The organism is Nonomuraea sp. 10N515B, from assembly GCF_052245915.1.
Taxonomy (GTDB): domain Bacteria; phylum Actinomycetota; class Actinomycetes; order Streptosporangiales; family Streptosporangiaceae; genus Nonomuraea.
The window spans coordinates 1-56,270 of sequence record NZ_JBQQBQ010000031.1; the positions used below are offsets into that span (position 1 = coordinate 1).

Below are 56,270 nucleotides of genomic sequence, written 5' to 3' on the forward strand. Positions count from 1 at the left end.
TGTCCTTCCTGCGCTCCGGGCTGTCGGTGCGCGAGCAGGCGGCGGTGGCCTGGTTCGGGCCCAAGGGGTTCGCCTCGGTGGTGTACGGGCTGATCGTGCTGGCCTCCGGCATCGCCGCCGCGCAGGAGGTCTTCCAACTCGTCGCGGTCACCATCGTGCTGTCGATCCTGCTGCACTCCTCCACCGATATCGTCATCGCCCGCGGCTTCGACGACGAGCGTGAAGTCCCGGCGTGGTTCGGTGTCGCGCGTCGGCTGCGCGGGCGGTCTCCGGATGATTCCGCGTCATGAGGAAGATCAACGGACACGTCTTCAAGATCGGACAGCTGGCCGCCTACCGGGTCCACGAGGAAGGCTTCCTCGAGTTGCGCATCAACGACGACGACCGGTGTCTCCGCGACAACGACGGCGCCCTTCGCGTGAAGGTCTCGATCATCGATGAGGGCTAGCGCGTATTGACGCTAAAGGGCAGGAAGGATACATTCCGGTAGATTTCACAGCCGTTCAGGGGAAATCCGGTGAGATGCCGGTGCGGACGCGCCACTGTATCCGGGACCCAGATCCCGGGAGCCAGGTCGCCTGGGCTGTTGTGACCTCACAGATCGGGACGCGTCATCCCTGAGGAGGCACTGATGAGTGGCCTGTCCACTTCCACCACCATTCCCCTGCCACGCCTGCGGCTCTGGCTGCTGGCCGTACCCGTACTGCTGCTGATCGCCTACCTGGTTCTCATGGACAACGGGGCGATCTCCCAAACCGGCGCCTTCCTCCACGAACTCATGCACGACGGGCGCCACCTGCTCGGCGTGCCGTGTCACTAGGGGCGGGCATGATCCGGACCCTGATGGTCAGGGGGCTGCTGCTCGGCCTCCTGGCCGGGCTCGTCGCGGGCGGATTCGCCTTCGTCTTCGGTGAGCCGCGGATCGACAGTGCGATCGCGCTGGAGGAGGCGGCCACCGCGGCGGGATCCGAGCCGAAGTCCGCCGGGCACAGCCAGGAGATCAGCCGGCCGGTGCAGAAGGCCGGCCTGTTCCTGGCCACCGGGCTGTACGGCCTGGCCATCGGCGGGGTCTTCGCGCTGGTCTACGCCGGGCTGCGTGGCCGGGTCGGGCCGCGGAACGAGGGCGGGCTGGCGCTGAGCGCCGCGGGTATGGCGTTCGTGGCCATCATTCTCGTACCGTTCCTGAAATATCCGGCCAACCCGCCCGCGGTCGGCGATCCGGCGACCATCAACGGCCGCACGGGTCTCTACGTGGTGATGGTCCTGGTAGGCCTGGCTGCGACCGCCATCGCGGTCGCGGTCGCCCGGCGGATCACGGCCGGATCGTGGCAGCGCTGGATCGGCGCGGTGGCCGCCTTCCTTGTGCCGGTGATCGCCGCGTGGGTGGTGCTGCCGACCGTCAACGAGGTTCCTGAGGGCTTCCCCGCCTCCTTGCTGTGGGAGTTCCGGGTGGCCTCGCTGGGCACGCACCTGGTGTTCTGGGCGGCGTTCGGTGTGCTTTTCGGGTGGGTCTGCGACCGGGCCGCCCAGCGTGCCGAAGCCCTGGCCGCAGCCTGACCGGGGTGCTGTTCGTCCGGCATGCCAGCACGCCTGGCATGCGCGCCGCCCGCTTTCCCGCCGACGAGGACGCGGACCGAGCGGATCTGGCCAGGGCCGCCTGCCTGGCCGGACGGCTCGGGAACGCGTCTGTCGCGTGGGTCTCGCCTGCTCCCGCCGCCGCGCAGACCGCCGCGGCGCTGGGGTGGGAGCCGCGTCCGGTCGCCGCGCTGGCCGAGGCCGATCACGGGCGTTGGCGCGGTCTGCCGTACAGCCGGATCGCCGAGACCGAGCCGGAGGCCCTGGCCGCCTGGCTCGCCGACCCGGACGCCGCGCCGCATGGCGGCGAGAGCCTGGCACGGGTGGCCTCCCGCGTCGCCGGGTGGTTGGAGTCCGTACGGGACCAGCATGACCTCGTGGCGGTCTGCGATGCCGGCGTGATCCGGGCCGCACTCGGCCACGCGCTCGGCCTCGACTCGTCACGCGCCGCCCGCTTCGACCTCGCGCCGCTGTCCACCACGCGGCTCGCGCCCGGCGCCGGCGGGTGGCGCGTCGTTCACGTCAACTGGAAGGCCACGTCGTGACCATCACCTATCCGTTCAGCGCCGTCGTCGGTCTTGCCGACCTGAAGCTGGCCCTGCTGCTCAACGCCGTCTCACCACGCGTCGGCGGGGTGCTGGTACGCGGCGAGAAGGGCACGGCCAAGTCCACGATCGTCCGCGCCCTGGCAGCCCAGCTGCCCGAGGTCCAGGTCGTGGCCGGGTGCCGGTTCGCGTGTGATCCGGCGGCGCCCGACCTCGGCTGTCCCGACGGGCCGCACGAGCCGGGCGAGCAGCGGGCCGTCCGGCCGGCGGCGCTGGTCGAGTTGCCGGTGGGCGCCTCCGAGGACCGGCTGGTCGGTTCCCTGGACGTGGAGCGGGCGCTGACCGAGGGGGTGAAGGCGTTCGAGCCGGGATTGCTGGCCGCCGCACACCGGGGCGTCTTGTACGTCGACGAGGTGAACCTGCTGCACGATCACCTCGTCGACCTGCTGCTCGACGCGGCGGCGCTGGGCACCTGCTATGTCGAGCGGGAGTCGGTGTCGGTACGGCACGCGGCACGCTTCCTGCTGGTCGGCACCATGAATCCGGAGGAGGGCGAGCTGCGGCCCCAGCTCCTGGACCGCTTCGGCCTGACGGTCGAGGTGCGGGCGTCGCGGGATCCGCAGGAGCGGGCCGAGGTGATCCGGCGCAGGCTCGCTTTCGACGCGGACCCGGAGGCCTTCGCCGACCGGTGGAGGCCGGCGGAGTCCGAGCTGGCCGGGCGGATCGCCCGTGCCAGGGCGCGGCTCCCCGAGGTGCGGCTGCCTGATGCCAGGTTGCGGCAGATCTCCACGGTGTGCGCGGCGTTCGAGGTGGACGGCCTGCGGGCGGATCTGGTGACGGCCAACGCGGCCATCGCGCATGCCGCCTGGCACGGGCGGGACCGCGTGACGACCGAGGACGTGCGGGCGGCGGCGCGGCTGGCGTTGCCCCATCGACGGCGGCGTGATCCGTTCGACGCGCCGGGGCTGGATGAGGATTTGCTGGACCGGTTGCTGGACGAGACCTCGGGCGACGACGATGACGAGCCGCCGCCTGGCGGTGGCGCGGACCCCGAAATTTCGGGACCTGAGCCGGATGCCGGGTCCGGTGCGGATGGTGACGGCGGTTGGCAGGATCCGGCGGCTGGCACACCTCGCGACGAGAGGACGGCAGAGCGCGAGGTTCGGAACGGGACGGACCGGCCGGAGCCCGACGCGGGTGCGGTCGAGCCAGACACCGGCACTGGGCAGCCCGATCCCGGCGCGGGGCAGGTGGCTGCCATGGCGGCGCCGTACCGTGTGCCTCGTCTGGAGGTGCCCGGCGTCGGCGAGGGTGCGGCGGGACGGCGCTCGCGCTCGCGCACCCCGCGCGGCCGGGCCGCCGGCTCTCGGCAGCCGGAAGGCCGCCTGCGCGACCTGCATCTGACCGCCACCCTGCTGGCCGCCGCCCCTCACCAGCGACAGCGGGGCAGAACCGGGGCGGGGCTGCGGCTGCGTCCCGAGGACCTGCGCGAGGTCGTCCGCGAGGGCCGCGAGGGCAACCTGGTGCTCTTCGTCGTCGACGCGAGCGGCTCGATGGCCGCGCGCAGGCGGATGACCGCGGTCAAGACGGCGGTGCTGAGCCTGCTGCTCGACGCCTACCAGCGCAGGGACAAGGTCGGCCTGGTCACCTTCCGCGGCGACAGTGCCGGCGTGACGCTCCCGCCGACCTCCTCGGTCGAGGCGGGTGCGGCCAGGCTGCGTTCGCTGCCGACCGGCGGGCGTACGCCGCTGGCGGCCGGGCTGGTCACGGCGGCCGAGGTGCTGCGGGTGGAGCGGCTGCGCGATCCGGCCCGGCGCCCGCTGCTGGTGCTGGTGACCGACGGGCGCGCCACGGCGGGTGGCGACGTGGACCGGGCCGCCGATCTGCTGCGCGGCACGGCGAGCGTGGTCGTGGACTGCGAGGGCGGCCCGGTGCGGCTGGGGCTGGCCGTACGGCTGGCCGCCAGGCTCGGCGCCGCGCTGCTGCCGCTCGATTCGCTGGGCGAGCTGGGCTCGGTGGTACGCGACTATCGAAAGGTGGGTTGAGATGCCTCAGGGCAAGCCGGAGCACGTGCCCGACGACGGGCTGACCACACGGCAACGCAGATCCAGGCCATTGCTGATGGTCCACACCGGGCCGGGCAAGGGCAAGTCGACGGCGGCGTTCGGCATGGCCCTGCGCGCCTGGAACCAGGGCTGGCCGATCGGCGTATTCCAATTCGTCAAGTCGGCCAAGTGGCGCATCGGTGAGGAACGGGCGCTGAAGGTCCTCGGCGCCGGCGACGAGGGCGGGCCGGTCACCTGGCACAAGATGGGCGAGGGCTGGTCATGGATCCAGCGGCCGGGGACCGAGGAGGACCACGCGCGGGACGCTCGCGAGGGCTGGGAGCAGATCAAGCGCGATCTGGCCGCCGAGACCTACCGCTTCTACGTGCTGGACGAGTTCACCTACCCGCTGAAGTGGGGCTGGCTGGACCTGGACGACGTGCTGGCGGCGCTGCTGTCCAGGCCGGGCAACCAGCACGTGGTGATCACCGGACGGGACGCGCCGGAGCGACTGATCGAGGCAGCCGACCTCGTGACCGAGATGGGCAAGGTACGCCACCCGATGGACGCCGGGCAGAAGGGCCAGAAGGGCATCGAGTGGTAGTTCCGCGCCTGGTCATCGCCGCTCCCGCGTCCGGCAGCGGCAAGACGACGGTGGCGACGGGGCTCATGGCGGCGCTGCGGGCGCGCGGGATGCAGGTATCGCCGCACAAGGTAGGGCCCGACTACATCGACCCCGGCTACCACGCTCTGGCCGCCGGCCGGCCGGGCCGCAACCTGGACCCGTGGCTGACCGGCGAGGAGCGGGTGACGCCGCTGTTCCTGAACGGGGCGCGCGGGTGCGACATCGCCGTGGTCGAGGGCGTCATGGGGCTGTTCGACGGCAAGGGCGAGACCGACACCGTGCCGGACTCGGGCACATCGGACACCGTGCCGGACTCGGGCACATCGGACTTCGCCTCGACGGCGCACATCGCCCGGCTGCTGGACGCGCCGGTGGTGCTCGTGGTGGACGTCGCCCGGCAGAGCCGATCGGTCGCCGCGACCGTGCACGGCTTCTCCACCTTCGACCCGCGGGTGCGGGTGGGCGGGGTGATCCTCAACCGGGTGGGGTCGGACCGGCACGAGGAGCTGTGCCGGGCCGCGCTGAGGGAGGTGCCGGTGCTCGGGGCCATCCGGCGGGACGACGCCGTGGCTACCCCGTCACGTCACCTGGGACTGATCCCCGCGGCCGAGCGCGAGTCCGAGGCGCTGGCCGCCGTGCGGCGGCTGGGCGAGCTGGTGGCCCGCTCGTGCGATCTGGAAGCCCTGGTACGGCTGGCCGGCACGGCTCCCCCACTGCACGCACGGCCGTGGGAGCCCGCGGCGGTTGCGCAGCCGTACAGGAAGCTCGTCGCGGTGGCGGGCGGGGCGGCCTTCACCTTCGGCTACGCCGAGCACGTCGAGCTGCTGCGCGCGGCGGGCGCGGAGATCGCGGTCTTCGACCCGCTGCGGGACGAACGGCTGCCCGAGGGGACCGCGGCGATCGTCATCGGCGGCGGCTTCCCCGAGGTCTACGCCGACCGGCTCGCCGCCAACGAGCCGCTGCGCAAGCAGGTGGCCGCCTTCGACGGGCCCATCGCCGCGGAGTGCGCCGGGCTGCTCTACCTGTGCAAGGAGCTGGACGGGCTGCCGATGTGCGGCAGGGTGCCGGGGGTGGCCCGGATGACGGACCGGCTGACCCTCGGCTACCGGGAGGCGATCTCCGGGACGTCGCTGCTGACCCGTGAGGGCGAGCGGCACCGCGGACACGAGTTCCACCGCACCACCATCATCTCGCCGAAGGAGCCGCTGTTCCGCTGGGCGGGCGGCACCGACGGCTACGGCGACGCCCTCGTGACCGCCTCCTACCTGCACCTGCACTGGGCGGGCCGACCGGAGCTGGCGCAGAGGTTAGTCAACTACAGTTGAGTCAACTACAGTTCGGTCAACTACACTTCGACACATGCGTAAACCAGAGCACGTCTTCGACCGTGAGCGGGAATGGGCGAGCCTGGTCTCGTTCGCCTCGGAAACGGGCGCGGGAGCTCGGCTCGGCGTGGTGAGCGGCCGCCGCCGCCAGGGGAAGAGCTATCTCCTGCAGGCCCTGGCCAGCAGTATGGACGGCATCTACTTCCCCGCACTGGAAGTCACCGAGGCGGTCGCGCTGCGCCTGTTCGCGGATGAGCTGATCAGGTTCACCGGGGCGCCCGTCCCGGCCTTTCGCGACTGGATCGACGCCATCCCTCACCTGTTCGGCGTCGTCCGCGAGCGGGCGATTCCTGTCGTGTTCGATGAGTTTCCCTATCTGGTCAAGGCCTCCCCCGAGCTGCCCTCGATCATCCAGCGGGAGCTGGGCCCCGGTGGTTCCGGGTCTACCAGCGGTGCCCGAGTGCTGCTCTGCGGCTCGGCCATGTCCGTGATGGGCGGGTTGTTGTCGGGCACGGCACCGCTCCGCGGGCGTGCGGGACTGGAGATGGCCATCAGGCCCTTCGACTACCGCCAGGCCGCCCGTTTCTGGGGAATCAGCGATCCCCGACTGGCGGCGCAGGTCCACGCGGTGGTCGGCGGGACTCCCGCCTACCGGAGGGAGTTCGTCCGCGGCGATGTTCCGGCAGGTCCCGAGGACTTCGACGACTGGGTGATCAGGACGGTCCTGAACGCCGAGGCGCCGCTGTTCAGAGAGGCCCGCTACCTGCTGGCGGAGGAGATGGAGATCCGTGACCCGTCGCTCTACCACTCCGTCCTGGCGGCCGTCGCCGAGGGCAACACAACATCCGGAGGGATCGCCGGCTACGTCGGCCGTAAATCCAACGAGATCGCCCATCCACTCCGCGTGCTGGAAGACAGCCATCTCCTGGTCAAGGAGCGCGATCTCTTCCGGCCGAATCGCAGCTACTACCGGGTGGTAGAGCCACTCATCACCTTCTACCAGGCGATCATGGCGAGGGAGTGGGCCCGCCTGGAACGTGGGGACGCGGCGACGGTCTGGCGGGGCAGCCGGGCACGCTTCCTGTCACAGGTGGTCGGCCCCCATATCGCGGTGCTCTGCCGGGAGTACGCCCTGCATAACGACGCCGAGGCCGGTGAGGTGGGAAGCGGCGTGGTCCCCGATCCGGCCAATCGCACGCAGATCCAGATCGACGTCGCCGTACTGGCGCCCGCTGATCACGGGCGTCCGCGCCGGGTTCTCTCCCTGGGGGAGGTCAAGTGGGATCGCGTCATGGGGGTCGAGCACGTGGCGAGGCTCCGGCGGGCGCGGGACCTGCTCGCGGCCAAGGGGTTCGATACCCGGGACGCCGTTCTGACGTGCTACTCGGGGGCCGGGTTCAGCACCGAAGCGGCGAGTGACGTCCGCCTGGTCACCGTCGACGACCTCTACGCGTGATCACTCCTGCTCGCTCGCGATGGCGTTGATCGCCGCCACCGCCATCGCGCTGCCGCCTCGGCGGCCGTGCACGACCAGGTAGTCCAGGTCGCTAGCGGCCAGTGCCTGCTTGGACTCGGCAGCGCCGATGAAGCCCACCGGGAGGCCCAGCACCGCCGCCGGGCGTCCCGCCCCCTCGGCGACCAGCTCCAGGAGCCGGAAGAGCGCGGTCGGGGCGTTGCCGATGGCCACCACCGAGCCGGCCAGCCGCTCGCGCCACAGCTCCAGCGCGGCGGCGCTGCGGGTGGTGCCCAGGCGTTCGGCGAGGGCCGGGACGCCGGGCTCTGACAGCGTGCAGAGGATCTCGTTGTCCGCCGGGAGGCGGCGGCGGGTGACGCCGGAGGCGACCATCATGGCGTCGCACAGGATCGGCGCCCCCGCACGCAGGGCCTCGCGGGCGTTCGTCACCACCTTCGGTGACCAGGCCAGGTCACGGGTCAGGTCGGTCATCCCGCAGGCGTGGATCATCCGGACGGCGACCTGGGCCACCTCCGGGGGCATCCCGCTCAGGTCGGCCTCGGCGCGGATGGTGGCGAACGACTGCCGGTAGATCTCGGCGCCGTCGCGGATGTAGTCGATCACTTCTGCCTTTCCTCGTATCCGCCGGGGGTGGCGACCATCTGGATGACCGGCCCGGGCGGCAACCCGCACAGGCGGTCGCAGCCCGCCCAGTGCACGGGGCGGTCGGTGTGACGCTCATGGACCCAGCGGGCGGCGTCAGTCTGTACGTCGGCCAGGGACTTGGCACAACCGGGGCGGCCGGTGCACGCGGTCACGCCGGCCCAGGGAGAGTTCGGGTCGGTGATGAATCCGGCATCCTCCGGCACGCGGGGCAGCACGACCGTGCGCCATGGCGTGAGCCGTACCTCCTCGGCGGCTTCGGCCAGGGCCAGCAGCTGACGTGGGGACAGGCGGCCGAGCGGGATCAGAGCCTGGTGGGGGCCGAGTTCGGTGGAGGGTGGGCTGCCGCGCCGGGCGGCGCCCAGCTCCGTGCCGAGCTCGGCGGCGACGCGGGCGGGCCCCAGCTCGGAGATGCGCCATTCGGCGGAGCGCAGCCGCAGGAACGCCTCGGCGGCCTCCAGCATCAGCTCCACCGTTCCCGGCAACGCCGTCTCCCGCCCGGCCAGCAGCAGCCGCTCCTCCACCAGGGCCACGTCGGCGGCCAGCCCCGTCTCGCCGATGGCAAACAGGAAACGCCCAGGCAGCTCGGCCAGCTGCGGGCGGGCGCACAGGGCGCGGTCGAGGTCGATGATCAGCTCTCGGTCGACGAGGGGCGAGGCGACGATGTTGCGTACCCGCTCGTGGGTCGGCGAAGGCAGCAGCCCGGCCGCGGCGATGCGTTCGGCGAAGGCCCCCGGATCCCGCAACGCGCGCACCTGCAGGTTGGCCCGCGAGGTCAGCTCGATCACACCCGAGCCCAGCTCGCTCGCGCACGCCGCCAGCTCGCGCAGCTGCCCGGCGGAGAGCAGACCGCCCGGGGTGCGGACGCGGGCCAGCAACCCGTCCGCGGCCTGGTGCAGCTGGAGCGCCCCCGGACAGGCGTCTGGATGTGTTCGTCCGGATATGGACACGTTGAGGATGGTAACGCCCATTCCCGCTGCCGTAGGCTTGCCCACAGGCGAAGGCTAGGAGGAAGCCGGTGTGAATCCGGCGCGGTCCCGCCACTGTCACCGGGGAGCGAGCCCCCACCGCAGGCCACCGAGAGGGAAGGCCGGGGGTGAGCGGCGATCCGGGAGCCAGGAGACTCCGGCCTTCGTGACACCCGCGACCGGGGCGAGGACCCCGAGGGAGGACGTCTTCGTGCCCACTGTCCTGCTGCTGTCCACTTCGGACACCGACCTGCTCAGTGCCAAGGCCAGCGGTGCCGGCTACCGGCTGGGCAACCCCGCCAGGCTGACCGCCGGCGATCTCCCCCTGGAGGGCGTCGACCTCGTCGTGGTCCGCCTGCTCGGTGGCCGCCGGGCCTGGGAGGAGGGCCTGGACGCGCTTGTGTCCGGTTCCCGCCCGGTCGTGGTGCTGGGCGGCGAGCAGGCGCCCGACGCCGAGCTGATGGAGCTGTCCACCGTGCCCGGCGGCGTGGTCGCCGAAGCACACGCCTATCTGGCGCACGGCGGCCCGCACAACCTGGCCCAGCTGCACGCCTTCCTCTCCGACACCGTGCTGCTGACCGGCCACGGCTTCGCCCCGCCCGAGGCCGCGCCCTCCTGGGGCGTGCTGGAGCGCGAGTCCACCGGGACGGGTCCGGTGATCGGCGTCCTGTACTACCGGGCTCACCACATGGCGGGCAACACCGGCTTCGTCGAGGCGCTGTGCCGGGCCGTCGAGGAGGCGGGCGGGCGGGCGCTTCCCGTCTTCTGCTCCTCTCTCCGTACGGCGGAGCCGGAGCTGCTGGAAACGCTGAGAGCGGCGGACGCCCTGGTCGTCACCGTGCTCGCGGCGGGCGGCTCCCGCCCGGCCACCGCGGGCGCGGGCGGGGACGACGAGGCCTGGGACGTGGGCGCGCTGGCCGACCTCGACGTGCCGATCCTCCAGGGGCTCTGCCTGACCACCAGCAGGCAGGCGTGGGCGGAGAACGACGACGGCCTGTCGCCCCTGGACGCCGCCTCCCAGGTGGCCATCCCCGAGTTCGACGGGCGCATCATCACCGTGCCGTTCTCGTTCAAGGAGATCGACGCGGACGGGCTGACCGTCTACGTGGCCGACCCCGAGCGGGCCTCCCGCGTGGCCGGCATCGCCGTACGGCATGGCCTGCTCCGGCACGTGCCTCCTGCCGAACGGCGGCTGGTGATCATGCTTTCCGCCTATCCGACCAAGCACTCCCGGGTCGGCAACGCGGTCGGCCTGGACACGCCCGCCAGTGCCGTACGCCTGCTCAGGCGCCTGGCCGAGGCGGGCTATGACCTGGGAGAGGGCTTCCCCGGCGTGGCCGAGCAGGACGGCGACGCGCTCATCCACGCGCTCATCGCGGCGGGCGGGCAAGACCAGGACTGGCTGACCGAGGAGCACCTGGCGGGCAACCCGGTGCGCATCCCGGGAGAGGCCTACACCGCTTGGTACCGCACGCTCCCCGAGGACCTGCGTGAGGAGATGGAGCGGCATTGGGGGCCGCCGCCGGGCGAGTTGTTCGTGCACGAGGGCGACATCGTCCTGGCCGCCCTGCGCGCCGGCAACCTCGTGGTCATGGTGCAGCCGCCGCGTGGCTTCGGCGAGAATCCGATCGCCATCTACCACGACCCCGACCTGCCGCCCAGCCACCACTACCTGGCCGCCTACCGGTGGCTGTCGGCCGAGTTCAGCGCGCACGCCATGGTGCACGTGGGCAAGCACGGCAACCTGGAGTGGCTGCCGGGCAAGTCGGCGGGGATGTCGGCCTCGTGCGGCACCGACGCGGCGATCGGGGACCTGCCGCTGGTCTACCCGTTCCTGGTCAACGACCCGGGTGAGGGCACACAGGCCAAGCGGCGGGCGCACGCGGTGCTGGTCGACCACCTGGTGCCGCCGATGGCCCGGGCCGAGACCTATGGCGACATTTCCAGACTTGAGCAGCTGCTCGACGAGCACGCCAGCATCGCCGCCATGGATCCGGCCAAGCTGCCCGCCATCCGCGCCCAGATCTGGACCCTGATCCAGGCCGCCCGGCTCGACCATGACCTGGGTTTGGCGGACCGGCCGCACGACAGCGAGTTCGACGACTTCCTGCTGCACGTGGACGGCTGGCTCTGCGAGGTCAAGGACGCGCAGATCCGCGACGGGCTGCACGTGCTCGGCCAGGCCCCCGAAGGGCAGGTCCGGGTGGACCTGGTGCTTGCGATGCTCCGGGCCAGGCAGATGTGGGCGGGCAGGGAGACCCTGCCCGGGCTGCGCGAGGCACTCGGCCTGGCCGAGGACGGCACGGCGAGTTTGTCGGCCGTAGACCGAGCGGAGGCGACCGCGCGTGCGCTGGTCGAGGGCATGGAGGCGCGGGGCTGGGAGCCGTCCGCCGCGGCGGAGGTGGTGGTGGTGACACACGCCGACGTGCCGGAATTATCCGGCGATCGACGTGACCTCGTCACCCGCATCCTGACCTTCGCCGCGACGGAGGTGGTGCCCAGGCTCCGCCGTACCACCGACGAGATCGACCACGTGCTGCACGCCCTCGACGGCGGCTACGTCCCCGCCGGACCGAGCGGAAGCCCGCTGCGCGGCCTGATCAACGTGCTGCCGACCGGCCGCAACTTCTACTCGGTCGACCCGCGTGCGGTGCCCAGCCGCCTCGCCTGGGAGACCGGCCAGGCCATGGCCGACTCCCTGCTGCAGCGCTACCGCTCTGACCACGGCGAGTGGCCGCGCTCGGTGGGCCTGTCGGTCTGGGGCACCAGTGCCATGCGCACGGCCGGCGACGACGTGGCCGAGGTCCTCGCGCTCCTCGGCATCCGCCCAGAATGGGATGAGATGTCCAGGCGGGTGACGCGACTCGAGCCGATCCCCCTCGCCGAGCTCGGCCGCCCCCGCATCGACGTGACCGTCCGCATCAGCGGCTTCTTCCGCGACGCCTTCCCGCACGTGGTGGCCATGCTCGACGACGCGGTACGGCTGGCCGCATCGCTGGACGAGCCCGATGAGGACAACTACATCCGCGCCCACGTACGAGCCGACGGCAGCGAGCGCCGCATTTTCGGCTCGGCGCCGGGGGCGTACGGCGCCGGGCTGCTCCCGCTGATCGACAGCCGCACCTGGCGCGACGACGCCGACCTGGCCGAGGTCTACGCCGTCTGGGGCGGCTTCGCCTACGGCCGCGACCTGGAGGGCGTGCCCGCACGGCAGGACATGGAGAACGCCTACCGCCGGATCGCGGTCGCCGCCAAGAACGTCGACACCCGCGAGCACGACATCGCCGACTCCGACGACTACTTCCAGTACCACGGCGGCATGGTCGCCACCGTCCGGGCGCTGACCGGAAAGGCGCCAGCCGCCTACGTGGGCGACAGCACGCGCCCCGACGCGGTCCGCACCCGCACGCTCGCGGAGGAGACCTCCAGGATCTTCCGCGCCCGCGTGGTCAACCCGCAGTGGCTGGCCGCGATGCGCAGGCACGGCTACAAGGGCGCGTTCGAGCTGGCCGCGACCGTGGACTACCTGTTCGGCTACGACGCCACGACCGGGGTCATGGCGGACTGGATGTACGACAAGCTCACCGAGGCCTACGTGCTGGACCCGGAGAACCGGGAGTTCATGGCCACATCCAACCCATGGGCGCTGCACGGCATCGCCGAGCGGCTGCTGGAGGCGGCCGAGCGCGGCATGTGGGAGCACCCGGACGAGCAGACCCTGCGCGAGCTGCAGGAGGTCTATCTCAAGACCGAAGGCGATCTGGAGGATCGGTGACCGGACGACTGTACGGCGTGGGCCTGGGACCGGGCGATCCGGAACTGGTGACGGTCAAGACCGCCCGGCTGATCGGCGAGGCCGACGTGATCGCGTACCACGCCGCCAGGCACGGGCGCAGCATCGCCCGCTCGATCGCGCTGACGTACATGCGGGAGGGCCAGATCGAGGAGCTCCTGCAGTACCCGTTGACGGTCGAGACCACCGACCATCCGGGTGGGTACCAGGGCGCGCTGGACGACTTTTACGCCGAGTGCGCGGCGCGGCTGGCCGCCCACCTCGACGCGGGCCGGACGGTCGTCGTGCTCAGCGAGGGCGATCCGCTCTTCTACGGCTCTTACATGCACATACACAAGCGGCTGGCCCACCGTTACCCGACGGAGGTGGTGCCCGGCGTGACCTCGGTGAGCGCGGCGGCCGCCGTGCTGGGGCGGCCCCTGGTGGAGCGCGAGGAGGTGCTGACCGTGCTGCCAGGCACGCTCCCGGGCGAGGTGCTGGCCGAGCGGCTGCGCGCGACCGACTCGGCGGCGGTGCTCAAGCTGGGCCGGACCTTCGAGAAGGTGCGCGACGCCTTCGCCGAGGCCGGGCGGCTGGAGGACGCCTGGTACGTGGAGCGCGCCACCATGGGCGCGGAACGGGTCGCGCCGCTCAAGGAGGTGGACCCGGACGGCGTGCCGTACTTCTCCCTGGCCCTGCTGGCCAGCCCGGCCGAGCGTACCTTCGTGCCGAAGGGCGACGCGGAAGCACCCGGAGGTGGCGAGGTGGTCGTGGTGGGGCTGGGTCCCGCCGGGCGGGCCTGGCTGACTCCCGAGGCGCAGGACGCGCTCGCCGTGGCGACCGACATCGTGGGATACGGGCCGTACGTCGACCGGGTGGCCCCCAACCCTCGCCAAGAACGCCACCGCACCGACAACCGGGTCGAGGCCGAACGCGCCCGGCATGCCCTGGAGCTGGCGCGGCAGGGCAGGCGGGTGGCCGTGGTCTCGTCGGGCGATCCCGGGGTGTTCGCCATGGCGAGCGCGGTGCTGGAGGCCTCGGCGGACTACCCGGACGTCCCAGTGCGCGTGGTGCCGGGGCTGACCGCGGCCCAGGCGGTCGCCTCCCGGGTGGGTGCTCCCCTCGGCCACGACTACTGCGTGATCTCCCTGTCCGACCTGCTCAAGCCATGGGAGGTGGTGGCCGCCCGGCTCAGCGCCGCGGCTCGGGCCGACTTGGTGCTGGCGATCTACAACCCCGCCTCGCGCAGCCGTACCTGGCAGGTGGCCGCCGCACGTGACCTGCTCCTGGAGCACCGCCTTCCGGAGACGCCCGTGGTGATCGGGCGGGACGTCGGCGGGGCCGGCGAGTCCGTGACGGTGACGACGCTGGGCGAGCTCGACCCGGATCAGGTGGACATGCGCTGCCTGTTGATCGTCGGGTCGTCCACCACCCGCGCGACCCCGCAGGGCACGGTCTTCACGCCGCGCCGATATCCCTGAGCCAATCGAGCGCGGCCGGGACCGTCTCGACGTGGGTCACGCCTCCCGGCAGGGGCGGACGGTCAACCATGATCACCTTGAGGCCTCGTTCCCCGGCCGCGGCGAGCTTGGCCTTGGTCAGCTCGCCGCCGCTGTCCTTGGTGACCAGGACGGTCAGGCGGTGTTCATCGATGAGGGCGAGCTCGCCCATGAGCGTGTACGGCCCGCGGTCCAGGATGATGTGGACATTTCGCGGAATCGGCGGCTCGGGGGGATCCACCGATCTGGCGAGGAACCAGACGCCGGTCAGGTTCGCGAAGATCGGCAGGCTCCGGCGGCCGGTGGTCAGGAACACCCGGTCACCGACTGCCAGCTCGGCGGCGGCCGCCTCCAGGGAGGGCACCCGGAGCTCGCCCGGCGCCTGCGGCCAGCCGGGCCTGCGGAGCACCAGCAGTGGAATTCCGGTCAGCCGGGCCGCCTCCACCGCGGAAGCGGTCATGCGCGCCGCGAAGGGATGGGTCGCGTCGATCAGCGCATCGGGACGTTCGTTCCGCACCCACGCGGCCAGCCCCTCCGGCCCGCCGAACCCGCCCTCGCGCACCTCTCCGGCCGGCAGCCTCGGGTTGCGCACCCGCCCCGCCAGCGAGGAGGTCACGTGCACGCCCCGCTCGACCAGCTCCGCCGCCAGCGCTCTGGCCTCGGCGGTGCCGCCCAGGATCAGGACCCGTCGCACGATCTGTCCCTGGCCGCGCTGTAGAGATGGCTGTCGGGGAACTCCGACGCGGTCAGCACCCGCCCGACCACGATCACCGCGGTCCGTTTGATCCCGGCCTCGTGCACCTGCCCGGCGATGTCCGCCAGGGTGCCGCGCAGGATGCGCTCGTCGGTCCGGCTGGCGTACGCCACCACCGCCACCGGGCAGTCCGCGCCGTAGACCGGCAGCAACTCCGCCACCACGGAGTCGATCCGCTGGACAGCCAGATGCAGCACCATGGTCGCCCGGCCCGCGCCGAGGGTCGCCAGGTCCTCACCCGGCGGCATCGGCGTGGCACGGGCGGAGGTCCTGGTGAGGATGACGCTCTGGCCGACGCCCGGCACGGTCAGCTCCCGCCGCAGCGAGGCCGCCGCCGCCGCGAACGCCGGGACTCCGGGCACGATCTCGTACGGCACGCCGAGCTCTTCCAGCCTGCGTACCTGTTCGGCGACGGCGCTGAAGATCGACGGATCCCCGGAGTGGAGCCGGGCGACATCCCGGCCGCCGGCGTGTGCCGTCGCGATCTCCGCCACGATCTGGTCCAGCGTGAGGTTGGCCGTGTCCACCAGCCGTGCCCCCGGGGGGCAGGCGTCGAGCAGGTCGCGGGGCACGAGCGAGCCCGCGTACAGGCAGACGGGCGCCGATTCCAGCAGGCGCAGGCCGCGCACGGTGATCAGGTCGGCGGCGCCGGGACCGGCACCGATGAAATAGGCGGTCATCAGATCCCTTCCTCGGCCACGGTCATGCGTCACCTTCCTTGACCACCGTCCACACCGTCACCGGCATCGCGGCCCGCCACCCGGTGAACCCGCCCACCGGGCTGGCCCGCTGCACCGCCAGGCGCACCAGGTCGCCGCCGAGGCGGCCGAACCACTGCGCGACCAGCGCCTCCGACTCCAGGGTGACCGCGTTGGCCACCAGCCGCCCGCCCGGCCGCAGCGCCGCCCAACAGGCCTCGAACAGCCCCGGCACGGTCGCACCGCCACCGACGAAGACCGCGTCCGGCGTGGGCAGCCCGTCGAGAGCCTCGGGCGCACGGCCCACCACGACGGCCAGCCCCGGGACGCCCAAGCTCTCGGCGTTGCGGCCAATCCGCTCGGCGCGGTCAGCACGACTCTCGATCGCCACCGCCCGGCAGGACGGGTGCGTGCGCATCCACTCGATGGCGATGCTGCCCGCGCCCGCGCCGACGTCCCAGAGCAACTGGCCGGGCAGTGGCGCCAGGCGCGACAGGCTCACCGCGCGCACCTCGCGCTTGGTCAGCTGGCCGTCGTGCTCGAACGCCTCGTCGGGCAGGCCCGGCACCCTGGACAGCGGATTGCCGCTCGCCGAGCACTCGATGGCGATGATGCGCAGCGCCGAGTCCGGCTTGGCGGTCGCGGCGCCCAGGTCGGACAGGACCGTGATCCGGCTGCCCGCATATCCGGAAATGTCCAGCAAATCGCTGACGGCGTCCGCCGAAGTCCCCAGAACCAGCACCCGCCGCCCCGGAGCAAGCACGGCGCGCAGCGTCGCCAGCGGGCGCCCCACCGCGCTCACCACTTCGACCTGCTCGACCGGCCAGCCGAGCCGCGCGCACGCCAGCGAGACCGACGACACGTGCGGCAACACCCTGACCCGCTCGGCCCCCAGCAGCCGCACGAGGGTCGAGCCGATGCCGTAGAACAGGGGATCACCGCTGGCCAGCACGCAGACCGCCCGTCCGGCGAGCGAGTCCAGCAGCCCGGGGAGGTTGGGCAGCAGCGGCGACGGCAGCACGACCCGCTCAACGCTCGCCAAGGGCACCAGATCGAGCTGCCTGGCACTTCCGACCAGGACGTCAGCCTGCTCGATCGCCCTGCGCGAGGCCGATACCAGCCCGTCCCAGCCGTCCGCGCCGATGCCCACGACCGTGATCACAAATTCCCCAGCACGCGGGTGATGTGGATCTCCAGCACGACCCGCTCCGGGTTGGGCCGCGGCGGCTTGTACCTCTCGGCGTAACGCTGCTCGGCCTCGGCCACCTGCTCGGGCTCCCGCCGCACCACGGCCGCGCCCTCCAGGGTCGACCAGCGGCGGCCGTCGACCTGACACAGCGCCACCCGCGCCTGCCCCGCCTCGATCAGCCGGGCCTTGCGCGAACCGCCGGAGGTGATCACCCGAGCGATCCCGGCCACCAGGTCCAGCGTCGCACCCACCGGCACCACGTGGGGCGTCCCGTCGGAGCGGACGGTGGTCAGGGTGCACAGGTGTCGTTCCCGCCAAAACTCAGCGAAAGCCTCACCACGGCTGAAAAGGTTCACGGCACATCCTGGCACACTCATCTCCGTGAAGCGGCTACTCGTCATCGGGATCGGCGCGGGCGACCCGGACCATCTGACCCTCCAGGGCGTCAAGGCCATCGCGGCCACCGACGTCTTCTTCCTCCTCGACAAGGGCCAGGAGAAGCAAGACCTGGTACGACTGCGCCACCAGCTCATCGAGGAGCACGGGCGCCGGCCGTACCGGATCGTCGAGGCGCGCGACCCGGAACGGGACCGGACCACCCCGGCTTACGCCGAAGCAGTCGAGGACTGGCGGGAGCTCCGGGCCACGCTCTACCAGCAGATGATCGACGAGGCCCTCGCCGACGGGCAGACCGGGGCGTTCCTGGTCTGGGGCGACCCCGGCGTCTACGACAGCACCCTGGCCATCCTGGAACGCCTGCCGGACTACGAGATCGACGTGATTCCGGGCATCAGCGCCATTGCAGCGCTCACCGCCCGCCATCGCACCAGCCTCACCCGGGTCGCCCGGCCCGTCCACGTCACGACCGGCCGTCGCCTCGTCGAGGAGGGTCCGACGGCGGACGACATGGTGATCATGCTGGACGCGCGGTACGCCTTCGACGGGCTCGACGACTTCGACATCTACTGGGGCGCCTACCTGGGCACGCCGGACGAGATCCTGGTCGCCGGTCCGGTCGCGGAGGTGGGCGAGCGGATCAAGGAGCTGCGCGCCCAAGCCAGGACGCGCAAGGGCTGGATCATGGACACGTACCTGCTGCGACGGCGTTGAGCGCCGCAGGCGCACGGGCAGCCCCGCGAGGCCGGCGTCTCGCGGGGCTGCCGTTGTTCGTTGAGGTCAGCCGCAGGTGCGACTAGTTGCTGCCGCCCTTGCAGTACTGGCGCTCCCAGCGTCCGTTCCGGTAACACCAGTAGCACTTACCTCGCCACTCGCACCTCCGGGCTGTGCCGGAGGCCTGCGTGACCTGCTGGGCCGGCGCGCAGCGGCTTGCGTCGGAGGCCTGCGCGGCGCCGGTGGCGGTGCCGGAGATGACGAGCGTGGACGCCGTCAGCGCGACGGCGAGAAGCAAACGCTTGAACATCAGAGATCACTCCCTGAAGTGAGACCGAATCTCGATGGATGGGATCGGATGATGAGCGTCGATTCCCGGGATACGCCGATACAGCGCTGAACATGATTCAGACTAATCGCAATGACGGGCGGAATCTCCCGGCCAGAAGTAAATCCTCATTTCTGGCGCATCATTACATGCACGTAATTATCCGCGCAGCTCAAGAAATACGGCGGCACGCCGCAGCGAGCCTTCGAGCGCGTATTCGCACCGCCGAGGGAGCCCTGGACAGCGACTTCCCCCGGCCTTTCAATGCGGCGCCATGGGGACGGTAAATTACAGGAAAGGGGATCAGCGGCCGCCGCGGGAGAGGAAATCTCGCTCGGGACCGGGTGGTGCCAGGTCCGCGGCGCGCTGGTAGGCGGTGGCGGCCTCGCTGTGACGGTCGAGGCGCCGGAGCAGGTCGGCGCGGGCGGCGTGGAAGGGGTAGTAGTGGTCGAGGTCGAGCTGGTCGATCAGGGCCAGGGCGATGGCGGGGCCGTGGACTTCGGCGATGGCGATGGCGCGGTTGAGTGCGACGACCGGGGTGGGCGCGAGGGCGTACAGATGGTCGTACAGGGTGATGATCTGTGGCCAGTCGGTCTGGGCGGCGGTGGGGGCGTCGGCGTGCACGGCGTTGATGGCGGCCTGTAGCTGGTAGGGTCCCGGCCGGTCGTGCAGGAGGCAGCGGCGGACGATCGCCTGGCCCTCTGCGATCAGGGAGCGATCCCACTGCCGGCGGTCCTGGTCGCCGAGCAGGATCAGGGAGCCGTCGGGCCGGGTGCGCGCGGCGCGCCGCGATTCGATGAGCAGCAGCAGGGCCAGCAGGCCGGCGACCTCCGCCGCGCCGGGCATGAGCGCGGCGAGGAGGCGGGCCAGCCGGATCGCCTCGGCGCACAGGCCCCGCTCCTCCGGCCCGGACAGGCCGGTGGTGTAGATGAGGTAGATGACGGCCAGCACGGGGGGCAGGCGGCCGGGCAGCTCATGGTCGGCGGGGATCCGGTACGGGATGCGCGCGGCCTTGATCTTGCGTTTGGCGCGGACCAGGCGCTGGGCCATGGCCGGCTCGGCGACCAGGAAGGACCGAGCGACCTCGTCGGTGGACAGGCCGCCGAGCAGTCGCAGCGTGAGCGCCACCTGCGCCTCGGCGGACAGGGCGGGGTGGCAGCAGGTGAAGATCAGCTTGAGCCGGTCGTCGGGCACCGGGTCTTTCTCCTCCGGTTCGCGGTCGGGCGTCAGGAGCGTCACGTCGCCCAGCAGGTGCCTTTCGCGGGTCTGGCGGCGCAGGCGGTCGATCGCGCGGTTGCGGGCGGCGACGGTGATCCAGCCGCCCGGGTTGGGCGGCAGTCCTTCGGCCGGCCACTTGATCAAGGCCAGGGCGAACGCCTCCTGCACCGCGTCCTCGGCGGCGTCGATGTCATCGAAGACGCCGATCAGGCTGGCCAGCGACCGGCCGTATTCCTCGCGGAAGATCCGGCCGATCGCGGCCTGTCCGATGGTCACTCCTGTGAGGTGCCGGCGAACGGACGTACCTCGATCGGCGTGTCGATGGCCGCGGTGACCTTCGAGGCCAAGGCGAGCGCGGCGTCGAGGTCGTCGGCCTGGATGATGTAGAAGCCGCCGAGGTGCTCTTTCGACTCGGTGAAGGGGCCGTCGGTGGTCAGGACCTGGCCATCGCGCACACGCACCACCGTGGCGGTGTCGGCGTCGTGCAGACGGCCGGAGAACACCCACATCCCGGACGACTTCATCTCCTGCTCCACGACGCCGAGCCGCTCGTGGGACTGCCGCATCTCCTCCTCGGTCATCGGCTCACGGACCTGGCTCTCGGAGCTGTGCACGGACAGCATGTAGTGGGGCACGGCGGTGCTCCTCTCGTCAGCGGGGCGGGGTCTGTCCCGCCCCGTTCACCTGACTACGAACGGGCGTGGCCGGAATCGACACCCACGCCCACGCTAGTTTGATGTCGCAGCCGTCTCATCGGTAGGCCAGGCGGCGCAACAGGATCTCCGCGGGACCCCTCTGTACCCGGAACGCCGCATGACCTCGGCGATGACCACCGACACCAGCCACGTCGCCAGGGCCACGCCCGTGGCGCCGGCAAGCCCCAGGTCGTCCTGCAGGTCGAGTCCGTACGGATAGAAGATCCCGACGAACACGAGGGACTGGAAGAGGTACAGGCTCATCGAGCGCTGACCGAGCGCCTGAACGGCAGTGGCCAGACCGTTCGGTCGCCGGGTGATCGGGATCGCGATCAATCCGATGATCGCGGCCATGCCGATCCCGCCGAAGTATCCGGTGAGCGGCTGCGCGAGCGCCGCCACCCACAAGGCGGCGCCCGACGGCTCGGCCCATACCCCGAGCTGGACCAGGCTGACAGGTACGGCGCCGATGACGGACACGGCGGTGGTGACGATCGCGGCGTTGACCAGGAAACGGCGATGCCGTGCGGGCTCGTCCAGCAGCCGCCGCTGCGCCGCCCACACTCCGAAGATCACGCCAGGAACAACCAGGATCACTCCGGCCACCAGGCCGAACGGCCAGGCCTGGAGTCGCTCGGCGAACAACTGCCCTGGGCCCCTCATCCCGGCCGCGACACTACCGGCCGCGATCGGGGAAAGGCCCTGCGACAGCGGATACCACCCACGCGCTGCCCCGCCGCGTCCGCCGATCCAGTAGCTGGACCAGCGAGTAGCCGAACAGGAACGCGAACATCGGCCGGGCGTGGTTGCTGACGAAGAGATTGTGCAAGCCGTTCGTGAGGTCGTTGAGCACGGCAGGGCCGCGGTCGATGTCGACCACGAACAGCGGCGCGTGCGCGAAGGCTATGGCCAGCAGCATGAGACCCCGCGCCAGGTCCGGCGCGGGCACCCGCATGCCCGTATCCAGTGAGCCGTGCGGAGCCGCCGGCGCCAAACCTGACGTATTCATGTTCCAGCCCTCTGGACACAGAACAGGGGTGCACCTAAGTGCACCCCTGTCAACGAATCTCGGTCAGTCGCGCAGACCCGGCACGTCGATGACGATCACCTCGGTGTCGTCGGGCCGGCCCGGGATGCGTCCATCGTTCCCGGGGAAGTTGTTGTCGTTGGCGACCACGACCCGGTCACCGTGCAGCGGCAGCACCGACTCGACCGACTGCAGCGGGAACGAGAACAGCGGCCCGACCCCGTACTCGCCCGGTCGCGCCGGCGTGGAGACGCCCTTCGGGTCGGCGATGCGCAGCAGGTCCACGGCGGTGCGGCGGGGCAGGCCCCCGTCGGGCGCCGCGGCGTCGAGATCGGTGACGACCAGACGCTTGATCCGGGCGCTCGGTCCCATGTCGTTGTCCCGCTCGATCAACAGCAGCCGCCGGTCGTCGAGCACCACCGCGTCGCCCACGACGAGGCCCGGCTCGTCGACCCGGAAGGACCAGGTGCGGCCCGTGTACGCGCCGGCACGCACGTCGAACTCGTAGACCACCCGCCGGCGCTGGTCGGGGTCGCCGGTCTTCGCGCCCTCCAGTATCGGGTACAGGGTCCAGCCGCCCTCGCTCGCGGCCATGGCCTCGAACCCGCGGCTGGCCGGCAGGGTCGGGCTCTCGCCTTGGGCCAGATCGGGCGACTGGGGAGACTTCGTGCCGTCCGGCAGCGGGATCGGCGCCTGCAGGACCTTGCCGGTGCGGTCGGTGCGGACCAGGTACGGCCCGAACTCCTCGCCGATCCACAGATCGCCGCGCGCGTCCCAGGCCAGCGACTCGATGTCCAGGTCGGCCCCGGTCAGCAGCCGCTCGGCGGTGTCCTGGTTGACGATCGGGAACGGCACCTTGCGATCCGGGTCGCGGAAGCTGATGTGGCTCCTGACATCGATCTTGCCGCTGCGGTAGTCCGGCTCGATGACGTACGCGCGCAGCAGGAAGTCGGCCGAGTTGTTCTTCGCCCCGAATCCGTTGTCCGGCATGGCGAGCAGGCGGCCCGCGGAGCGGGCGCCCGGGGTCGCCGGGATCACCGCGGAGAAGCCGGGGATCGGCTGGCCCTGGAACGGCGGGGTGACCCCGTTGACGGTGGTAGGCGGCAGTTGCGTGCCCGACACGGGACCGGGCTGGTAGGCGGTCGCCGACAGCAGCGCGCGGGCGGACAGGCGTGCCTCATCCGGCAGCCGGACGCTCAGCGCGTACATCCGGGTGGTCTGCACCGCGTTGTTGTTGTCGTCGGAGACGAGGTAGAGCGTACGGCGACCACCGGGCAGCGGCCCGCCCAGCGCCATCCCCTCGATGTTGTCCAGCAACGGGTTCGGCTGGGGCTGTTTGGCGCTCGCCCCGGACGGCGGGCAGTCGACGAGGTCGACCAGGAGCTGCTTGCCGAGCCAGGCGCGGGGGTCTGTCAGGGTGGCGAGCGACTCGACGCCGGAGACGTCCGGCACGCCGGTGGCGGAGACCCGGTACAGCCGCACGGTGTTGCCGACCCCGGCGGTGAAGCCGCGCTCCAGGGCGATCAGTTGGTCGTCGCCGAGCGCCACCAGTTCGACGAGCCCGAGGCCGGCGTCGGTGCGGTAGGCGTACTGCGCGGCAGGGGTGTAGGCGTTGCCGGGTTTGCCGTCGTAGCGCAGGATCCGCTGCAGGCCCCGGCCGGCGGCGTCGCGGCCGTCGGTGGACAGCGGCCCTTCCATGCCGGCGTACAGCACGCGGCCGTCGGGCGTGCCGGCCAGGGCCTCGAAGGTCTGGTTGACCTGCGCCTGACCGGCCGGGGCGACCCGGAATCTGGACGGCACGTCGAAGGAGGCGACCTCCCGGCCGTCGGACAGCCGGAACCGCCGGATCGACGGCTCCGTCTCGGAGCTCGCCAGCACGGTGCCGCCGCCCCGCTCGGCCACGAGCCCCTCGCCGTCGAAGTCGGCGCCGGTGTACGGGGCGCCGTCCGGCCGCCGCAGTGTGGTCATGCCGCGTACCTCGGCCGAGAGTTTCCGCTGGCCGGAGGTGAGGGCAAGATCGTAGAGGCGGGCGGGGGTGGTGCCGATGTTGTCCACGAGCGCCAGGGCCCGCGACGGGCGGGTCAGCGCCAGGGCGGACAGCCCGGCGACGGCCGTGCCCTGGAACGTGGTCTTGTCCAGGCCGTCGGTGAAGCCGAGCAGGGACACGTCGGCCGAACAATGGGCGCCTGCGGAATGGCTCGAGGCCGCCGCGCCTGCTGGGGGAACGGCCATGCTGAGCATCGCTATGGCCGCTGCGGCCGCGATGGCCGGCGCGGGCCGCCGTGTGCTGCGCACAAGTGCCTCCGGGAGGGTCGTCGTGCGGGTGACGCCCACCCGCACGCGCTGATCGAAGTACCCGCAGCTCGCCAGAGCAGAACCGGACACAGAACGCATCGTGAACGGAAGTTGTATCTGTGCCGATCAGGCACCATGTCCGCCTGCTTGCAGGACGCGTCCGATGAGTCGACGCGGCAGGCGGGATCTATCAGGGTGGACGGCCGCGCCGCGGCCCGCACCAGGAGAGACCCATGAATCCCCATACCGCCGTCGAGTCCTACTACCACGCGTGGCAGCACCGAGCAGGAGAGATGAGCGACGTTCCGCTCGCCGACTCCTTCTCCTTCACCGGACCCGTCGCCTCCTTCACCGACAGCGCGAGCTATCGCGCCATGGCTCGCCAGGCAGGCGCCGCAGTACGCGACTTTCGAGTACGCCACCAGTTCACCGACGGAGACCTGGTCTGCTCCATCATCGACTGGGAGATGGACCCGCTGCCCGGCACGCTGACCGCCGCCGAGCTGCTGCGCGTACACGACGGCCGGATCGTCTCCGGCGAGCTGATCTACGACGCCGAAGACCTGCGGCGCGTGATGTCGGGGCCGCCCGCCGTCACGGGCTTGCTGGAGCGCAGCCACGCCCTGGTCGGCCACCTGCTGGGCCAGATCGGCGAGCAGGGCTGGGCGGCGGCGAGCCCGTGCGAGAAATGGACCGTCCGGCAGACGGCCAACCACCTCGCAGGCGGCCTGCTGCTGCTCGCCCGTGTCGCCGAACGCGACCAGGTGGATCCGGCCGAGTTCGACTCCCAACGCCAAGCCGACACCGATCACCTCGGGGCCGATCCGGCAGCCGCCTTCGCCGCGGTCGCCGACCGCTCGATGGCCGCCTTCACCGCGCCCGGCGCGCTGGAACGCGAGTACGCGTTCATGGGCGACACGGTGCCCGGCGCGGCGCTGGCCTCGATCAGCCTCATGGAATCGCTGGTCCACGGCTGGGACATCGCCACCGGCGCCCACCTGCCTTACCGCGCGGACGACGACGCTGTGCAAGCGGTGTGGGAGCTCGCCACTACCAGCCCGATCGTGACCGAGCACCGCAGCGGCGGCCCGTTCGCCGACCCGCTGCCCGTCCTGCCCACGGCCCCACTGGCCGTTCGGCTCCTCGCCCACCTGGGCCGGCACGCCCAGCTCTGACGTTCAGTCCCGCCCAGTCCCCCGCCCAGGAAATTGAGTAGGGCATACTCAGGGATTTCCGGCGAGGCCGTGCGACGTTGTCGGCATGCTCGCCTTACGCGCTCGCCGGCTCTTCGACGGCCGGGACATGCACCATGACCGCGTGGTGCTCGTCGAGAACGGGCGCGTCGCCGACGTCACCGGCGACGCGCCCGCCACGATCGACCTGGGTGACGTCACGCTGCTGCCCGGGCTGATCGACTGCCACGTCCACCTGGCCTTCGACGCCGGCCTCGATGTCCTGGGGACGCTGGAGCACCCGGGTCTCGCCGACCGGATGCGGGCGGCGGCGCGGCAGCACCTGGCGGCCGGGGTGACCACGGTGCGCGACCTGGGCGACCGCGACTATCTGGCGTTGGGACTCGGGCTGGGTCTCGACGGGCCGGAGATCCTTTCAGCCGGGCCGCCGATCACCACGCCCCAGGGGCACTGCTGGTTCCTGGGCGGCGAGGCGGCCGGCGAACAAGGGGTGCGCGAGGCCGTGCGGGAGCGGGCGGCGCGCGGCGTACACGTCATCAAGATGATGGTGACGGGCGGCGAGATGACCGCCGGCACCCACTCGCATCTGCTGCAGTACGGCCCCGCCGAGCTGAAGGCGGCGGCCGACGAGGCGCACGCGCACGGCCTGCCGATCACCGGGCACGCCCATTGCGCGGAGGGGGTCGCGCACGCGCTGGAGGCCGGGTTCGACTCGATCGAGCACTGCGGGTTCTTCACCGAGGACTCCTTCGAGGTGGATTACGGGCTGATCGCCCAGCTGGCCGCCGCGGACATCGTCGTGTCCCTCACGGCCGGGATAGTGCCGAGCCCGACGCCGCCGCCACCGCGCATCCAGCAGCGCATGGCGGGCATGGCGGAGGCGCTGCGTGCCTTCTACGCCGCCGGGGTGGACTTCGTCATCGGGACGGACGCCGGGATCGGGCCGCCCAAACCGCACGGGTTGCTGCCGTACGGGGCGGAGATGCTGGTCGAGCAGGGGTACGCCGCCATCGACGTGTTGCGGTCGATCACATCGGTCGCGGCGCGCGCCTGCCGGGTGGACGAGCGCAAGGGCATGATCGCGCCCGGGTTCGACGCCGACCTGCTGGCCGTGGCAGGCGACCCGCTGGCCGACATCACCGCGCTGCGGCGTCCGCAGGCGGTCTATCGGATGGGGCGTCTCGCCACCCGCGCCGCGCAGTGAGCCGCGTGTGCACAGTGTGCGCCCTGCTCGGCCGCCGCCCTACCGACAAATCTGCCGGCAAGTGAAGTTGATTTGCCCTTTGTGTGCGGGAACGACCATGACACCGTCGAAAGCGACCGAGACCGCACCCCTCAGGAGGAGCCTTGTGCGCCTTCCACATCATCGACCTGCGCGCCACGCAGATCCTGGACTCGCGCGGCCACCCCACTCTGTCGGTCACGCTGACCCTGGCGGGCGGCGCGACCGGCTGGGCCGGTGTCCCCTCCGGCGCTTCCGTCGGCTCCCAGGAGGCGGTCCAGCTCCGCGACGGCGACATGAGCCGGTACGGCGGCTCGGGCGTGACCCGGGCGGCGGCCCGCGTCACCGGCTCGATCTTCCACCGCCTCAAAGGCCGGCCGTGGCATTCGCTGGCCGACGTCGACCAGGCCCTGATCGAGCTGGACGGCACCGACGCCAAGAGCAGGCTCGGCGGCAACGCCACCGTGGGCGTGTCGATGGCCACCGCGCGGGCCGTGGCCGCCTCCCAGGGGCAGCAGCTGTGGGAGTTCCTCACCCCGTCCACGGTGCGGCCGCGGCTGCCGGTGCCGCACTTCAACCTGGTCAGCGGCGGCCTGCATGCCTCCAATCAGCTCGACTTCCAGGAATTCATGATTGCCCCGATCGGCGCGCCTTCCATGGCCGAGGCCGTACGGGCCGGGGCGGAGATCTACGCCGTCCTGCACGGGAACCTGGCCGCGGCCGGGCAGCCGACCGGGCAGGGTGACGACGGCGGTTTCGCGCCCGACTTCAGGCATCCGCGTGAGGTGCTGGCCGCACTGGTGGAGGCCATCGACGGCGCCGGCTACAAGCCCGCCCGCGATCAGGTGGCCATCGCGCTGGACCCGGCCGCCTCCCGGTTCCGCCGCGGCGACGGCGCGTACCAGGTGGCGGGCGAACGCCTGTCCAGTCTCGAGCTGATCGAGCTCTACGCGCAGCTGGCCGCCGACTACCCGATCTGGAGCATCGAGGACGGCCTGGCCGAGGACGACACCGAGGGCTGGCGCCAGCTGACCGACCGGCTCGGCGAGCGGCTGCAACTGGTCGGCGACGACGTGTTCGTCACCAGCCCCGCCGTCATCGAGCAGGGCATCGCCGCGGGGATCGCCAACGCCGCGCTCATCAAGGTCGACCAGGTCGGCACCGTCACCGAGACGTTGCAGGCCATGGAGGTGTGCCGCAAGCACGAGTACGCGCGGATGGTCTCGCACCGCGCCGGCGAGACCGTGGACGACTTCATCGCCGAGCTGGCGGTGGCCAGCGGGTGCGGTCAGTTCAAGTCGGGCGCGCCGGCGCGCGGCGAACGGGTGATCAAGTACAACAAGCTCATGCACATCGCCGCCCAGCGGCCGGATCTGCCGTACGGGCTGGCCGAACCGGGTGGCCGATGAGAGCTCACCGGCCACCCGCGCAGATCAGCCCGCGGCGGCCTTCTCCAGGGCCTGGACGTCGATCTTCTGCATGCCCAGCATGGCCTGCATGGCACGCTGCGCCCTGGCCGGATCCGGGTCGCTCAGCAGCTCGCTGAGGCGGCGCGGGATGATCTGCCAGGACAGGCCCCACCTGTCCTTCAGCCAGCCGCACTGCGACTCCTCGCCGCCGTCGGTGAGCTTGGCCCACAGCTCGTCGACCTCGTCCTGCGACTCGCAGTCGACGTACAGCGAGACGGACTCGTTGAACGTGAACTGCGGGCCGCCGTTCAGCGCGATGAACCGCTGGCCGGCCAGCTCGAACGTGACGATCATCGCCGTCCCCGCCGGGCCCGGCGCGCCCTCGGGGTAACGCTGGACCTCGAGGATGCGGGAGTCGGCGAAGAGCGAGGTGTAGAACTGCGCGGCCTCCTCGGCCTGATTGTCGAACCAGAGGTACGTGGTGATCTTCTGCATGACGCGATCCCTTCCACTGCCGTGAATCTGCTCTCTTATCAATCGCGTCGAACGTGTCCCCGCCGGTTCGACACGGCCGCGGGGAATTCTTTTTACGGCGTGGGCGCGAGCTAAGCCTTCTTCACCGTCAGCAGGGCGTGGTACGCGGGCTTGGGCGCCAGGTTCTCATCGAGCAGGCAGGCCGCACCCTCGCCGTCGAACCAGCCGGGGACCCACGAGTGCCGGTCGGTGAAGCCCCAGACGGTGAACTCGCGGCAGACCTTGACGCTGAGGCAGTCGGTCAGCGCCCGGCGGTAGTAGTCGGCCTGGGTGGCCAGCTTCTCGGGCGTCACCGGCAGCACCATGCGCACGTCCAGCTCGGTGACCGCGATCTCCAGGCCCAGATCGGCGAAGCGCTTCATGACGTTCGCCCAGTCGCCTGGGTAGTCATACTGGATGCCGAGGTGGCCCTGGAAGCCGACGCCGTGGATCGGCACGCCCTGCGCCTGGAGGTCCTTGACGATCGACAGTGTGGTCTCGATCTTGGGGGCGTTCCATTCCAGGTTGTAGTCGTTGATGTAGAGCTTGGCGTGCGGGTCCGCGCGGTGGGCCCAGCGGAAGACGTCGGCGATGTAGCCGGGGCCGAGGTGGGTGAGCCAGATGCTCTGCCGCATCGTGCCGTCGTCGTTGACCACCTCGTTGACCACGTCCCAGGCCCTGATCTTGCCCTTGTAGCGGCGTACCTGGGTGGTGATGTGGTCGCGCAGGATGTCCCTGAGCTCGGCGGCGTCGATGGTGCCGTTCTCGACGCCGGTGGTCAGCCAGGCCGGCAGCTGGTTGTGCCAGACCAGGGTGTGACCGCGGACCTTCTGGTTGTTGCGGCGGGCGTTGTCGACCAGGGCGTCGGCGTCGCCCCAGGTGAAGACGCCCCGTTCCGGCTCGACCGACTCCCACTTCATCGCGTTCTCCGCGGTGACGTGGGAGAACTCGCGGTTCAACACCTTGCGGTAGTCGTCTTCACTGCGCAGGGCGGCGATGTCGACGGCGCTGCCGATTCTGATGCCGTTCCGGTACGCGAGCTCACGCAGGTCACGCGGCGTACGGTGCTCGGCGTGGGCGGGGAATGGAACGGCGGCGACGAGCGCCAGGGCGATGATCAGGGACTTCACCGAAGACCTCCGAAAGTTTCGGGGGCGTAACGATATGTTTCGCCGTGGCCGGGAACTTAGGCACTCCAGAGCCCGTCGTCAAGGGCTTGAACCTCCCGTGACGGGAGGTCCTACGGTCGGAGGCGTGAGCAGACGCGACGACGACGAGCGCCGGTGGACCATCGGGGAGCTGGCCAAGGCCACCGGGGTCACGATCAGGACGCTTTACCACTACGAAGAGATCGGCCTGGTCGGAGCCGGTGAGCGGACGGCGGCGGGCCACCGCCGCTACACCGAGGCGGACCTGCGGCGGCTCTACCGCGTGCGGGCGCTGCGCGGGCTCGGCCTGTCACTGGACGAGATCGCCGACGTGCTCAAGGAGCCGTCGGACGACCTGACGGCGCTGCGCGGCCTGCTCGGCGCGCAGCTCGCCGAGATCGAGCTGCAGGCCGCCCGGCTGGTGCAGCTGAAGGACCAGATCGGCGGGCTGATCCAGGTGCTGGACGAGTCGGTGATGCCCGAGGCCGAGCAGTTCATGGCCACGCTGGAGACGATCTCGGTGTACGAGGCGTACGTCAACCGCGAGCTCCGCGACCACCTGGCGCGGCGACGGGCCGATCTCGGCGAGGACCGCATGAAGGATCTCAGGGCCGAGTGGCTGGAGCTGCTCAGGGAGACCCTCGGCCACCTGCGGGCCGGCAGACCCGTCGGCGATCCGGCGGTGCAGGAGCTGAGCGTCAGGTGGGAGTCCTTGGCGAGCGGGCTGCAGAGCGGCGACCAGCAGGTCGACGAGCGGCTCAGCGCGGCGGGCATGGCTCTGTGGAGTGACAACAGCGCCGCGATCAGCGAGGGCATCGCCATGCAGATCGACTGGCTGGAGGCCAGTGACCTCCCGGCGGTCATCGACTACCTCCAGCGCGCCAAGACCTTCAGGTCAGGAGAGTGACTTCGTCGTGCGCGAGCTCGGCCTCTACTCGTTGCGGACGGCGTCGTACCTGGTCGTGACGTTCATCAGCGGGAGCGCCGCCGCTCGATCAGCCCGGCCACCACCCCGACCGTCAGGCTGCACCCGGCAAGGAGGACCACGAACCAGGTCGTCAGCCGGGCGAGCGTGGTCAACTCGGCCCACAACCGCGACTCCTGCAGCACGGTGTCGCGCTGGGTGTTGAGTATCGCGCGGGGCAGGAGGAGCGCGGCCTGCGTACGGACGCGCTCCTCCGCCGCGAGGGTGCCGTCAGTCAGCACATAGAGGGCACGGATCGGGAGACCCGCCGCGCCCGGGACGGACTCGTGGATGGCCCCGGACATCACGCCGATGGTGGCGTCCCGTCCCATGCCGCGGGCCCGCACGGACTCCGGGAGTGGACAGGAGGCGACCACGATCCGGGTCAGCTCGGCACAGGACACGACCGAACTCCAGTCATCCGGATGGACCCGGATCGCCACCGTCCGCGCGCCCATCAGCGGCGCGAGCCTGGTGACCGGCTGGTTGCCGACGTAGATCTCGACCACGCCGGCCGCAGGCCACCGTAGAACGCGGCCCCCGGCGCGCTGCTCGCGGCGCTCGGAGGGACTTCCACCAGCCACGGCACACCGGCCACGATGGCGAGCATGCCGGCGATTCCGGCGCCCGGCAGCGCCATCCGTCAGGCGGTGGGCGGTGGGCGGCCGCCTACGGGAGGCACGGCCGCCGATGCCCAGCGGCGTGATCCGGATCCCGAGAATCGACGTCATCGCGGCGCCCACCGCCAGCAGCGGCACGCCTGCCAGCACCACGATCAGCCAGGCAGGCGCCACCGTGAGGTCGGAGTCGAAGAAGCGGGCCCCGCCGTGGGTCAGGTGCCCCGCCACCACGGGCCGGAGCGCCGTGTAGCCGAGGAGGCCGAGCATCGCCCCGGCGACCGCGCCGACCCCGGTCTCGGTGGCGGCCGTGACCGTGAGCTGCGTTCTGGTGGCGCCGGCCAGCCGCATCACGGCGAAGCGTTGCTCGCGGCGCACGGCGGCGATCCTCGTGACCATGACGATGTAGACGGCGACGGGCACGAGCAGCAGGACCGCCACGATCCCGATCAGCAGCCGCGCCGCCAGGGTGAAGGCGTAGTCGCCGGACAGGCCCGTCTGGATCCCGAGCACCCGCTGCGCGCCGGTGAGCTCGCCCAACCGCTCCGGGGTGTAGCCGACGGGAGCCGGTCGAGTCCGGGAGGAACCGGCGGGCACGCACCGAGTGCCGCGACGTGCACCCGGTGCAGCGGCTCACCCGCGAAGTGGTCGCTGACGGCCAGCCACAACATCGAGTCCGGCGCGGTGGCCGGGGTGGACGCCGACGCCGAGCGCGGTCAGCGCCAGCCGGGCCCATCCCGTACGGCCGCCGGCGACGGCCAGTCTCATCCCGATCAGCACGGCGTTCATCGGGCACCCACCGGCTGGACGACGAGGCCGTCGCGGACGATCGCCGTGCGGTCGGCGAAGGCGGCCACCCGCGGCTCGTGGGTCACGACCACCATGGAGGCGTCCTCCGCGCGGACCGTGTCGACGAGGAGCTCCATCACCTGGTCGGCGGCGACGGAGTCGAGCGCGCCGGTCGATCCGCACGTCGCGGAAGAGCACCTCGCCCGCGTCCGGCCGCAGCACGCCGGCCAGGCAGTGCAGCAGCGGGGACTTGCCCGACCCGCTGGGCCCCATGACGGCCAGCACCTCGCCGTCGGCCAGGGTCAGCGCAGCGCCACGCAGCGCCGGCGTCCGACCGAAGCTCTTGTGCAGGTCACGACCGCTTAGGACCGTCATCGCGGACCTCCTCCGCCAGGGTGGGCAGCCGGCCCGCCGCGTGCTCGATCCAGCGCAGATCCGCCTCGACGTGGAAGAGCTGGTAGTCGGCCAGCAGGGCGTCCTGCGCCGACTCCGCCTCGCGCCGCGCGGCGGTCAGCGTGCGCATCACGGCAAGGTGCCGCGTGCGCTGCGCGTCCAGGAACTCCTCGGCGGGCCGGCCCGACATCAGCGCCAGCGTCACCTTCGTGAACAGCACCGCCTGGAGCTGGAGCTGGGGCTGGGGATCCTCCGGTTCGGCGAGCCAGCGGTCCAAGTCGGTCACTCCCTCCGGGGTGATGGCGTACCGCTTGCGCTCCGGCCCGGCGCCCGGCTCCACGCCGACGATCTCGACCAGCCCGTCGCGGACGAGTTGGGCCAGGGTGCGGTAGACCTGCCCGAACCGGATCGGCTTGGCCGCGCGAACTGGTTGCTGACACGGGCGCCCGCAAGGAGTTCACTGGCGGAAAAGGAAGCCCCAGCGGGGCCATCGGGGGCACCCATACGGGTCCGGCCCCTGCGGCTGGACCGATTCGTAGGGAATACGAGGTCGAGCACATGAAGAAGATCCACCCCAAGGTCGAGGAAGCGGTCGACACCCTTCACCTCACCCCGATCGCGAGGCGGCGGCTGCTCACCGGCGCCGGGCTCGCCAGCGCCTCGGCCGCGGCCGCCGCGCTGCTGACGGCCTGCACGTCCGACCAGAGCCGGCCGGCCACGACCGGCGGCGGCGCGGCCGCCCCAGGAGACTTCCCCGCCACGCCCAAGTGGAAGTTCGTGCTGGTCTGCCACGTCACGACGAACCCGTTCTTCACCCCCACCCAGTACGGCGCCCAGGACGCGTGCGCGCTGCTCGGTACCGAGTTCCAGTGGACGGGCTCGAAGGACTCGATCGTGGCCGAGATGGTCAACGCGTGCAACGCCGCCATCTCCGCCAAGGCGGACGGGTTAGCGGTGGCCGTGGTGGACAAGGCGGCCTTCCGCGAGCCGGTCAACCGGGCGCTCGACGCGGGCATCCCGGTGGTGTCGTACAACGCCGACGGCGCCCGCGACGACAAGGGGACGGCGCGGCTGGCGTACATCGGGCAGGGGCTCTACGAGTCCGGGTACGCCCTCGGCCAGCGGGCGCTGCAGCAGGTCGACTCCGGTGAGGTCGTGGGCTTCATCGCCACGCCGGGCGCGCTGAACATCCAGCCCAGGATCGACGGCGCCGCGCAGGCGATCAAGGACTCGGGCAAGTCCATCACCTTTCAGTCGGTCGGGACGAACGCCGACGTCACCAAGGGACTGTCCATCATCGACGCCTACGCCCAGGGGCACCAGAACCTGGCGGGCATGCTGGCCGTGGACGCCGGCTCCACGCAGTCGATCGGGCAGGTGGTCAAGAAGTACAACATGCGCTCGAAAGGGCTCAAGGTGGCCGGCGGCTTCGACCTGGTGCCCGAGACACTGGCCGCGATCAAGAGCGGCGACCTGGACTACACGATCGACCAGCAGCCCTACCTGCAGGGCTTCCTGCCGGTGCTCTACCTCTACCTCTACAAGCTGTCGGGCGGGCTGCTGTTCCCCTCCGAGACGAACACGGGACTGCTGTTCGTGACGAAGGACAACGTGGGGCCGTACCAGACGACCAAGACCCGCTTCGAGGGCTCCGACACGGCGCAGAAGCTCGTGTCCCGCACCGGCCCCATTCCCCATGCGTAGCCTGCGGGAGGCGTTCCTGAAGCACCGGGAGGCCGGCGTCCTGGTGGTCGCGATCGCCCTGGGGCTGTACTTCGTGTCGGCCACGGACGTGTTCCTGACCCCGGACAACCTGGTCAACATCACCCAGGCCGCCGCGCCGGCCGCCATCGTGGTGTGCGGGACCGTGTTGCTGCTGGTCAGCGGGGAGATCGACCTGTCGGTCGGGGTGGTGGCGGCGCTGGCGCCGTTCATGATGCACTACGCGATCGACTTCTGGAGCTTCCCGGCGATCCCGGCGATCCTGCTGGCGCTGCTGACGGGGACGGCCATCGGGTTCGTGAACGGGTTCGTCACCGTGGTGCTGCGGGTGCCGTCGTTCGTGACCACGCTGGGCACGTTCTACGCGGTGACCGGGATCGTGCTCACCACGTCGCACGCCTATCCCGCCGAGATCCCCGAGCCGGTCGACGGGACGATCGGCTCGTGGCTCGGGGCCGCGCCGTGGGCGCATCTCTGGTGGGCTCTGGGGATCGTGGCCTTTCTGCATGTGGTGCTGACGCGTACCCGGTGGGGGTTGCACACGATCGCCGCCGGGGGCAATCCGCTGGGAGCCATGGAGGCAGGGGTGCGCACCGGCAGGGTCAAGATGGGAAATTTCATGATCGGCGGAAGTCTGGGGGCGTTCGCCGGTCTGATCGAGGCGTTCCGGATCCACACGATCGACCCCAACATCGGCGGCGGCACCGGGCTCATGTTCACCGCCGTGTCGGCGGCGGTGATCGGCGGCACGGCGCTGGCGGGCGGCTCGGGGACGATCGTGGGCGGCGCGCTCGGCGCGCTCGTGCTGGCGGTGCTGCAGAACGGGATGAACCTCATCGGCATCTCCGCCAACCCGTACTTCCTCATCCTGGGCGCCGCGATCCTGCTCTCGATGATCGCCAACGTCACGCTGACCCGGCTGCGAAGGGCGGGACGGACATGACCGAAGTCCTGCGCGCCGAATCGCTCTCCAAGCGGTTCGGCGCGGTCACGGCCCTGCGGGACGTCAGCCTGACCCTGGCCAGGGGCGAGGTGCTCGGGCTCATCGGCGACAACGGCGCGGGCAAGTCCACACTGGTCAAGCTCCTGTGCGGGTTCCACCAGCCGGACTCGGGCCGCATCCTGCTCGACGGCGCGGAGGTGACGCTCAAGTCGGTGCAGCAGGCCCGCTCCCTGGGCATCGACATCGTCTACCAGGACCTCGCGCTGATCAACGAGCTCAGCGTCTACCACAACATGTTCCTCGGCCGCGAGCACGTCGGGTTCGCCCGGCTGCTGAGCAACCGGCGCATGCGCAGGCTGGCCGCCGAGCACCTCGAAACGATGGGGGTACGCATCCCGTCGGTCGACGTCGAGGTCGCCAAGTTGTCCGGCGGCCAGCGCCAGGCCATCGCCGTGGCCCGCTCGGTCTACTCGCGCTCGCGGATCCTGCTGCTCGACGAGCCGCTGGCCGCGATGGGGGCCAAGGAGGGCGCGCTGATCCTCGACCTGGTCAGCGACCTGAAGGCGCGGGGCGAGGTGTCCATCGTGATCATCGCGCACAACTACGCGCAGATCCTGGAGGTGTGCGACCGGGTCAACCTGCTCCAGCACGGAACGATCACGTTCGACAAGCCCACCGCGGAGACCTCGCTGCAGGAGCTCACCGAGCTGGTGGTGGAGGAATACCGGAGATCACGGGAAAGGCCCGGCGAGCGGCCTAAGGGCTGAGCCGCACCGTGACCGTGATCGGGGCGCCCTCCCGCTCGGCAAGCCCATGGAAGTTCATGGTGGAGCCGTGCAGGAGGGCGTTCCCGCTGAGTAACCCGGCCACCGGCCGGTCCCAGGTCACGGTCAGTTCGTCCAGGTCACACCGGGGGTCCGCCACGGTGAGTGTGGCCGTGCCGTCGCCGTGCTCGCGGGCCAGGACCGCGCACGGGCCGGAGGCGGTCAGGTCGCCGGCGGCTCCGGCATTCCAGAAGTTCGCCGCCGTGAGCCTCAGCGACGGGACGTGGACGGCCTGCAGCCGGGCGGAGTTGGCCATGACGCGCAACCAGCCGGGGTCGGCGGCCCTGGCGCGCGTCTCCGCCCGGCTCGCGCCCGGCAGCAGCGTGTAGACGTAGCCGGCCGAGCGGGGATCCACGCCGTGGTCCAGCCAGAGCGTCACGTAGTCGTGGGTCCCCCGGCGTTCCCGCAGCGTGTGCAGCGATCCCGGCACCAAGTAGCCGCCGTGACCCTCGAGGTGGGCCCAGCCCGGCTCGACGGCGAGCGAGGCGCCGGTCCTTCGGTTGTCGACGATCGTCTCGACCCGGACCCCGTCCGCGCAGGTGATGCCCGCGCCCAGGCAGACGACGGCGTCGTCGAGGAAGAACCACGACTTGAACGCCTCCATCGTGCTCTCCAGCCCGCTGAGGTGCTGGCCGACGGCCGCATAGACGCCGTCCGTGGCCCCGCCGACCCACCGCCATGGCGTGCGCGTGTCTCCCCATCCCGCACCCGCGCCATCCGGCAGCCGCCGCGTGGAGACGGTCGTGCCCGGCAGGCGGTAGGGGTCCACGGTGGGCCAGAAGGAGTCGGAGTACTGGTCGCCGTGCCCGTCCGCCCACCAGTAGAGCATTCCTGAGCCGGTGTGCCAGCCGCGCAGGTTCTCGCCGTTGCCGTGCTCGTAATGGCCGATCCGGTGCGAGGCCATGCTGAGCGCCGCGCACCAGCCTGGCCGGCGGTGCACGGCCCTGGCGCTCATCGGCAGCAGCCGGTGCCCGACCGGCTCGGGCGCGGCCGGAACCGCGTCGTCCGCCATGATCGCCGCCAGGCGGGCGTGGAAGGTGGGCTCGCGGTGCTCCAGCATCGGCCGGTACGTGTTCCGCACCGCCCATCCCTTGACCATGGCGTGCCAGCGGGCTCGGTAGGCGACCGGGGCCACCTCGCCGAGCAGCAGGATCGCGGCGGCTATCTCGCGGCCCTTCTCGTGGTCGCCGAAGGGCCGTCGGCCGACACCGCGCCCGCGTACCAGGTCCATGCAGGCCCCGTCGCGCACGAACGGCGCGAACGACCGCTCAACCGCGTCGAACACGATCTCGTGCCTCACCTCCCACGGCGAGCCGCGCAGCACCGCGAAGATCATGGCCAGCCCCGACAGCAGCGTCACCCCGTAGGCGCCCTGATAGGGGACGTACGTGTGCTGGATGAAGGACCCGTCCCGGTAGAACCCGTCGCCTTCGCTGACGTACCGGAACACCGGCGTCAGCGCCGAGACCGCCAGATCCGCCTTGCCCGGGTCGGACCTGAGCATGGCCCGCAACAACATCACCAGGCACAGGTCCACGCGGTTGGCGCCGGTGCTGTTGCCGCCGTAGCGGGCGAGGCGGCTGTCGGGGACGAAGTGGTCCACGGCGTCCCGCAGGGCCATGCTTCGCCCTTCGTCGAGGCCGACCAGCACGGCGGCGTCCAGCAGCGCCCTGGGCACGCCGATCTGCCAGTGCCACCAGTTGCCCACGGGGTCGGCGCCGGCCGCGTACACCTGCCGCCTGTAGTGGTCGATCCCTGCGGCGACGGCCGCGGCCAGGCCCGGGTCGCCGGTCAGGCCGGTGCCTTCCAGCACGTAGGCGTGCGCCATCGTCCGCAACCGCCGCGGCGTCGCCATGAACGACGGGAAGGCCTGGTCCGGCCAGAGCGAGGTGCGGGACGGGGCCATGGCGTCGCGGTGGCGGGCGGCCGCTCTGCCCAGCCCGGCCAGCCATGTCCGGTACGGCTCCGCGGCCGGGTCGTAGCCGGAGCCCGCGCTGACCTCGCGCCACCGGCGGCGTAACCGCACGAACGAGTCGTCGGGCGTGTGCGCGGCCTCCGCCTGGGCCAGCGCCCCGATGATCCCGGCCGCGGCCACGCCGCCGAGCCGCAGAATGGATCGTCTGGAGAGCACGCCCCGATTATCGCGTCGGCAGCAGGGCCCCGGCTCGCTTGATCGTCCTGATGATCGGCGCGGTCTCGAGGTGCCTGATCGCGGGCAGCGCGCCCAGGCTCTCGGTGAGGTAGCGGTAGAACGCCGCGTCGTCGCGGCACACGACGCTGGCCATCAGGTTGTTGGGGCCCGTGGTCGCGCCCGCGTACGCCACCTCCGGATGCCTGGCGAGGGCCCGCCCGGTCGCGTCCAGCTCGGCCGGCGGCACCGACATCCACAGCTGCGCCTCCACCTGGTAGTCCAGCAGCGTGGGCAGCACGTCCATGTCGAAGAACAACGCGCCGGCCGCGCACAGGTGCTCCATGCGGCGTCTGACCGTCGACTCCGACCAGCCGGTCACGGCCGCCAGGTCGGCATGGCCCGCCCTGCCGTCCTGCGACAGCGCCTCGAACAACGCCTCGTCCCCGGGGCCGAGCACGACCGGCTCGCCGTCACCCCGCCTGGTGTAGACCCGCCCTGCGGCCAGGTGCTCCACCTGGTCGGAGGTGAGCGCGGCCAGGCCGGTCCAGCCGATCCTCCCGCCGACGAACATGTGCAGGGTCCGGTGCGCGGTCACCGACAACACCCGGTTCGTCCTGGCGAGCTTGTTGAGCAGCAGCGACTCGCGCTCGCTCGCCGTGCGCTGGAGCGCGCCGCAGGAGATCTCCGTGCCGCCGGACAGCAGGTGCACCCAGAAGGTGTCGGATCGCCGTGCGAGTGCCTGGGCGATCGAGACGGCGGCGTCGGGGGTGCAGCGCAGCCTGATCGACCACGACTCGTAGCCGAGGCGCCGCCCGTCCACGACGCCGACGACACGCAACATGCCGGTGGAGCGCAGCCGCCGGTAGCGGCGCGCCACCCGCTGGTCGGACACGCCGAGCACCTCGCCGATACGGCTGAACGAGGCCCGCCCGTCCACCTGCAGGGCATGCATCAACCCGCGGTCGACATCGTCCAGCGTGATGTTTTCCACCAACACAGGCTATCCGGTACGGAAAAGCGCCATATGGAGCAACCTTCCCAGCGAATACCCGCACCTGACCCGACCGTGGTCGTCATGACGCAGACAACACAGACCACGGAGACGACCACGAGCTGGCAGCCGTTGGCGGCCGCCTGTCTGGGCGCTTTCATGCTGCTCGTGGACGTGACCATCGTCATGGTCGCCCTGCCCCCGATCGCCTCCGACCTCCACATGTCGTTCACCGGTGCGCAGTGGTTGCTGGACGGCTATGCGCTCGCGCTGGCGGCGCTGCTGCTGGCCGCCGGGTCCTTCGCCGACCACGCGGGACGACGCAAGGTCTACCTGGTGGCGCTGGCCGTGTTCGCGCTGGCCTCGCTCGCCTGCGGGCTCGCGCCCAGTGGCGGCCTGCTGCTGGCGGCCCGCGTAGTCCAGGGCGCGGGCGGGGCGGCCATGATGGCCACCACGCTCGCCCTCATCAGCTCCACGTACCACGGCAGGCAGCGTGGCATCGCCTTCGGCGTGTGGGGCGGTGTCAACGGGGCCGCCGCCGCCCTCGCACCCGTGCTCGGCGGCCTGCTCACCGAGCACCTGCACTGGCGGGCGATCTTTCTCGTCAACCTGCCCATCAGCCTGGTCGCGGCCTGGCTCACGCTGCGGGCCGTCAGCGAGTCGCGCCTGCCCGGCGGCGGGCGGCTCGACTGGGCGGGGATGGTGACGTTCACGGTGGCGGCGGGCGCGCTCACGTACGGGCTGATCGAGGCCGGGGAGCACGGATGGACGGCGGTGCGGACGCTGGCGCCGCTGGGCGTGGCCATCGTGGCGCTGGTGGCGTTCCTCGTCGCCGAGACGCGTAGCGACCGGCCCATGCTGGACCTGCGGTTGTTCGCCGATCGTTCGTTCAGCGGGATCCTGGCCGGGGCCGGCCTGCTCATGCCGGCCGCGTTCGCATGCCTGGCCTTCACCTCACTCTGGTTGCAGCAAGACCTCGGGCTCGGGCCCGTGGCGGCGGGCGTGGCGCTGTCCCCGATGGCCGTGACGTCCCTGGTGGTCTCGATCGGCGGCGCACGACTGTTCCCGGGGCTGTCGCCGCGTGCCGCCGTCGGCGGTGGGCTGCTGCTGATCGGGGCGGGCGCGTTCCTGCAGGGCACGCTGGGTCCGGACACCGGCTGGACCGCGCTGGCGCCTGGACTGGTGGTGACGGGGGTCGGCGTGGGCCTGGCCGTGCCGTCGCTCAGCTCCGCCGCCATGGCGTTCGCCCCGCCGCCGCGCGCGGGCATGGCGGCCGGCGCCGTGAACACGGTCAGGCAGCTCGGGTACGCGCTCGGCATCGCCGTCCTCGGCCTGCTGTACCGGGCCGACGCGGCGGCGTACGTGGCGCTGAATGACGTCTACCGGGCGAGCGCGATCATCGGCCTGGTGGCCGGCCTCCTCGTCCTGGCCGCCGTCCGCGCCACGCGCCGCCCTGATCACCGCTGACCCCGCTTGACCACCGCGCCCGGCCTGGGCGCGGGGCCGTTCACGTCCCGGGTCTGATCGGCACCACGTTGGCCTGGAGGCCGTCGCGGGGCAGGGCGAACCAGGTGGCCTTGCCGACCAGGTCCGGGTGGGTGGCGTAACGCTGGGGGTGACAGCCGTAGAAGCCGTCGGAGAGCCGGGCGATGATACGCAGGCCGCGGCCGTGCTCGGCGCTCAGGTCGTCAGGCGCCGGGGCGGGGAGGATCGGGCTGCTGTCCACGACGACGCACATGATCTCTTTGGCGTCCACGTGAAGCATCAGTTCGTAGGGGGCGTCGCCGTACATGAAGGCATTTGTCACCAATTCACTCACCATGAGCACAGCGTCATCGATGACATCAGGGGAAAGGGCAAGGGACAATAATTCCGTACGAATGATCGCTCGTGCGTGACCGACCGTCCGGGCGTCCTCGCGCAGCGGCCATACGTACTGCATCCTGCTCTGGGGAGCGGACCGCAGCGTGGTCATGGCTTCTCTTTCCGGTGCGGGGCAGCGAATGCGCGTCTGGTTCAACAAGAGTGCCTGCCTCTCGGTTGCCGTACGCGGCTGTCGAAACTTGTACGCACGAGAAAGCCGTTTGGGTCGAATCTTCAGCAAGAAAATCGCCATTCTTTTTGAGCGGCCCCGAGCCGAGGCGTCATGAAGGACCGCCGATGCCCGCGCCCATCTCCTCGATGACCTCGTCCACCCTGTTCGCCAGCTCCACGTCCAGCGCGGTCACGGCGTCCGCGGACGTCGTGCGTACCACGATCTCCAGCCCGTCGGCCGCGTCCTCGAGATGCGGCGCCCGGCCGTAGGTGAGCTTGAGCTTCTCCAGGGCGTGGCGGATGGCACGCAGGTTCTCCTCGGGCAGGGAGACGACCCGGCGTAGCGCGTGCCGGTCGCCGCTCCACTGCGGCAGCGCGCGCAGCGCGGACCTGATCTCCTCCGCGGTCAGCGGCGCGCTGTGGCCCTTGGGCCCGGTGATGCCGCCGCCGCTCTCCGGTGGCCGGAACAGGCCGCGCACCTGCTCCGGAATGTGCAACCTGGCCACCAGCTCCGGGTCCTGCTCGGCCACCGCGGCGAGCACGGCCTGCGCCCTGAGCCTGGCCTGCTCGGGCGGGCGGCGGCCGAGCAGGGCGGCCTGGCGGACGAAGCCCTCCTCGGTGCCGTCGTTACGCGGATGATCCAGCGGAAAGTCGTCGGTGAGCTCGGGCGGCAGCGCCTCGATGAGCTGTTGCCGGTCTTCGTCCTCCAGCGTGCGCGCCAGCGTGGTCAGCGTGGCTTCGGCCGCGGCTCTGGCCGGGCCCGCGTCAAGCCCCGTCATGCGGCCGATGGCAGCGAGAAGCTCACGATATTCCATGATTTCCCCCAATTACTGCTGCTCAGGCGTTCCGTGCCCAGCTTTGGGCCTGCGACACCTCCAGCAGGGACCACAGCCCCGACGGGGTCAGCGGCACGTCGGTGATCTTGTCGGCGATCTCGGGGAGCGCGGCGGCGACCGCGTTGGCGATGGCGGCGGGCGGGCCGATCGTGCCGGCCTCGCCGACGCCCTTCATGCCGCCCGGCGTGATCGGCGAGGGCGTCTCCAGCATCACCACCTGGATGTCCGGGATCTCCCTTGTGGTCGGCAGGAGGTAGTCGATGATCGGCTGGCCGTTCTCGGTGTAGACGATCTCCTCGGTCAGCGCCTCCCCGATGCCCTGGGCCACCCCGCCGTGGATCTGGCCCTCCACCACCGCCGGGTTGACCAGCACGCCGGCGTCGTTGACCACCCAGTAGCGCTCCACCTCCACCGCCCCGGTCTCCGGGTCGACGGCCACGGCCGCCGCGTGCGCCCCGTACGCGTAGGTGTAGGCGGCCGGGTCGTAGCTGGCCCGCTCCTCAAGCCCAGGCGTGACCCCCTCCGGCAGGTCCCACCCGCGCCACGCGGACGTGGCCAGGTCGCGCAGCGTCACGGCCGCCTGCGGATCGCCCTTCACGCGTACGGCTCCATCGGCGATCTCCAGGTCCGCGGGCGCCGCCTCCAGCCGGTGCGCGGCGATGGCCACGAGCTTGTCACGCAGCCGGTCGGCGGCCTGGGTGACCGCCGCACCGCCGACGGTCAGCGCCCGGCTGGCGATCGATCCGATCCCCGAGTACGGCGTCGAAGCCGTGTCCCCCATGACCACCCGCACGCGTTCGATGGGCACCCCCGTCCGGTCGGCGGCCAGCTGGGCCAGCGCCGTCTCGATGCCCTGCCCGATCGGCACCACCCCGGACGTCACGACCACGGACCCGTCCTGCTCCATGCGCAGGACCGCCGTCTCGTAGCCGCCGGCCAGGACACCCGTGGCCTTGAGCTCCATTGACGGACCCATGCCGGTGGTCTCCACGTGGCAGGAGTACCCGATCCCCCGCCTGCGCCCGTCATCCTTCTCGGGCAGCATGGCCAGGTGGTGGAGCGTCCGCAGGGCACGGGGATAGTCGCCCGAGTCGTAGGGCACGTGGACGCGCGTCGTGTACGGCAGCTCGCCGGGCTCGATCATGTTACGCAGCCGCAGCTCGATCCGGTCGATCCCCAGCCGGCGAGCCGCCTCGTCGATCAGCCGCTCCCTGGTCAGAGTGCCCTCGGGCTGGCCGAAGCCCCGGTAGGAGCCGGTCGGCGTGGTGGTGGTGACGACGCCGCGCACCCGCACCGCGACCCGGTCGAACCGGTACGGCCCCGGCAGCAACGTGGCCGTCACCGCGGCGGTCGAGACGCCCACGTTCGACGGGTGGGCGCCGATGTCGCCGAGCACGTCCACCTGCAGGGCCACGAACCGACCCGCGCCGTCGAGCGCCAGCCGCCCCCGGTGCACGGCGGCCCGCGCGGGGAGCGTGGCCAGCAGGCGGTCGCCGGGCGACTCCATCCAGGACACGGGGCGGCCCAGGCGGATGGCGGCCAGGCAGATGAGCACCTCGTCGGGGTAGACGTGCTCCTTGCCACCGAACCCGCCGCCGATGTCGCCGCCGATCACCCGTACCCGGTCGTGGGTCAGCCCGAGCGCGTCCGCCAGCTGCTCGCGGGCGTGGTGCGGCGACTGGGTGGAGGTGTGGACGGTCAGCTCGTCGCCGGCGTAGGAGGCCACCACGCCGCGCGGCTCCATCGGGTGCGGCGAGACCCGGCCCATCCGGAACGTCATCTCCACCACGTGCTCGGCCGCCGCGCAGTCGGCGTCGCCGAGCGTGAAGTCGGTGAGCACGTTCGTGCCCCAGTCGGGGTAGAGCAGCGGGGCGTCGCCCTCCAGTGCCCGCTCCATGTCTGCCACGGCAGGCAGCTCGTCGAGCTCCAGCTCGACGAGGTCGGCGGCGTCCCTGGCGGCCTCGGGCGTGCGGGCGACGACGAGGACGAGCGGCTGGCCGACGTACCTGATCGCCGCGTCCAGCACCGGGTACTCCGTGATCGGCTGGCCGGGCGCCACGCTGACGCAGGGCAGACGCATGCCGGCGGCGTCGGCCGGGACGATCACGTCGAGCACGCCGTCGGCCGCCGCGGCCGCCTTGATGTCACAGCTGAGCAGCCGGCCGTGGGCGATGGGGCTGCGGACGATGTACGCGTGCGCGGCGTCCGGCAGGCGGATGTTGCCGACGTACCTGCCGCGGCCGGTCAGCAGCCTGGCGTCTTCCCTGCGCGGCGTCCTGGCGCCGACATACGCGTCTCCCATGGTCCTGATTGTGAGCGCCGTCCGCTGGACGGTCCATACGGATCACACGGTGCGAGTGATCGAGTCGACCCGGCGGATACGCCCGTCGGGGGCATACCGGGCGAACAGGTAGATCTCCACCGTGATCGTCTTGCCTTGGCGCATGACCGCGTCCATCGTGTAGCGCGCCGCGGCCACGTCCTCGCCCACGAGGCTTTCGTGCACCTCGATCCGCAGGCTCGCCGCGTTCTTGCGGGCCGGCTTCACGTGGTCGATCAGGCGCTGACGGTCGAGGAGGATGCCGTCGTTCCAGTACTCGATCTCGGGCACGTAGTAGCGGTCGATGATGGCGGCGGCGTCCTCGTTCCCCAAGCCCAGTTCGTGAGGCAGCTCGGTCAGGAAGGCGTGGAAACGCTCCGCCAGGTCGATGGGCATGCTGATCCCTCTCATACGACTTCGAAACTCGCCATCATCGCCATGTCCTCGTGCTCGAGGTTGTGGCAGTGCAGCACGTAGCGCCCCCGATAACCGGTGAACCGGGTGACGATCTCGACGGTCTGCGCGTCACGCAGCTCGACGGTGTCCTTCCACTCCGGCGGCCCGGCCGGCCGCTCGCCGTTGACCGACACCACCTGGAAGTGGTCGAGGTGCAGGTGCACCGGGTGCGCCACGTCGCTGGTCAGCCGCCAGATCTCGACGTCGCCGAGCTTGGGCCTGGCCTCCATGCGCTTCGGGTCGAACGGCTGGCCATTGATCAGCCAGCCGGTGCCACCGTGCATGCTGCCGCTGCTGAACTCGAAGTCCCGCGTCACCGTGGCCTTGCCCGGGTCGAGCGCCTCGACGGTGGACAGCCGCTGCGGCACGGCCGAGTGGTCGGCCTCGTCGCGGTCCACCGCAAACCGCATCACCCGCGCCTGCGCGCCCTCCCCCGCCAGGTTCCGCAGCTCGACGTACTGGCCGAGCTTGTAGGCGGAGAAGTCGACGACCACGTCCGCACGCTCTCCCGGGGACAGGCGGAGCTGCCGCACCGTACGCGGGGCGCTGAGCAGGCCGCCGTCGCTGCCGATCTGGATCATCGGGCCGCCGGTGGCCAGCTCGTACGCCCGCGCGTTGGACCCGTTGCACAACCGCAGCCGGTAACGAGCCCTGGCCACGCGCAGCTCCGGCCACGGCGCCCCGTTCACCAGGATCACGTCGCCGAGCACGCCGCCCATGTACCCCTCCTGAACCCCCGGCCGGTCACTCAGCGCCGGGTAGAGCAGGGTGCCGTCGGCGGCGAACGACCGGTCACTGATCAGCAGCGGCAGGTCGCGTTCCCCGGCGGGCAGCGGCAGCGCCTCCTCCTCGGCGTCGCGCACCAGGAACATGCCGGCCAGCCCGCGCCAGACCTGCGGCCCGGTGTAGTCCATGCGATGATCGTGGTACCAGAGCGTGGCCGCCCGCTGTTCCAGCGGAAACACGTACTCGCGCGCGGCCCCGGGCGCCACCAGGTCCGTCGGGAAGCCGTCGGACTCGGGCGGCGTGTGGCCGCCGTGCAGGTGCAGGACGGTCGGCGCGCCGAGCTGGTTGATCAGCTTCACGACGGTCTTGCGACCGCTGCGTGCCTCGATGGTCGGCCCAGGAAACTTCCCGCTATATCCCCATATCTGGGTACGCAGGCCGGGCAGCACCTCCACGTCGGCCGCCTGCTCGGTCAGCTCGTAGAAGTCGGCCCCACCGGCGCTGCGCACGGGCTTGGCGACCTCGGGGACCGGCAGCGGCACCGCGTACGGCTTCGGCAGCGGCGCCGCGCTGGCCAGCAGCTGCGGCTGCGGGGTGCCGGCGAGCAGTGAGCAGCCCGGCACGGCGGCCACCGCCACCGCGCCGAGGCCGAGCAGGCGCAAGGCGTCACGTCTGGTCGGGTTCATGCCGGACCGGGCCTGGCGAGCACCCTGCTGAGCTGCATGACGCCGCCGCCGAACAGCAGTACGCCGAGCGGCAGGTGGAGGGTCTTGATCCCCAGCTCACCCAGGATCGCCGCCACGATCGTGAACACCAGGAGCAATGCGGCCGTGACGATGAACCTCGCGGGCCCGCCGCCCGGCCGCCACACCAGGATCGCCATGACCAGGTGCAGGAGGCCGATGACGACCAGGGCGATCCCGGAGGTCATGTGCAGGGCCCGGCCACCGGGAGACGACAGCAACATTCCGGCCGTCACCGCCTGGAACAGCAGCGCGGCGACGTGCAGGACCACGGCGGCGCGCAGCGCCTGCATGGTCCAGGAAGGGGCGGCGACGTGCTGGTGTACGGTCATGATCGTTCTCCTGTGGATGCTCGGATCGTGTCCATATCCGCACATGGTGGTATTCCGGCCGGTCAGCGGTCGTCGTGCGAGGGGATGCTTCTGCCCGTACGACCTCCGGATCACGATCTACGGGACTACTTCGCCGGGAGTAGTGACGGAATACGCCCGTCAAGGGAGGATCATCGCGGGAAAAGACCCTAATCTGCAGGAATGAGCTATCTGGACCGATGGCCGCCGCTTGCCAGGGACGGCGCGCTCGCCGCGGTGGTCGCCGCCGTGCTGTCGGTCACCGTGGCAGGCACGCCGGGCACGGGACCGCTCGACCTCGCGGCCGTCCTCACCGCGTCGCTCTCGCTCGTCGCCTGGCGCCGGGCCCCTCTGGTGCCGTTGCTCGTCACCACGCCCTGCATGCTGGTGTACGCGGTGCACGCCCAGCCGGGCCCGTCGGCCGCCTTCCCGGTGCTGGTAGCGGTGTTCGCCGCGGTCAGGGCCGGCCATCGACTGCCCGCGGCGCTGGCGGGTGTGGTGTTCCTGGGTGCCGACCTGGCCGTGAGGCTGCCGGGCGCCGACGGGTCCGGCCGAAATCTCCAGACCACCTCCCTGCTGGTCGGCTGGTTCCTCGCGGCCGGCGTGACGGCGACGGTGACCCGGCACCGGCAGGCGTACCTGGAGCAGGCCGAACAGCGCGCCGCCGAGGCCGAGCGCACCCGCGAGGAGATGGCCAGGCGCCGCGCCGGCGAGGAGCGGCTGCGCATCGCCAGGGAACTGCACGACTCGCTCACCCACAGCATCTCGATCATCAAGGTCCAGGCCGGGGTGGCCGTCCACCTGGCACGCAAGCGCGGCGAGGACGTGCCCGCGGCGCTGCTGGCGATCCAGGAGGCCAGCAGCGATGCCATGCGGGAACTACGCGCCACGCTGGAGGTGCTGCGCGACCCCAGCGGCTCCGCCGACGCCGAGGTGCACTCCAGCGGGCTCGATCGGCTCGATGATCTGGTGGAGCGAGCCCGTTCGACAGGCCTGGCGGCCACGGTGACGATCTCCGGCGCGCGCCGCGAGCTGCCTGCCGAGGTCGACCGGGCCGCGTACCGGATCGTTCAGGAGGCCCTCACCAACGTCTCCAGGCACGCGGGCGGAGCCACGGCGGCGGTCCGCGTGGACTACGCGGGCGAGGAGCTGATCGTGCAGGTGGACGACGACGGGACGGCCACCAGCGACGCGCCGCCCGTGCCCGGCGTGGGCCTGCTCGGCATGCGTGAGCGCGTCACGGCCCTCGGCGGCCGGCTGCGTGCCGAGCCACGCCCGGAAGGGGGCTTCACCGTACGCGCCGAGCTTCCTCTCAAGGAGCCGTTGCCGGAAACGTCGCGGTCGAAAGCGACGCTTCCGTTGGAAGGGACATCGTGATCCGCGTCCTCATCGTGGACGACCAGGCGCTCATCCGCGGCAGCTTCCGCGCCCTGCTGGAGTCCGAGGACGACATCGAGGTGGTGGCCGAGGCCCCGAACGGTGAGCAGGCCATCGCGCTCGCCCTGGAGCACCTGCCCGACGTGGCCCTCCTCGACATCCAGATGCCGGTGATGGACGGCATCGAGGCGACCCGGCGGATCGCCGCCGACGAGCGGCTGAGCGGCGTCCACGTCGTGATCCTCACCAACTTCGGTCTCGACGAGTACGTCTTCAACGCGCTGCGCGCCGGGGCCTGCGGCTTCCTGGTCAAGGACACCGAGCCCGCCGACCTGCTGCAAGGGGTCCGGGTCGCGGCCCGCGGCGACGCGCTGCTCTCCCCCGCGATCACCCGCCGCCTGATCGGCGAATACGTCGCCCGCCGCCCCGAGCCCGCGCCCGCGGGCCTGGACGTGCTCACCAACCGCGAGCGCGAGGTCACCGCACTGGTGGCCCGCGGCCTGTCCAACGATGAGATCGCCGCCCACATGGTGATCAGCCCCACCACCGCGAAGACGCATGTCAGCCGGGCGATGACCAAGCTGCGGGCGCGCGATCGGGCACAACTCGTCGTGTTCGCCTATGAATCCGGGCTTGTCACCCCGAGGCGTGGTGGAATAGATCGGGATCACTAGGAGGGGGCGCGTCGTGGGCATCGTTTCGCGGGGCTTCAGCGGAAGGCGCAGAGAGGGCGGCGACCGGCTGCCGCCCGGCCAATACCTGGTCGAGGACTTCCCGGTGTTGTCGGCCGGGCCGACGCCGCGGGTCCCGCTCGACCGGTGGGAGTTCGCCATCGACACGGAGGCCGAGCAGACCCACCGCTGGTCGTGGCAGGAGTTCATGGCCCTGCCCACGCAGACGCCGACGGTCGACATCCACTGCGTCACCAAGTGGACCAAACTCGGCACCAGCTGGGAGGGCGTCTCCCTCGACGTGTTCTTCGAGGACGTCGAGACCACCGCCGAATACGCGCTGGTCTACTCCTACGGCGGCTACACCACCAACCTGCCCCTCGAAGACCTGCTCGACGGCAAGGCGTGGATCGTGCACCGCTTCGACGGCGAGGAGCTGGCGCCACAGCACGGCGGCCCGGCCCGGCTGATCGTGCCGCACCTGTACTTCTGGAAGTCCGCCAAGTGGGTACGCGGCATCCGGCTGCTCAACGAGGACTGGCCCGGCTTCTGGGAGACCGCCGGCTACCACAACTACGGCGACCCGTGGCGCGAGCAGCGCTACGAGGGCGACTAGGTGCGCCGCCGCCTGACCTGGCAGGCCGCCCGCCTGCACGAGGTCCGCGACGAGACCGCCACCGCCCGCTCACTGGTGTTCGACGTGCCCGGCTGGCCAGGACACGTGGCGGGGCAGCACGTGGACGTGCGGCTGACGGCCGAGGACGGCTACACCACGCAACGCAGCTATTCGCTGGCCGCCCCCGCCGACGGCGACCGCATCGAGCTGACCGTGGAAGCCGTGCCCGACGGCGAGGTCTCGCCCTACCTGACCGAGGTGATCGAGCCCGGCGACCAGGTCGAGATCCGCGGTCCGGTGGGCGGCTGGTTCGTCTGGCGGCCCGAGAACGAGGCTCCGGTGATGCTGGTCGGCGGCGGGTCCGGGGTCGTGCCATTGATGGCGATGATCCGGGCGCGCCGGCAGGCGGGCAGCCGCGTGCCGTTCCGCCTCCTCTACTCGCTCCGCGACCAGGACCGCCGCTACTACGCCGCCGAGTTGCGCCGGCCAGAGCCCGGCCTGGACATCACCTACGTCTACACCAGGGCCGCCCCGCCCGGCGCGGCCCGTCCGGCCGGGCGGATCACGCTGGCCGACCTGGCCGAGGGCGGCTGGCCGGCCGACTTCGCGCCGGACTGCTACGTGTGCGGATCGACCGGCTTCGTGGAAGCGGCCGCCGACCTGCTGCTGACGCTCGGGCACGCGCCTGAGCGGATCAGAACCGAACGATTCGGCCCGACCGGAGACTGACATGACTCACTTGGATGGCAATGCCCTGGGCGGGCCGCTCGGCGAGATCTTCGCCGTGGACGTCACCACCGCCACCGGCCGCTGCGCGAGTTGCGGACTGACGGGTCCCCTCGCCGCGCTCCACGTGTACGGCCCCGAGCCCGGCCTGGTCGCCCGCTGCCCGGGCTGCGAAGAGGTGGTGCTGAGGCTGGTACGCGGCCCCGGCACGGCGTGGCTGGACCTGCGCGGCGCCGTGTCACTCCGCATGACCGTGCCTGACTGAGTACACTCAGGCACGTTCCACGGCCGAGATCAGTTACGGCGAGGCTCTTGGCCAGGGGCGGCGGCCCTTCGGCCCTGTCCCATGGGGAGTCACGTGAGCGGCGGGCTTGTCGACGCGCCACCCTCCGATCCTGGCGCGCCGCCACGACGCCGCAAGCGGCCCTGGCTGCGCTGGGTGGTCGCGGTCGCGGTGACCGTCGTCCTCCTGGTCGCGGGCGTCGCGGTGGGCATCCTCGTCAAGCTCAACGGCAACATCAAGCACGAAGACGTCACCGCCGAGGATCTCGGCGCGACCCGCCCGCCCAAGGTCGCGGGCACCGCGATGAACATCCTGGTCGTCGGCTCCGACCAGCGCACCGGCAAGAACGCCAAATACGGCAGCCACATCACGGGCGAGCGCACCGACACGATCATGCTGGTGCACGTCTCGTCGCAGCGCGACAACGCGATGGTGATCAGCTTCCCGCGCGACTCGCTGGTCCAGTTGCCGGCCTGCCGGGCCGCCGGCGGCCACCCCGGGCAGCGGCCGCACCTCGGCATGATCAACGAGTCGTTCAACTACGGCGGCATCGCCTGCACCTGGAAGACGATCGAGACCCTGACCCACATCCACATCGACCACTTCGTCAAAGTGGACTTCACCGGCTTCAAGAGCATGGTGAACGCCGTGGGCGGCGTGGAGGTCTGCCTGCCGCAGCGTGTGGACGACACGAAGGCGCTGCTGCACCTGCCCGCCGGGCGGCAGACGCTCAACGGCGAGCAGGCGCTGGGCTACGTACGCGCCCGTTACAGCCTGGGCGACGGCTCCGACATCGGGCGGATCCAGCGGCAGCAGATGTTCATCGCCTCGATGGTCAAGAAGGCGATGAGCGGCGAGACGCTCACCGACCCGGCCAAGCTCCTGGCCGTCCTCGACGCCGCCACGAAGGCGGTGACCACCGACCGCGGCCTGTCCGCGGGCGTCATGAAGGACCTGGCCACCAGCCTTCAGGGCCTGGACGCCGGGAAGATCCGCTTCATCACCACGCCGTGGCACTACTCACTCAGCCAGCCCGGCCGGGTCGAGTGGGTGCAGCCGCAGGCGGAGCGGCTCTTCCGGATCGTGGCCAGGGACCAGAGCGTCGAAGGCGTCAAGGGCGGCCAGGCCAAGGTGAGCCGTTCCAAGATCCAGATCGAGCTCCGCAACGGCACCTGGCGCAGCGGGCTGGGCACCCAGGTGGCGGCCTCGCTGGAGCAGCGCGGCTACCACATTACGAAGATCGGGGACTCGGCCCGCAAGCCGCAGCAGAAGACCACGATCCTGTACGGGCCGAACGGCGAGACCCGCGTGCCCACACTCACGAACGACCTCCTCGGCCCCGCCGCCCTCAGGCGGGTCGCCGCCGCGAACACGAGCCGGCTGGTGCTCGTGATCGGCGACGACTGGAAGGGCCTGAAACCGCTGCGCGCCGACGACACCGAGTCGATCAAGGGCTTCGACGCCACCCACGACTCCTGCGCCGCCTGACGGCGTCCCCTACGTCCCCCTATACAGTCACCTTTCGTGTTGTACGGCAGAGTTGCGGAAGTCGCCGCCATCGAGGCCCTGCTCGCGTCGGCCCGCGCCGGCGAGGGACGCGCCCTGGCGCTCCGCGGCGAGGCGGGGATCGGCAAGTCCGCCCTCCTGGACCTGGCCGCCTCTCTTGCCGCGCACCAGCGGGGTCATGGGGATGCCGGCCCGATGCGGGTGTTGCGGGCCAGCGGGATCGAGTCGGAGTCCGACCTGGCCTTCGCCGCGCTGCACCAGCTGCTGCATCCGGTGACCGGATTGCTGGACGAGCTCCCTGGGCCGCAGCGCGACGCGCTCTCCGGTGCGCTGGGTCTGGCCGCCGCTCCTGCCGGGGACCGATTCCTGGTGTCGGCGGGCGTGCTGTCGCTCCTGGCCGAGGCCGCGGCGCCGGGCGGGCTGCTGTGCCTGGTCGACGACGTGCAGTGGTTCGATCGAGCCTCGGCGGACGCGCTGCTGTTCGCGGCCAGGCGGCTGCGGACCGAGGGCGTCGCGATGCTCCTGGCCGTACGCGGGGACGCCGTGCTGAAGGGCGTTCCCGAGTTGCGGGTCGGCGGGCTGGACGAGGAGAGCTCCGGGCGGCTCCTCGCCGCCGCCGTCACCGTCGCGCCCGAGGTCAGGACCAGGCTGGCGGCCCTGACCGGTGGCAACCCGCTCGTGCTCCGCGAGATCGCCGCGTCGCTGTCGCCTGAGCAGCTCGCCGGGCGTGCGCCGTTGCCGGACCCGCTGCCGGGCGGGGAGCAGCTGTTCGGCGAGCAGGTGGCCAGGCTGTCCACGCCGGCCCGCCGCCTCCTGCTGCTGGCGTCCGTGGAGAGCGAGCTCGCCATGGTCCTGCGTGCCGCCACCCACCTCGCCGACTCCTGGCCGGACAGCCCCGGCGAGCCGGGAGCCGACGGGGTGCTGCACGAGGTGGAGATGGCTGGGTTGGTGACGGTGTCCGATGGAATGATCAGGTTCCGGCATCCGCTCATCAGGTCGGCCGTGTATGCCGCCGCCACCTCCGTACAGCTCCGCGCCGCGCACGCCGCCCTGGCCGCGCTGGTGGCCGACGACCGGCGCGCCCTGCACCTGGCCGCCGCGACGGTCGGCAGGGACGAGAATGTCGCCGCCGAGCTGGCGGCATCCGCCGAGCGGGCACGGGCCAGGGGCGGGTACGGCGACGCCGCGACGGCCCTCGCCCGATCGGCCGAGCTCACCCCCGACCCGCTCCTGAGGGCGGAACGCCTCAAGGACGCCGCCACCGCCGCCTGGCTCGGCGGCCGCCCCGGACAGGCCCAAACCCACCTCGCCGAGGCCCGCGAACTCGCCGAAAGCCATGGGCCCGTGGAGCACGGCCGGCTGCTGGAGGAGCTCGCGCAGTTGCGCGGACGCTTCGAGCTGAACTCCGGCGACGCCGCGGAGGCGGTGCGGATCCTGGCGTCGGGCGCGAGCATCGCCATGCTGGCCGACGCCAGCGAGGCCGCGAGTTACGTGGGCGACGTACAGGCCATCGTGGAGCTGGGACGGCGGGCCCGGGCACATCCGACCGGCTTCCTGCGGGACGTGGTGACCGGGATCGGCGCCATGCTGGAGGACGGCACCGGCGCGGAGCTCTTGCGCGGCGCGCTGGCCCGGGCCGGCGAGCTGACCGGGGCGGCGGAGCTGCTGTGGGCGTCGGCGGCGGCCAGCTACCTCGGAGAGGCCGACGTGTCCGCGGAGCTCGTCGAGCGGGCCGGGCGAGCCGCCAGGGTGTCGGGGATGGTCGGGCAACTGCCGGTCGTGCTGGAGTTCGTCTCGACGGGCGAGCGGTTCAAGGGCAGGCTCGCCGAGAGCGCGGCCATCGCCGAGGAGGGCCTGGAGCTGGCACGCGAGGCGGGGTACACCAATTCCGTCGCCGCCCACCTGGCGAACCTGGCCGTGGTGTCGGCCTTGCGGGGCGAGGAGGAGCAGTGCCGCCGCCAGGCCGAGGAGGCGCTGGCCATCGCGATCCCGCACCGCATCGGCCTGCGCGCGGGCGTGGCCGCGTACGCGCTGGCGATGCTGGACCTGGGCCTGGGCCGGTACGCGGCGGCGCACGCCCGGTTCACGGCGATCACCACGGCCGGCCCTGGAGCCGGTCACCCGACGGTGGTCTGGCGCTCGACGCCCGACCGGGTGGAAGCCGCCGTGGCGGCCGGCGAGCACGAGGCGGCCCGAGAGGCGCTGGCCGCGTATGAGAGATGGGCGGCGCACGCCACCACGGACGAGTCGCTGGCGCTGCTGGCCCGCTGCCGTGCCCTGCTCGGCGGCGAGAGCGGCCTGTTCGAGGAGGCCCTGCACCGCCACGGTGAGCCGTTCGAGCAGGCGCGCACCGCGCTGCTCTACGGCGAGCACCTGCGCCGCGCACAGCAGCCCGGTCAGGCGCGGCACCACCTTCGCGCGGCGTGGGAGACGTTCGAGCGGCTGGGCGCGGCACCGTGGGCCCGGCGGGCGCAGGGCGAGCTGCGAGCGGCGGGCGAGGCCGCGGGCCGGCCGGAGAGCGACGCCGCGGCCGCGCTGACCCCGCAGGAGCTGCGGATCGCCCGGCTGGTAGCGGAGGGGGCCTCCAGCAAGGAGGTCGCGGCCAGGCTGTTCCTCAGCCCCCGCACCGTCGAGTACCACCTCTACAAGATCTATCCCAAGCTCGGGATCACGACCCGTACTGAACTCGCCCGCCTGCTGTGAAGGCCAGTAGAACTACTGAAGGCCTCCGTAATCGTCCGGGGCAAGCTTGAGCCATGCAAACGAACATGATCAACATTGACGGCGTGGAACTCTGGACCGAAGAGTTCGGGGACGCCACGCACCCGCCGATCCTGCTGGTGATGGGGTCGATGACGCAGGGGATCCTGTGGCCGGACGAGTTCGTCGGGCGGCTGGCCGCGGCCGGGCGCCGGGTCATCAGGTACGACCACCGCGACACCGGCAAGTCGGCCACCTTCGACTTCGAGCAGCAGCCGTACACGTGGCTGGACATCAGGGACGACGTGCTCCGTGTGATGGACGCCTACGGGCTGGACAGCGCGCACCTCGTCTGCCACTCGGCGGGCGGGCTGCTCGGCCAGCTGATCGCCGTCGAGCAACCGGAACGGGTGCGCACGCTCACCGTGATCGGCTCCTCGCCGCTGGGCGGGCGCGAGGGCGAGGTGCTCCTGCGGGCGCTCACCGGGCAGCCGCAGCCCGAGGGCAGCCTGCCGCCGCCCAGGCCGGAGTTCGTGGAGTACTTCACCAAAATGATCACTGCGCCACCGCCTGCGGACCGGCGCGAGCAAGTGGAGCGCATGATCGAGGAGGCACGGGTGCTGCACGGCACCGCGCTGCCGTTCGACGAGGACGCGGAGCGGCGCCTGCAGGAGCGGGTGCTGGAGCGGGCCCGCGACCTGTCGGCCGTGGTCAACCACCGCCTGGCGCACGCGGCCAACCCGGACATCGAGCCGGCGGACGCACTGGGCAAGGTGCAGGCGCCGACCCTGGTCATCGAGGGCACGCACGAGCCGGTCAAGCCCGGCCACAGCGCGATCATCGCCGAGCGGATCCCGGGCGCGGAGCTGCTGATGATCGACGGCATGGGGCACATGCTGGCGCCCCAGGCGTATGAGGAGCTGGCCACGGCCATCGTCCGGCACACGGAACGTTAGGCGATGAAGCCCGAGAGGGCGGCGAGCGCGTCCACGACCTGGCGGGCGTCGGGCGTGCTCGCCGGGTCGAGCAGCCACTGCAGCATCAGCCCGTCCGTGATCGCCACCACCACCGACACCAGCACCTCGGGCGAGACCGGCGGCTCGACGCCGAGCTGTGCCGCCGCCCTCCTGATCATGTCGGCGCCTGCCTGCCGCGTCCGGGCGTAGGCCTCGGCCAGCTTTTCCCGCAGCACGGGCTCGCGCAACGCCGCCGGGTAGCCCTCGACGCACAGGACGAGCTGCGGCCGCATCTCCTCGAACACGTCGACCAGTGCGGCCATGGCCCGCTCCAGCATCTCTCTGGGGCTGCTCAGCTCCGTGCCGAACAACGACCGCTCGACGTATGCGGTCCACTGGTCGAAGACGCCGGCTATGGCCTCGTTGAGCAGCGCGTCCTTGCCGCCGAAGTGGTAGCCGATGGAGGCCAGGTTGGTGCCGGAGGCGGCGACCAGGTCTCGCGCGGTGGTGCGGGCATAGCCCTTCTCCTGCAGGCAGGCCACCGCGCCCGCCAGCAACTTCTCCCGGTATCCACCGGCCTCTGTTCGCGCCACGCGATCCATGCTACAGATATATACGAGCGTCTATGACGTACGTATATATCTATGAGGAGGTTCGAGATGCTCCCTCCGGGACCAAAGCTGCCGTCGCTGGTGCAGACCGCGTGGTTCATGCGGGACTCGCCCGGCCTGATGGAGAGCCTGCACCGCAGGTACGGGCCCATCTTCACGGTGCGCTACGCGGGCTTCCCGCCGGAGGTCTACGTGACCACCGCGGAGCTCGCCGCGCAGGTCTACCAGACCGACCAGGGCGGCGGGCGCGCCGGTGAGGCGCGGCGCGACTTCCTGGAGCACATGGTCGGCGCGCACTCGGTGCTCACGCTGGACGGCGACGACTGGTGGCGGCACCGCAAACTGCTCAACCCGCCGCTGCGGGCCAAGCAGGTCGCCGGCTACCACGACGAGATCACCGCGATCGCGGCGGAGAAGATCGCGACCTGGCCGCTGGGCAGGCCGTTCGCGCTCCGCGAGCGAATACAGGACATCACGCTGGAGATCATCATCAGACTGATCTTCGGCATCCGGGACGCCGGGCGGGTCCGCAGGCTCCGGGCACTGCTCCCTGAGCTGATCGAGACCGGCGGGTCCATGCAGCTCCTCGCCCTGCCCGAGCGGCTGCGCGGCCTGGCGGCGCGGGTGCCGTTCCTGGCGTCCGGGCGGTTCGTCCGGCTCAGGGCCGAGGTGGACACGATCCTGTTCGACGAGATCCGCCGCCGCCGCGCGACGCC

At 71.5% G+C, this 56,270-nt stretch carries 55 protein-coding genes, 2 pseudogenes and 1 riboswitch (1 of these 58 running past the window's edge); of the genes and pseudogenes, 29 read left to right on the plus strand and 28 right to left on the minus strand.

The genetic code is table 11. The features are described 5' to 3' along the window. From ACTWQA_RS35320 to ACTWQA_RS35360, 9 genes and pseudogenes are all read left to right on the plus strand, one after another. Positions 1–290, plus strand: a pseudogene (locus ACTWQA_RS35320) (cation:proton antiporter); the annotation flags it as partial. After that, a complete protein-coding gene (locus ACTWQA_RS35325; RefSeq protein WP_443163323.1) occupies positions 287–448 on the plus strand; it encodes a hypothetical protein in 162 nt (53 codons plus the stop codon). The pseudogene ACTWQA_RS35320 and the gene ACTWQA_RS35325, both read left to right, overlap by 4 nt. 183 nt (positions 449–631) lie before the next feature. Further along, the gene (locus tag ACTWQA_RS35330) at positions 632–820 is read left to right on the plus strand and encodes a CbtB domain-containing protein (protein ID WP_305917408.1); all 189 of its coding nucleotides are present in this window, start codon (positions 632–634) and stop codon (positions 818–820) included. A gap of 8 nt (positions 821–828) precedes the next feature. Continuing rightward, the gene (locus tag ACTWQA_RS35335; RefSeq protein WP_443163324.1) at positions 829–1,557 is read left to right on the plus strand and encodes a CbtA family protein; all 729 of its coding nucleotides are present in this window, start codon (positions 829–831) and stop codon (positions 1,555–1,557) included. A gap of 5 nt (positions 1,558–1,562) precedes the next feature. Then, entirely contained in the window at positions 1,563–2,120 is a 558-nt protein-coding gene (locus ACTWQA_RS35340) for a histidine phosphatase family protein (protein ID WP_443163325.1), read from the plus strand. Further along, positions 2,117–4,165 (plus strand): putative cobaltochelatase, encoded by a 2,049-nt coding sequence (locus ACTWQA_RS35345; RefSeq protein ID WP_443163326.1) that lies wholly within the window; start codon positions 2,117–2,119, stop codon positions 4,163–4,165. The genes ACTWQA_RS35340 and ACTWQA_RS35345 overlap by 4 nt, the downstream gene beginning before the upstream one ends. Position 4,166: 1 nt before the next feature. Continuing rightward, entirely contained in the window at positions 4,167–4,769 is a 603-nt protein-coding gene (gene cobO, locus ACTWQA_RS35350; RefSeq protein ID WP_305917412.1) for a cob(I)yrinic acid a,c-diamide adenosyltransferase, read from the plus strand. Positions 4,770–4,777: 8 nt separating this feature from the next. Continuing rightward, a complete protein-coding gene (locus ACTWQA_RS35355; RefSeq protein ID WP_443163414.1) occupies positions 4,778–6,115 on the plus strand; it encodes a cobyrinate a,c-diamide synthase in 1,338 nt (445 codons plus the stop codon). A gap of 34 nt (positions 6,116–6,149) precedes the next feature. Then, on the plus strand, positions 6,150–7,571 hold the full coding sequence (locus ACTWQA_RS35360) for an AAA family ATPase (RefSeq protein WP_443163327.1): 1,422 nt from the start codon (positions 6,150–6,152) through the stop codon (positions 7,569–7,571). Here ACTWQA_RS35360 and ACTWQA_RS35365 read toward each other — a convergent pair whose 3' ends face one another. Together ACTWQA_RS35365 and ACTWQA_RS35370 are read right to left on the minus strand one after the other, a co-directional pair. Then, positions 7,572–8,192: a precorrin-8X methylmutase gene (locus ACTWQA_RS35365; protein ID WP_443163328.1), complete on the minus strand. Its 621-nt coding sequence runs from the start codon at positions 8,190–8,192 to the stop codon at positions 7,572–7,574. Then, entirely contained in the window at positions 8,189–9,181 is a 993-nt protein-coding gene (locus ACTWQA_RS35370; protein ID WP_443163329.1) for a hypothetical protein, read from the minus strand. The genes ACTWQA_RS35365 and ACTWQA_RS35370 overlap by 4 nt, the downstream gene beginning before the upstream one ends. Positions 9,182–9,198: 17 nt before the next feature. After that, positions 9,199–9,378, plus strand: a riboswitch (cobalamin riboswitch). Positions 9,379–9,410: 32 nt separating this feature from the next. Between ACTWQA_RS35370 and cobN the strand changes: the two genes are divergently transcribed. Both cobN and cobJ read left to right on the plus strand, forming a co-directional pair. Continuing rightward, positions 9,411–12,974, plus strand: a complete 3,564-nt coding sequence (gene cobN / locus ACTWQA_RS35375) for a cobaltochelatase subunit CobN (protein ID WP_443163330.1) — start codon at positions 9,411–9,413, stop codon at positions 12,972–12,974. Continuing rightward, on the plus strand, positions 12,971–14,452 hold the full coding sequence (gene cobJ / locus ACTWQA_RS35380; RefSeq protein ID WP_443163331.1) for a precorrin-3B C(17)-methyltransferase: 1,482 nt from the start codon (positions 12,971–12,973) through the stop codon (positions 14,450–14,452). Before cobN ends, cobJ begins: the two co-directional genes overlap by 4 nt. On the opposite strand, the gene ACTWQA_RS35385 is transcribed toward cobJ, so the two are convergent. The 4 genes from ACTWQA_RS35385 to ACTWQA_RS35400 are packed head-to-tail and all read right to left on the minus strand — an operon-like array spanning position 14,430 to position 17,467. Beyond that, the gene (locus ACTWQA_RS35385; RefSeq protein WP_443163332.1) at positions 14,430–15,164 is read right to left on the minus strand and encodes a cobalt-precorrin-6A reductase; all 735 of its coding nucleotides are present in this window, start codon (positions 15,162–15,164) and stop codon (positions 14,430–14,432) included. The two genes, cobJ and ACTWQA_RS35385, sit on opposite strands and share 23 nt — an antisense overlap. Beyond that, entirely contained in the window at positions 15,149–15,904 is a 756-nt protein-coding gene (gene cobM, locus ACTWQA_RS35390) for a precorrin-4 C(11)-methyltransferase (RefSeq protein WP_443163333.1), read from the minus strand. The genes ACTWQA_RS35385 and cobM overlap by 16 nt, the downstream gene beginning before the upstream one ends. A gap of 22 nt (positions 15,905–15,926) precedes the next feature. Next, positions 15,927–17,084, minus strand: a complete 1,158-nt coding sequence (cbiE, locus tag ACTWQA_RS35395; RefSeq protein WP_443163334.1) for a precorrin-6y C5,15-methyltransferase (decarboxylating) subunit CbiE — start codon at positions 17,082–17,084, stop codon at positions 15,927–15,929. After that, complete coding sequence (locus ACTWQA_RS35400) at positions 17,081–17,467, minus strand: pyridoxamine 5'-phosphate oxidase family protein (protein ID WP_443163335.1); 387 nt, start codon at positions 17,465–17,467, stop codon at positions 17,081–17,083. The genes cbiE and ACTWQA_RS35400 overlap by 4 nt, the downstream gene beginning before the upstream one ends. A gap of 25 nt (positions 17,468–17,492) precedes the next feature. On the opposite strand from ACTWQA_RS35400, the gene cobF reads away from it, so the two are divergent. Next, positions 17,493–18,221, plus strand: coding sequence for a precorrin-6A synthase (deacetylating) (gene cobF / locus ACTWQA_RS35405; protein ID WP_443163336.1), 729 nt, complete (start codon positions 17,493–17,495; stop codon positions 18,219–18,221). Between the two features lie 82 nt (positions 18,222–18,303). On the opposite strand, the gene ACTWQA_RS35410 is transcribed toward cobF, so the two are convergent. The 6 genes from ACTWQA_RS35410 to ACTWQA_RS35435 all read right to left on the minus strand — a co-directional run bounded on the left by ACTWQA_RS35410 (position 18,304) and on the right by ACTWQA_RS35435 (position 23,874). Beyond that, positions 18,304–18,531, minus strand: coding sequence for a hypothetical protein (locus ACTWQA_RS35410; RefSeq protein WP_443163337.1), 228 nt, complete (start codon positions 18,529–18,531; stop codon positions 18,304–18,306). A 321-nt stretch (positions 18,532–18,852) separates the two neighbouring features. Continuing rightward, positions 18,853–20,043 (minus strand): RNA polymerase sigma factor, encoded by a 1,191-nt coding sequence (locus tag ACTWQA_RS35415; RefSeq protein ID WP_443163338.1) that lies wholly within the window; start codon positions 20,041–20,043, stop codon positions 18,853–18,855. Next, positions 20,040–20,402 (minus strand): YciI family protein, encoded by a 363-nt coding sequence (locus ACTWQA_RS35420; protein ID WP_443163339.1) that lies wholly within the window; start codon positions 20,400–20,402, stop codon positions 20,040–20,042. The genes ACTWQA_RS35415 and ACTWQA_RS35420 overlap by 4 nt, the downstream gene beginning before the upstream one ends. Before the next feature lie 93 nt (positions 20,403–20,495). Continuing rightward, entirely contained in the window at positions 20,496–21,125 is a 630-nt protein-coding gene (locus ACTWQA_RS35425; protein WP_443163340.1) for a DUF418 domain-containing protein, read from the minus strand. 13 nt (positions 21,126–21,138) lie between these two features. Further along, positions 21,139–21,417, minus strand: a complete 279-nt coding sequence (locus ACTWQA_RS35430; RefSeq protein WP_443163341.1) for a hypothetical protein — start codon at positions 21,415–21,417, stop codon at positions 21,139–21,141. Positions 21,418–21,534: 117 nt separating this feature from the next. Then, positions 21,535–23,874 carry an esterase-like activity of phytase family protein gene (locus ACTWQA_RS35435; protein ID WP_443163342.1) on the minus strand — a complete coding sequence of 780 codons (2,340 nt, stop codon included), beginning with the start codon at positions 23,872–23,874 and terminating at the stop codon, positions 21,535–21,537. Positions 23,875–24,017: 143 nt separating this feature from the next. On the opposite strand from ACTWQA_RS35435, the gene ACTWQA_RS35440 reads away from it, so the two are divergent. From ACTWQA_RS35440 to eno, 3 genes are all read left to right on the plus strand, one after another. After that, a complete protein-coding gene (locus ACTWQA_RS35440; protein WP_443163343.1) occupies positions 24,018–24,959 on the plus strand; it encodes a TIGR03086 family metal-binding protein in 942 nt (313 codons plus the stop codon). A gap of 85 nt (positions 24,960–25,044) precedes the next feature. Beyond that, on the plus strand, positions 25,045–26,181 hold the full coding sequence (locus tag ACTWQA_RS35445) for an amidohydrolase family protein (protein WP_443163344.1): 1,137 nt from the start codon (positions 25,045–25,047) through the stop codon (positions 26,179–26,181). 143 nt (positions 26,182–26,324) lie between these two features. Beyond that, on the plus strand, positions 26,325–27,608 hold the full coding sequence (gene eno, locus ACTWQA_RS35450) for a phosphopyruvate hydratase (RefSeq protein ID WP_443163345.1): 1,284 nt from the start codon (positions 26,325–26,327) through the stop codon (positions 27,606–27,608). A gap of 24 nt (positions 27,609–27,632) precedes the next feature. On the opposite strand, the gene ACTWQA_RS35455 is transcribed toward eno, so the two are convergent. Together ACTWQA_RS35455 and ACTWQA_RS35460 are read right to left on the minus strand one after the other, a co-directional pair. Further along, positions 27,633–28,103 (minus strand): VOC family protein, encoded by a 471-nt coding sequence (locus ACTWQA_RS35455; protein WP_443163346.1) that lies wholly within the window; start codon positions 28,101–28,103, stop codon positions 27,633–27,635. Between the two features lie 110 nt (positions 28,104–28,213). Continuing rightward, a complete protein-coding gene (locus ACTWQA_RS35460) occupies positions 28,214–29,251 on the minus strand; it encodes an endo-1,4-beta-xylanase (RefSeq protein WP_443163347.1) in 1,038 nt (345 codons plus the stop codon). Positions 29,252–29,375: 124 nt separating this feature from the next. Between ACTWQA_RS35460 and ACTWQA_RS35465 the strand changes: the two genes are divergently transcribed. After that, positions 29,376–30,176 (plus strand): MerR family transcriptional regulator, encoded by an 801-nt coding sequence (locus tag ACTWQA_RS35465; RefSeq protein ID WP_443163348.1) that lies wholly within the window; start codon positions 29,376–29,378, stop codon positions 30,174–30,176. Positions 30,177–30,241: 65 nt separating this feature from the next. Here ACTWQA_RS35465 and ACTWQA_RS35470 read toward each other — a convergent pair whose 3' ends face one another. The 5 genes and pseudogenes from ACTWQA_RS35470 to ACTWQA_RS35490 form a co-directional block, all read right to left on the minus strand. Next, the gene (locus ACTWQA_RS35470) at positions 30,242–31,447 is read right to left on the minus strand and encodes an ABC transporter permease (RefSeq protein WP_443163349.1); all 1,206 of its coding nucleotides are present in this window, start codon (positions 31,445–31,447) and stop codon (positions 30,242–30,244) included. A gap of 36 nt (positions 31,448–31,483) precedes the next feature. Next, positions 31,484–31,639, minus strand: a complete 156-nt coding sequence (locus ACTWQA_RS35475; protein WP_443163418.1) for a hypothetical protein — start codon at positions 31,637–31,639, stop codon at positions 31,484–31,486. Then, on the minus strand, positions 31,636–31,776 hold the full coding sequence (locus ACTWQA_RS35480; RefSeq protein WP_443163419.1) for a hypothetical protein: 141 nt from the start codon (positions 31,774–31,776) through the stop codon (positions 31,636–31,638). Before ACTWQA_RS35480 ends, ACTWQA_RS35475 begins: the two co-directional genes overlap by 4 nt. Positions 31,777–31,861: 85 nt before the next feature. Beyond that, a pseudogene (locus ACTWQA_RS35485) lies at positions 31,862–32,014 on the minus strand (ATP-binding cassette domain-containing protein); the annotation flags it as partial. Then, positions 31,992–32,441: a PadR family transcriptional regulator gene (locus ACTWQA_RS35490; RefSeq protein ID WP_443163415.1), complete on the minus strand. Its 450-nt coding sequence runs from the start codon at positions 32,439–32,441 to the stop codon at positions 31,992–31,994. The gene ACTWQA_RS35490 and the pseudogene ACTWQA_RS35485, both read right to left, overlap by 23 nt. A gap of 149 nt (positions 32,442–32,590) precedes the next feature. Here ACTWQA_RS35490 and ACTWQA_RS35495 point away from each other — a divergent pair, with 149 nt between their 5' ends. Genes ACTWQA_RS35495 through ACTWQA_RS35505 form a run of 3 tightly spaced genes read left to right on the plus strand, consistent with a single transcriptional unit; the run spans position 32,591 to position 35,464 of the window. Further along, positions 32,591–33,736: a sugar ABC transporter substrate-binding protein gene (locus ACTWQA_RS35495; protein WP_443163350.1), complete on the plus strand. Its 1,146-nt coding sequence runs from the start codon at positions 32,591–32,593 to the stop codon at positions 33,734–33,736. Further along, the gene (locus ACTWQA_RS35500; protein WP_443163351.1) at positions 33,729–34,697 is read left to right on the plus strand and encodes an ABC transporter permease; all 969 of its coding nucleotides are present in this window, start codon (positions 33,729–33,731) and stop codon (positions 34,695–34,697) included. The genes ACTWQA_RS35495 and ACTWQA_RS35500 overlap by 8 nt, the downstream gene beginning before the upstream one ends. Then, positions 34,694–35,464, plus strand: coding sequence for an ATP-binding cassette domain-containing protein (locus ACTWQA_RS35505; protein WP_443163352.1), 771 nt, complete (start codon positions 34,694–34,696; stop codon positions 35,462–35,464). The genes ACTWQA_RS35500 and ACTWQA_RS35505 overlap by 4 nt, the downstream gene beginning before the upstream one ends. On the opposite strand, the gene ACTWQA_RS35510 is transcribed toward ACTWQA_RS35505, so the two are convergent. After that, positions 35,454–37,652, minus strand: coding sequence for a polysaccharide lyase 8 family protein (locus ACTWQA_RS35510; RefSeq protein ID WP_443163353.1), 2,199 nt, complete (start codon positions 37,650–37,652; stop codon positions 35,454–35,456). The genes ACTWQA_RS35505 and ACTWQA_RS35510 overlap by 11 nt on opposite strands. Before the next feature lie 7 nt (positions 37,653–37,659). Then, a complete protein-coding gene (locus ACTWQA_RS35515) occupies positions 37,660–38,643 on the minus strand; it encodes an Lrp/AsnC family transcriptional regulator (protein ID WP_443163354.1) in 984 nt (327 codons plus the stop codon). 84 nt (positions 38,644–38,727) lie between these two features. Here ACTWQA_RS35515 and ACTWQA_RS35520 point away from each other — a divergent pair, with 84 nt between their 5' ends. Next, positions 38,728–40,110, plus strand: coding sequence for a DHA2 family efflux MFS transporter permease subunit (locus ACTWQA_RS35520; protein ID WP_443163355.1), 1,383 nt, complete (start codon positions 38,728–38,730; stop codon positions 40,108–40,110). A gap of 40 nt (positions 40,111–40,150) precedes the next feature. Here the strand turns inward: ACTWQA_RS35520 and ACTWQA_RS35525 are convergent, their stop codons facing one another. From ACTWQA_RS35525 to ACTWQA_RS35550, 6 genes are all read right to left on the minus strand, one after another. Next, positions 40,151–40,618: an ATP-binding protein gene (locus ACTWQA_RS35525; protein ID WP_305917457.1), complete on the minus strand. Its 468-nt coding sequence runs from the start codon at positions 40,616–40,618 to the stop codon at positions 40,151–40,153. 169 nt (positions 40,619–40,787) lie between these two features. After that, positions 40,788–41,492: a DUF2267 domain-containing protein gene (locus ACTWQA_RS35530; RefSeq protein WP_443163356.1), complete on the minus strand. Its 705-nt coding sequence runs from the start codon at positions 41,490–41,492 to the stop codon at positions 40,788–40,790. Positions 41,493–41,514: 22 nt separating this feature from the next. Then, positions 41,515–43,815, minus strand: a complete 2,301-nt coding sequence (locus ACTWQA_RS35535) for a xanthine dehydrogenase family protein molybdopterin-binding subunit (RefSeq protein ID WP_443163357.1) — start codon at positions 43,813–43,815, stop codon at positions 41,515–41,517. Positions 43,816–43,857: 42 nt separating this feature from the next. Next, complete coding sequence (locus ACTWQA_RS35540) at positions 43,858–44,229, minus strand: nuclear transport factor 2 family protein (protein ID WP_443163358.1); 372 nt, start codon at positions 44,227–44,229, stop codon at positions 43,858–43,860. An 11-nt stretch (positions 44,230–44,240) separates the two neighbouring features. Continuing rightward, positions 44,241–45,701, minus strand: a complete 1,461-nt coding sequence (locus ACTWQA_RS35545) for a multicopper oxidase family protein (protein ID WP_443163359.1) — start codon at positions 45,699–45,701, stop codon at positions 44,241–44,243. Then, on the minus strand, positions 45,698–46,090 hold the full coding sequence (locus ACTWQA_RS35550; RefSeq protein ID WP_327587218.1) for a hypothetical protein: 393 nt from the start codon (positions 46,088–46,090) through the stop codon (positions 45,698–45,700). The genes ACTWQA_RS35545 and ACTWQA_RS35550 overlap by 4 nt, the downstream gene beginning before the upstream one ends. A 201-nt stretch (positions 46,091–46,291) precedes the next feature. On the opposite strand from ACTWQA_RS35550, the gene ACTWQA_RS35555 reads away from it, so the two are divergent. From ACTWQA_RS35555 to ACTWQA_RS35590, 8 genes are all read left to right on the plus strand, one after another. After that, positions 46,292–47,485, plus strand: coding sequence for a sensor histidine kinase (locus ACTWQA_RS35555; protein ID WP_443163360.1), 1,194 nt, complete (start codon positions 46,292–46,294; stop codon positions 47,483–47,485). Further along, positions 47,482–48,159, plus strand: coding sequence for a response regulator (locus ACTWQA_RS35560; protein WP_443163361.1), 678 nt, complete (start codon positions 47,482–47,484; stop codon positions 48,157–48,159). Before ACTWQA_RS35555 ends, ACTWQA_RS35560 begins: the two co-directional genes overlap by 4 nt. A 13-nt stretch (positions 48,160–48,172) precedes the next feature. After that, positions 48,173–48,772, plus strand: coding sequence for a sulfite oxidase-like oxidoreductase (locus ACTWQA_RS35565; RefSeq protein ID WP_443163362.1), 600 nt, complete (start codon positions 48,173–48,175; stop codon positions 48,770–48,772). Continuing rightward, complete coding sequence (locus ACTWQA_RS35570; protein WP_443163363.1) at positions 48,773–49,501, plus strand: ferredoxin reductase; 729 nt, start codon at positions 48,773–48,775, stop codon at positions 49,499–49,501. It begins immediately after the preceding gene. A 1-nt stretch (position 49,502) separates the two neighbouring features. Beyond that, positions 49,503–49,763: a DUF6510 family protein gene (locus ACTWQA_RS35575; protein WP_305917466.1), complete on the plus strand. Its 261-nt coding sequence runs from the start codon at positions 49,503–49,505 to the stop codon at positions 49,761–49,763. Positions 49,764–49,856: 93 nt separating this feature from the next. Then, positions 49,857–51,269, plus strand: coding sequence for an LCP family protein (locus ACTWQA_RS35580; RefSeq protein ID WP_443163364.1), 1,413 nt, complete (start codon positions 49,857–49,859; stop codon positions 51,267–51,269). 36 nt (positions 51,270–51,305) lie between these two features. Further along, positions 51,306–53,990 carry a LuxR C-terminal-related transcriptional regulator gene (locus ACTWQA_RS35585; RefSeq protein WP_443163365.1) on the plus strand — a complete coding sequence of 895 codons (2,685 nt, stop codon included), beginning with the start codon at positions 51,306–51,308 and terminating at the stop codon, positions 53,988–53,990. Positions 53,991–54,055: 65 nt separating this feature from the next. Further along, positions 54,056–54,943 (plus strand): alpha/beta fold hydrolase, encoded by an 888-nt coding sequence (locus tag ACTWQA_RS35590; protein WP_443163366.1) that lies wholly within the window; start codon positions 54,056–54,058, stop codon positions 54,941–54,943. On the opposite strand, the gene ACTWQA_RS35595 is transcribed toward ACTWQA_RS35590, so the two are convergent. Continuing rightward, positions 54,940–55,536 carry a TetR/AcrR family transcriptional regulator gene (locus tag ACTWQA_RS35595; RefSeq protein WP_305917470.1) on the minus strand — a complete coding sequence of 199 codons (597 nt, stop codon included), beginning with the start codon at positions 55,534–55,536 and terminating at the stop codon, positions 54,940–54,942. The genes ACTWQA_RS35590 and ACTWQA_RS35595 overlap by 4 nt on opposite strands. 66 nt (positions 55,537–55,602) lie before the next feature. Between ACTWQA_RS35595 and ACTWQA_RS35600 the strand changes: the two genes are divergently transcribed. Then, on the plus strand, positions 55,603–56,270 hold the 5' portion of the coding sequence (locus ACTWQA_RS35600) for a cytochrome P450 (RefSeq protein WP_443163367.1). Its footprint extends 613 nt past the window's final position; the window shows 668 of its 1,281 coding nt (coding positions 1–668); the start codon lies at positions 55,603–55,605; its stop codon lies beyond the right edge, outside the window.

Excerpts from the sequence above, each read along its gene's own strand:
- cobO (WP_305917412.1), top strand. The coding sequence starts at position 4,167 with ATGCCTCAGGGCAAGCCGGAGCACGTGCCCGACGACGGGCTGACCACA.
- ACTWQA_RS35545 (WP_443163359.1), bottom strand. The coding sequence starts at position 45,701 with ATGAACCCGACCAGACGTGACGCCTTGCGCCTGCTCGGCCTCGGCGCG.
- ACTWQA_RS35325 (WP_443163323.1), top strand. The coding sequence starts at position 287 with ATGAGGAAGATCAACGGACACGTCTTCAAGATCGGACAGCTGGCCGCC.
- ACTWQA_RS35575 (WP_305917466.1), top strand. The coding sequence starts at position 49,503 with ATGACTCACTTGGATGGCAATGCCCTGGGCGGGCCGCTCGGCGAGATC.
- ACTWQA_RS35500 (WP_443163351.1), top strand. The coding sequence starts at position 33,729 with ATGCGTAGCCTGCGGGAGGCGTTCCTGAAGCACCGGGAGGCCGGCGTC.
- ACTWQA_RS35520 (WP_443163355.1), top strand. The coding sequence starts at position 38,728 with ATGACGCAGACAACACAGACCACGGAGACGACCACGAGCTGGCAGCCG.
- ACTWQA_RS35430 (WP_443163341.1), bottom strand. The coding sequence starts at position 21,417 with ATGCGGGTGCCCGCGCCGGACCTGGCGCGGGGTCTCATGCTGCTGGCC.
- ACTWQA_RS35445 (WP_443163344.1), top strand. The coding sequence starts at position 25,045 with ATGCTCGCCTTACGCGCTCGCCGGCTCTTCGACGGCCGGGACATGCAC.
- cobM (WP_443163333.1), bottom strand. The coding sequence starts at position 15,904 with ATGACCGCCTATTTCATCGGTGCCGGTCCCGGCGCCGCCGACCTGATC.
- ACTWQA_RS35505 (WP_443163352.1), top strand. The coding sequence starts at position 34,694 with ATGACCGAAGTCCTGCGCGCCGAATCGCTCTCCAAGCGGTTCGGCGCG.
- ACTWQA_RS35425 (WP_443163340.1), bottom strand. The coding sequence starts at position 21,125 with ATGAGGGGCCCAGGGCAGTTGTTCGCCGAGCGACTCCAGGCCTGGCCG.
- ACTWQA_RS35535 (WP_443163357.1), bottom strand. The coding sequence starts at position 43,815 with ATGGGAGACGCGTATGTCGGCGCCAGGACGCCGCGCAGGGAAGACGCC.
- ACTWQA_RS35440 (WP_443163343.1), top strand. The coding sequence starts at position 24,018 with ATGAATCCCCATACCGCCGTCGAGTCCTACTACCACGCGTGGCAGCAC.
- ACTWQA_RS35525 (WP_305917457.1), bottom strand. The coding sequence starts at position 40,618 with ATGACCACGCTGCGGTCCGCTCCCCAGAGCAGGATGCAGTACGTATGG.
- ACTWQA_RS35455 (WP_443163346.1), bottom strand. The coding sequence starts at position 28,103 with ATGCAGAAGATCACCACGTACCTCTGGTTCGACAATCAGGCCGAGGAG.
- ACTWQA_RS35550 (WP_327587218.1), bottom strand. The coding sequence starts at position 46,090 with ATGACCGTACACCAGCACGTCGCCGCCCCTTCCTGGACCATGCAGGCG.
- ACTWQA_RS35360 (WP_443163327.1), top strand. The coding sequence starts at position 6,150 with ATGCGTAAACCAGAGCACGTCTTCGACCGTGAGCGGGAATGGGCGAGC.
- ACTWQA_RS35330 (WP_305917408.1), top strand. The coding sequence starts at position 632 with ATGAGTGGCCTGTCCACTTCCACCACCATTCCCCTGCCACGCCTGCGG.
- ACTWQA_RS35335 (WP_443163324.1), top strand. The coding sequence starts at position 829 with ATGATCCGGACCCTGATGGTCAGGGGGCTGCTGCTCGGCCTCCTGGCC.
- ACTWQA_RS35480 (WP_443163419.1), bottom strand. The coding sequence starts at position 31,776 with ATGGAGCTCCTCGTCGACACGGTCCGCGCGGAGGACGCCTCCATGGTG.
- ACTWQA_RS35410 (WP_443163337.1), bottom strand. The coding sequence starts at position 18,531 with ATGTTCAAGCGTTTGCTTCTCGCCGTCGCGCTGACGGCGTCCACGCTC.
- ACTWQA_RS35555 (WP_443163360.1), top strand. The coding sequence starts at position 46,292 with ATGAGCTATCTGGACCGATGGCCGCCGCTTGCCAGGGACGGCGCGCTC.
- ACTWQA_RS35495 (WP_443163350.1), top strand. The coding sequence starts at position 32,591 with ATGAAGAAGATCCACCCCAAGGTCGAGGAAGCGGTCGACACCCTTCAC.
- ACTWQA_RS35590 (WP_443163366.1), top strand. The coding sequence starts at position 54,056 with ATGATCAACATTGACGGCGTGGAACTCTGGACCGAAGAGTTCGGGGAC.
- ACTWQA_RS35540 (WP_443163358.1), bottom strand. The coding sequence starts at position 44,229 with ATGCCCATCGACCTGGCGGAGCGTTTCCACGCCTTCCTGACCGAGCTG.
- ACTWQA_RS35530 (WP_443163356.1), bottom strand. The coding sequence starts at position 41,492 with ATGGAATATCGTGAGCTTCTCGCTGCCATCGGCCGCATGACGGGGCTT.
- ACTWQA_RS35475 (WP_443163418.1), bottom strand. The coding sequence starts at position 31,639 with ATGAACGCCGTGCTGATCGGGATGAGACTGGCCGTCGCCGGCGGCCGT.